At 55.7% G+C, this 56330-nt stretch carries 56 protein-coding genes (2 of these 56 only partly in view); 28 read left to right on the forward strand and 28 right to left on the reverse strand.

The genetic code is table 11. From position 1 onward, the window contains the following. From HEQ18_RS04440 to HEQ18_RS04465, 6 genes are all read left to right on the forward strand, one after another. Window positions 1-391, forward strand: the 3' portion of a protein-coding gene (locus HEQ18_RS04440) for an SDR family NAD(P)-dependent oxidoreductase (protein ID WP_432815676.1). Its footprint begins 302 nt before the window's first position; the window shows 391 of its 693 coding nt (coding positions 303-693); its start codon lies beyond the left edge, outside the window; the stop codon is at window positions 389-391. Next, entirely contained in the window at window positions 381-1361 is a 981-nt protein-coding gene (locus tag HEQ18_RS04445; RefSeq protein ID WP_432815677.1) for a 50S ribosomal protein L11 methyltransferase, read from the forward strand. Before HEQ18_RS04440 ends, HEQ18_RS04445 begins: the two co-directional genes overlap by 11 nt. Before the next feature lie 72 nt (window positions 1362-1433). Continuing rightward, window positions 1434-1595 (forward strand): hypothetical protein, encoded by a 162-nt coding sequence (locus tag HEQ18_RS04450; protein WP_432815678.1) that lies wholly within the window; start codon window positions 1434-1436, stop codon window positions 1593-1595. Between the two features lie 15 nt (window positions 1596-1610). After that, window positions 1611-1787, forward strand: a complete 177-nt coding sequence (locus tag HEQ18_RS04455) for a sigma factor (protein WP_432815956.1) — start codon at window positions 1611-1613, stop codon at window positions 1785-1787. 62 nt (window positions 1788-1849) lie between these two features. After that, window positions 1850-1990: a sigma factor-like helix-turn-helix DNA-binding protein gene (locus HEQ18_RS04460; protein ID WP_432815957.1), complete on the forward strand. Its 141-nt coding sequence runs from the start codon at window positions 1850-1852 to the stop codon at window positions 1988-1990. Further along, the gene (locus tag HEQ18_RS04465; RefSeq protein WP_432815679.1) at window positions 1987-2673 is read left to right on the forward strand and encodes an anti-sigma factor; all 687 of its coding nucleotides are present in this window, start codon (window positions 1987-1989) and stop codon (window positions 2671-2673) included. Before HEQ18_RS04460 ends, HEQ18_RS04465 begins: the two co-directional genes overlap by 4 nt. Window positions 2674-2841: 168 nt before the next feature. Here HEQ18_RS04465 and phhA read toward each other — a convergent pair whose 3' ends face one another. From phhA to HEQ18_RS04495, 6 genes are all read right to left on the reverse strand, one after another. After that, window positions 2842-3711, reverse strand: coding sequence for a phenylalanine 4-monooxygenase (gene phhA, locus HEQ18_RS04470; protein WP_397604629.1), 870 nt, complete (start codon window positions 3709-3711; stop codon window positions 2842-2844). 358 nt (window positions 3712-4069) lie between these two features. Then, a complete protein-coding gene (ligA, locus tag HEQ18_RS04475) occupies window positions 4070-6085 on the reverse strand; it encodes an NAD-dependent DNA ligase LigA (protein ID WP_432815958.1) in 2016 nt (671 codons plus the stop codon). Between the two features lie 52 nt (window positions 6086-6137). After that, the gene (gene recN / locus HEQ18_RS04480; RefSeq protein ID WP_432815680.1) at window positions 6138-7793 is read right to left on the reverse strand and encodes a DNA repair protein RecN; all 1656 of its coding nucleotides are present in this window, start codon (window positions 7791-7793) and stop codon (window positions 6138-6140) included. Window positions 7794-7797: 4 nt separating this feature from the next. Further along, a complete protein-coding gene (locus HEQ18_RS04485; protein ID WP_432815681.1) occupies window positions 7798-8592 on the reverse strand; it encodes an outer membrane protein assembly factor BamD in 795 nt (264 codons plus the stop codon). Between the two features lie 257 nt (window positions 8593-8849). Further along, a complete protein-coding gene (locus tag HEQ18_RS04490; protein WP_432815682.1) occupies window positions 8850-9146 on the reverse strand; it encodes an addiction module antidote protein in 297 nt (98 codons plus the stop codon). A gap of 1 nt (window position 9147) precedes the next feature. After that, window positions 9148-9459: a type II toxin-antitoxin system RelE/ParE family toxin gene (locus tag HEQ18_RS04495; protein WP_432815683.1), complete on the reverse strand. Its 312-nt coding sequence runs from the start codon at window positions 9457-9459 to the stop codon at window positions 9148-9150. 519 nt (window positions 9460-9978) lie between these two features. Between HEQ18_RS04495 and HEQ18_RS04500 the strand changes: the two genes are divergently transcribed. Beyond that, window positions 9979-11175 carry a hypothetical protein gene (locus HEQ18_RS04500; RefSeq protein WP_432815684.1) on the forward strand — a complete coding sequence of 399 codons (1197 nt, stop codon included), beginning with the start codon at window positions 9979-9981 and terminating at the stop codon, window positions 11173-11175. 78 nt (window positions 11176-11253) lie between these two features. On the opposite strand, the gene HEQ18_RS04505 is transcribed toward HEQ18_RS04500, so the two are convergent. Continuing rightward, on the reverse strand, window positions 11254-11409 hold the full coding sequence (locus HEQ18_RS04505; RefSeq protein WP_432815685.1) for a hypothetical protein: 156 nt from the start codon (window positions 11407-11409) through the stop codon (window positions 11254-11256). A 46-nt stretch (window positions 11410-11455) separates the two neighbouring features. On the opposite strand from HEQ18_RS04505, the gene HEQ18_RS04510 reads away from it, so the two are divergent. Beyond that, window positions 11456-12679 (forward strand): IS256 family transposase, encoded by a 1224-nt coding sequence (locus HEQ18_RS04510; protein ID WP_432814241.1) that lies wholly within the window; start codon window positions 11456-11458, stop codon window positions 12677-12679. A gap of 60 nt (window positions 12680-12739) precedes the next feature. On the opposite strand, the gene brnA is transcribed toward HEQ18_RS04510, so the two are convergent. The 15 genes from brnA to rimP all read right to left on the reverse strand — a co-directional run bounded on the left by brnA (window position 12740) and on the right by rimP (window position 25007). Further along, window positions 12740-12976 carry a type II toxin-antitoxin system BrnA family antitoxin gene (gene brnA / locus HEQ18_RS04515; RefSeq protein ID WP_296201400.1) on the reverse strand — a complete coding sequence of 79 codons (237 nt, stop codon included), beginning with the start codon at window positions 12974-12976 and terminating at the stop codon, window positions 12740-12742. Continuing rightward, entirely contained in the window at window positions 12960-13232 is a 273-nt protein-coding gene (locus HEQ18_RS04520) for a BrnT family toxin (RefSeq protein WP_397604147.1), read from the reverse strand. Before HEQ18_RS04520 ends, brnA begins: the two co-directional genes overlap by 17 nt. 165 nt (window positions 13233-13397) lie before the next feature. Further along, complete coding sequence (gene pnp, locus HEQ18_RS04525) at window positions 13398-15746, reverse strand: polyribonucleotide nucleotidyltransferase (RefSeq protein WP_432815686.1); 2349 nt, start codon at window positions 15744-15746, stop codon at window positions 13398-13400. Between the two features lie 249 nt (window positions 15747-15995). Next, window positions 15996-16265, reverse strand: coding sequence for a 30S ribosomal protein S15 (rpsO, locus tag HEQ18_RS04530; RefSeq protein WP_296201403.1), 270 nt, complete (start codon window positions 16263-16265; stop codon window positions 15996-15998). Window positions 16266-16281: 16 nt separating this feature from the next. Beyond that, a complete protein-coding gene (gene truB, locus HEQ18_RS04535; RefSeq protein WP_397604635.1) occupies window positions 16282-17184 on the reverse strand; it encodes a tRNA pseudouridine(55) synthase TruB in 903 nt (300 codons plus the stop codon). Window positions 17185-17190: 6 nt separating this feature from the next. Beyond that, window positions 17191-17772, reverse strand: a complete 582-nt coding sequence (locus tag HEQ18_RS04540; RefSeq protein WP_397604150.1) for a thymidine kinase — start codon at window positions 17770-17772, stop codon at window positions 17191-17193. Next, entirely contained in the window at window positions 17772-18164 is a 393-nt protein-coding gene (locus HEQ18_RS04545; RefSeq protein ID WP_397604637.1) for a type II toxin-antitoxin system VapC family toxin, read from the reverse strand. The genes HEQ18_RS04540 and HEQ18_RS04545 overlap by 1 nt, the downstream gene beginning before the upstream one ends. Further along, window positions 18165-18443: an AbrB/MazE/SpoVT family DNA-binding domain-containing protein gene (locus tag HEQ18_RS04550; protein WP_397604638.1), complete on the reverse strand. Its 279-nt coding sequence runs from the start codon at window positions 18441-18443 to the stop codon at window positions 18165-18167. Between the two features lie 32 nt (window positions 18444-18475). Then, window positions 18476-18880, reverse strand: coding sequence for a 30S ribosome-binding factor RbfA (rbfA, locus tag HEQ18_RS04555; protein ID WP_397604153.1), 405 nt, complete (start codon window positions 18878-18880; stop codon window positions 18476-18478). A 2-nt stretch (window positions 18881-18882) separates the two neighbouring features. Continuing rightward, window positions 18883-19257 carry a helix-turn-helix domain-containing protein gene (locus HEQ18_RS04560; RefSeq protein WP_296201255.1) on the reverse strand — a complete coding sequence of 125 codons (375 nt, stop codon included), beginning with the start codon at window positions 19255-19257 and terminating at the stop codon, window positions 18883-18885. Beyond that, window positions 19254-19508, reverse strand: a complete 255-nt coding sequence (locus HEQ18_RS04565; protein WP_397580991.1) for a type II toxin-antitoxin system RelE/ParE family toxin — start codon at window positions 19506-19508, stop codon at window positions 19254-19256. Before HEQ18_RS04565 ends, HEQ18_RS04560 begins: the two co-directional genes overlap by 4 nt. Window positions 19509-19569: 61 nt before the next feature. Beyond that, window positions 19570-22122 carry a translation initiation factor IF-2 gene (infB, locus tag HEQ18_RS04570; protein WP_432815687.1) on the reverse strand — a complete coding sequence of 851 codons (2553 nt, stop codon included), beginning with the start codon at window positions 22120-22122 and terminating at the stop codon, window positions 19570-19572. A 21-nt stretch (window positions 22123-22143) separates the two neighbouring features. Continuing rightward, window positions 22144-22845, reverse strand: coding sequence for a DUF448 domain-containing protein (locus HEQ18_RS04575; protein ID WP_432815688.1), 702 nt, complete (start codon window positions 22843-22845; stop codon window positions 22144-22146). Next, window positions 22832-24442 carry a transcription termination factor NusA gene (nusA, locus tag HEQ18_RS04580; RefSeq protein ID WP_296201264.1) on the reverse strand — a complete coding sequence of 537 codons (1611 nt, stop codon included), beginning with the start codon at window positions 24440-24442 and terminating at the stop codon, window positions 22832-22834. Before nusA ends, HEQ18_RS04575 begins: the two co-directional genes overlap by 14 nt. A 4-nt stretch (window positions 24443-24446) precedes the next feature. After that, the gene (rimP, locus tag HEQ18_RS04585) at window positions 24447-25007 is read right to left on the reverse strand and encodes a ribosome maturation protein RimP (RefSeq protein WP_397603748.1); all 561 of its coding nucleotides are present in this window, start codon (window positions 25005-25007) and stop codon (window positions 24447-24449) included. A gap of 186 nt (window positions 25008-25193) precedes the next feature. On the opposite strand from rimP, the gene HEQ18_RS04590 reads away from it, so the two are divergent. Next, window positions 25194-26327, forward strand: coding sequence for a PQQ-dependent sugar dehydrogenase (locus HEQ18_RS04590; RefSeq protein ID WP_432815689.1), 1134 nt, complete (start codon window positions 25194-25196; stop codon window positions 26325-26327). 19 nt (window positions 26328-26346) lie between these two features. Here HEQ18_RS04590 and HEQ18_RS04595 read toward each other — a convergent pair whose 3' ends face one another. Then, on the reverse strand, window positions 26347-27192 hold the full coding sequence (locus HEQ18_RS04595) for a DUF1499 domain-containing protein (RefSeq protein WP_432815690.1): 846 nt from the start codon (window positions 27190-27192) through the stop codon (window positions 26347-26349). Between the two features lie 172 nt (window positions 27193-27364). Between HEQ18_RS04595 and HEQ18_RS04600 the strand changes: the two genes are divergently transcribed. The 4 genes from HEQ18_RS04600 to HEQ18_RS04615 are packed head-to-tail and all read left to right on the forward strand — an operon-like array spanning window position 27365 to window position 30223. After that, on the forward strand, window positions 27365-27844 hold the full coding sequence (locus HEQ18_RS04600; protein WP_432815691.1) for a GNAT family N-acetyltransferase: 480 nt from the start codon (window positions 27365-27367) through the stop codon (window positions 27842-27844). Window positions 27845-27882: 38 nt separating this feature from the next. Further along, window positions 27883-28434: a DUF1285 domain-containing protein gene (locus HEQ18_RS04605; protein ID WP_432815692.1), complete on the forward strand. Its 552-nt coding sequence runs from the start codon at window positions 27883-27885 to the stop codon at window positions 28432-28434. Then, window positions 28431-29003, forward strand: a complete 573-nt coding sequence (locus tag HEQ18_RS04610; protein ID WP_397604646.1) for a CoA pyrophosphatase — start codon at window positions 28431-28433, stop codon at window positions 29001-29003. Before HEQ18_RS04605 ends, HEQ18_RS04610 begins: the two co-directional genes overlap by 4 nt. Further along, window positions 29000-30223 carry a CCA tRNA nucleotidyltransferase gene (locus HEQ18_RS04615; protein WP_432815693.1) on the forward strand — a complete coding sequence of 408 codons (1224 nt, stop codon included), beginning with the start codon at window positions 29000-29002 and terminating at the stop codon, window positions 30221-30223. Before HEQ18_RS04610 ends, HEQ18_RS04615 begins: the two co-directional genes overlap by 4 nt. Here HEQ18_RS04615 and parC read toward each other — a convergent pair. After that, window positions 30220-32544 (reverse strand): DNA topoisomerase IV subunit A, encoded by a 2325-nt coding sequence (gene parC, locus HEQ18_RS04620; protein WP_432815694.1) that lies wholly within the window; start codon window positions 32542-32544, stop codon window positions 30220-30222. The genes HEQ18_RS04615 and parC overlap by 4 nt on opposite strands. A gap of 400 nt (window positions 32545-32944) precedes the next feature. On the opposite strand from parC, the gene HEQ18_RS04625 reads away from it, so the two are divergent. The 9 genes from HEQ18_RS04625 (at window position 32945) to HEQ18_RS04665 (ending at window position 44008) form a co-directional block, all read left to right on the forward strand. Then, complete coding sequence (locus HEQ18_RS04625; protein WP_432815695.1) at window positions 32945-35713, forward strand: TonB-dependent receptor plug domain-containing protein; 2769 nt, start codon at window positions 32945-32947, stop codon at window positions 35711-35713. A 132-nt stretch (window positions 35714-35845) separates the two neighbouring features. Further along, on the forward strand, window positions 35846-37156 hold the full coding sequence (gene purB, locus HEQ18_RS04630; protein ID WP_432815696.1) for an adenylosuccinate lyase: 1311 nt from the start codon (window positions 35846-35848) through the stop codon (window positions 37154-37156). A 115-nt stretch (window positions 37157-37271) separates the two neighbouring features. Beyond that, window positions 37272-37577 carry a hypothetical protein gene (locus HEQ18_RS04635; RefSeq protein WP_397605035.1) on the forward strand — a complete coding sequence of 102 codons (306 nt, stop codon included), beginning with the start codon at window positions 37272-37274 and terminating at the stop codon, window positions 37575-37577. After that, entirely contained in the window at window positions 37574-38248 is a 675-nt protein-coding gene (gene pyrF, locus HEQ18_RS04640) for an orotidine-5'-phosphate decarboxylase (protein WP_432815697.1), read from the forward strand. The genes HEQ18_RS04635 and pyrF overlap by 4 nt, the downstream gene beginning before the upstream one ends. Before the next feature lie 169 nt (window positions 38249-38417). Next, complete coding sequence (locus HEQ18_RS04645; protein WP_432815698.1) at window positions 38418-39092, forward strand: phosphoribosylanthranilate isomerase; 675 nt, start codon at window positions 38418-38420, stop codon at window positions 39090-39092. Between the two features lie 165 nt (window positions 39093-39257). Next, window positions 39258-40490: a tryptophan synthase subunit beta gene (gene trpB / locus HEQ18_RS04650; RefSeq protein WP_432815699.1), complete on the forward strand. Its 1233-nt coding sequence runs from the start codon at window positions 39258-39260 to the stop codon at window positions 40488-40490. A 282-nt stretch (window positions 40491-40772) separates the two neighbouring features. Beyond that, window positions 40773-41555, forward strand: coding sequence for a tryptophan synthase subunit alpha (gene trpA, locus HEQ18_RS04655; RefSeq protein ID WP_432815700.1), 783 nt, complete (start codon window positions 40773-40775; stop codon window positions 41553-41555). 110 nt (window positions 41556-41665) lie between these two features. Further along, window positions 41666-42520: an acetyl-CoA carboxylase, carboxyltransferase subunit beta gene (gene accD, locus HEQ18_RS04660; RefSeq protein WP_296199502.1), complete on the forward strand. Its 855-nt coding sequence runs from the start codon at window positions 41666-41668 to the stop codon at window positions 42518-42520. A gap of 147 nt (window positions 42521-42667) precedes the next feature. Then, the gene (locus HEQ18_RS04665) at window positions 42668-44008 is read left to right on the forward strand and encodes a bifunctional folylpolyglutamate synthase/dihydrofolate synthase (RefSeq protein ID WP_432815701.1); all 1341 of its coding nucleotides are present in this window, start codon (window positions 42668-42670) and stop codon (window positions 44006-44008) included. Window positions 44009-44057: 49 nt separating this feature from the next. Here the strand turns inward: HEQ18_RS04665 and HEQ18_RS04670 are convergent, their stop codons facing one another. After that, window positions 44058-45620: an AmpG family muropeptide MFS transporter gene (locus tag HEQ18_RS04670; protein ID WP_397605043.1), complete on the reverse strand. Its 1563-nt coding sequence runs from the start codon at window positions 45618-45620 to the stop codon at window positions 44058-44060. Window positions 45621-45795: 175 nt separating this feature from the next. Between HEQ18_RS04670 and HEQ18_RS04675 the strand changes: the two genes are divergently transcribed. From HEQ18_RS04675 to cysK, 6 genes are all read left to right on the forward strand, one after another. Next, the gene (locus tag HEQ18_RS04675) at window positions 45796-46641 is read left to right on the forward strand and encodes a pseudouridine synthase (protein ID WP_295491692.1); all 846 of its coding nucleotides are present in this window, start codon (window positions 45796-45798) and stop codon (window positions 46639-46641) included. Next, entirely contained in the window at window positions 46641-47189 is a 549-nt protein-coding gene (gene rsmD, locus HEQ18_RS04680; protein ID WP_397605045.1) for a 16S rRNA (guanine(966)-N(2))-methyltransferase RsmD, read from the forward strand. The genes HEQ18_RS04675 and rsmD overlap by 1 nt, the downstream gene beginning before the upstream one ends. 89 nt (window positions 47190-47278) lie before the next feature. Continuing rightward, entirely contained in the window at window positions 47279-49582 is a 2304-nt protein-coding gene (locus HEQ18_RS04685; protein WP_432815702.1) for an ATP-dependent helicase, read from the forward strand. A 65-nt stretch (window positions 49583-49647) separates the two neighbouring features. Next, window positions 49648-50793, forward strand: coding sequence for an aspartyl/asparaginyl beta-hydroxylase domain-containing protein (locus HEQ18_RS04690; protein ID WP_432815703.1), 1146 nt, complete (start codon window positions 49648-49650; stop codon window positions 50791-50793). Between the two features lie 45 nt (window positions 50794-50838). Next, window positions 50839-52167, forward strand: coding sequence for an MFS transporter (locus HEQ18_RS04695; RefSeq protein WP_432815704.1), 1329 nt, complete (start codon window positions 50839-50841; stop codon window positions 52165-52167). After that, window positions 52164-53084, forward strand: a complete 921-nt coding sequence (gene cysK, locus HEQ18_RS04700; protein ID WP_432815705.1) for a cysteine synthase A — start codon at window positions 52164-52166, stop codon at window positions 53082-53084. Before HEQ18_RS04695 ends, cysK begins: the two co-directional genes overlap by 4 nt. Before the next feature lie 59 nt (window positions 53085-53143). Here the strand turns inward: cysK and HEQ18_RS04705 are convergent, their stop codons facing one another. From HEQ18_RS04705 to HEQ18_RS04715, 3 genes are all read right to left on the reverse strand, one after another. After that, window positions 53144-54943, reverse strand: coding sequence for an acyl-CoA dehydrogenase C-terminal domain-containing protein (locus HEQ18_RS04705; protein ID WP_432815706.1), 1800 nt, complete (start codon window positions 54941-54943; stop codon window positions 53144-53146). A gap of 31 nt (window positions 54944-54974) precedes the next feature. Beyond that, the gene (locus tag HEQ18_RS04710) at window positions 54975-55427 is read right to left on the reverse strand and encodes a MerR family transcriptional regulator (protein WP_432815707.1); all 453 of its coding nucleotides are present in this window, start codon (window positions 55425-55427) and stop codon (window positions 54975-54977) included. Between the two features lie 94 nt (window positions 55428-55521). Beyond that, window positions 55522-56330 carry the 3' portion of a L,D-transpeptidase family protein gene (locus tag HEQ18_RS04715; protein ID WP_432815708.1) on the reverse strand. 76 nt of this gene lie beyond the right edge of the window, so only the last 809 of its 885 coding nucleotides appear in the window; its start codon lies beyond the right edge, outside the window — the gene reads right to left on this strand; the stop codon is at window positions 55522-55524.

Here is a 56330-nt window from a genome sequence, read left to right on the forward strand (position 1 = left end):
CCGCCGCGCGGTGCGGCACTGGCAGGCCAGCGGTGCATCGGGCCGTATCGTCAACATCGCCAGCCGCGCCGCACATCGCGGCGACAGCCCTACCCATTGGCATTATGCCGCGTCAAAGGCGGGCATGGTTGCGATGACCAAAACCATCGCGCGCGCTTATGCCAGAGAGGGCATTTATGCCTTCGCGATCTGTCCCGGATTCACGATGACAGGCATGGCCGAAGAGTATCTGGAAAGCCGCGGCGGCGACAAATTGCTGGCAGATATCCCATTAGGCAAGGTCGCAGACCCCGAAGAAGTCGCGATCATGGCGAAGTTCTGCGCCTTGGATGCGCCGCCATCGATGACCGGCGCGGTGCTCGACGTAAATGGCGCAAGCTATGTCCGGTGATTGGAAAGTCCGTTTCCCCTGCACCCGTGCAGAGGCAGAGGCAATCCACGAAGACGATGAATGGCTGGCGTCGCTTGATCCCATGCCCACTATTGTGGCGGACGAAGTTGAGGCATTTAACGACGACAAATGGCGCTTGGATGCCTATTTTTCGGTTGAACCTAACCAAGCTGTTATCAACGCGATCCACAGCCGGATAAAAAGCGCTGCAAAGGCAAAGCCAGTCATTGAAAAGCTTCCCGACGCCGACTGGGTCGTGATGAGCCAACAAGGGTTGAAGCCAGTCCATGCGGGCCGTTTTTATGTCCACACCAGTTCCAACAAGGGAACCGTGCCCAAGGGCGCAACGCCGTTCCTGATTGAGGCAAGCCGCGCTTTTGGCACTGGTGGTCATGAAACCACCGCTGGCTGCCTCAATATGCTCGACAGCATGAAACGCGCCGGCAAACGGTTCGACGTGATCGCCGATATTGGCACTGGCACTGGCTTGCTCGCTTTTGCCGCAGTTCGCCTTTGGCCAAAGGCCTATGTGACGGCGTCGGACATTGATCCGGTTAGCGTTGAAGTCACTGCGGACAATGCGCGCGCCAATGATGTGCCCTGTGGCGTCTCTCAGGGGCAAGTTGCGCTATGTGCAGCAGAAGGCACCGCGCACCCACTCATCGTCTCACGGGCGCCCTACGACCTCGTAACGGCCAACATTCTCGCCGGCCCCTTGATTGAGCTTGCACCGTCGATTGCGAATATACTGCGCGACAATGGTTCATTGATATTGGCCGGGCTCCTGAATACGCAAGCAGAAGCCGTATTACGCGCATACAAACGGCAGGGTTTCCGTCTGGAAAAACGCGTCGACTGTGGCGACTGGCCGTGTCTGTGGCTAGTGAAGCGCCCGATTTATGGTTGGAAACGTCCGGTACGGGCGAGTGGCCGCACGAGCCAACCCCCCGGGGATTTCGGAACATGGTAAAAAGCAGCATTGCACCACCCGAGCGCCTTCGCCATATTATCTCTAATGGCAATTAGCTCAGGGCGAACAGATTTGGATTCGGCGCGGCGCGCGAAGCTTGCCGAAGCGCTTGTGCAATCGGGTCGTGGCGACCGCAATGCATTTGCTACCGTATTTGCAGCAACCTCTGCGAAGCTATTTGGCGTGTGCCTGCATATCTTTCCAGACAGGAACGAAGCGGAAGACGTGTTGTAAGACGCTTATCTCACTATTTGGAACAAGGCCGCGAGCTTTGAAAACGGTCGGGCCAGCCCGGTAAGCTGGCTTGTGGCTGTAACGCGTAACCGGGCGATTGACCGGCTGCGAGCAAAAAGAGAGTTGGCACAAGCTCAATCGACGAAGCGGCGGAAATTGCCGACTCTGCCCCCTTGGCAGATGCGCAATTAATCGAACAGGCAGATGACCGTATCTTACATGACTGTATATCGTCTTTGGATCAACGCGACGCCATGTTCATAAAAAATGCATTTATCGGCGGATCGACTTATGCCGATCTCGCCAAAAATGAGGGTCAGCCCTTAGGAACCGTCAAAAGTAGAATAAGACGGGCCTTGTTAAAGCTGCGCGGCTGCATGGAGGGCGCAGCATGACAGCCATGACCGACGAAGATTTCACCTTGGCCGGGGAATATGTGCTTGGCCTGCTAGATACGGACCAAGAAGCGGTTGTCGCCGGACGCATTGCCACAGATTCCGATTTCGCCGCCGAAGTTGAGGCATGGCGCCTTCGGCTGAATCCTATGCTTGGGCCAGAGCATTTGGCCCCTGCGCATATCTGGCCCAAAATTGAAAAGGCCCTGCCCGCGGCGACTTTGCAAGATGTCGGGACGGCGAAGCTCACATTCTGGCGCGCGCTCACAGGTCTTTCCGTGACGGCAGCGATTTTCCTTGGCGTTTTGCTATTGCAACAGCCCGCTCCCACCGCACCTGTCGCCAACCCTACGCCGATGATCGCCGCTTTGGGTAGTGAGGATGGCCGATCCGCGATGACAGCGAGCTATGATAGCACGCAGGGCACCATGCTCCTGATGCCGGTCACGCTGGAAACGGGCGAGTTATATCCCGAATTATGGATCATACCCGCCGACGGGAAAGCGCGTTCGCTTGGTGTCATCAATGGCGACAGGCCAACCGCAATGGACGTCAGCCCAGACATGCGCCAATATATGAATGAAGGTGCCTTACTGGCGATCACGCCTGAACCGGCGCAGGGCGCGCCGGGTGGCGTTGCCACGGGTCCAGTGCTCGCAAGCGGGAAAATGATAATTTTGTGATCTAACTGTGAGTCACCGTCGCCCCAGCGCAGGCTAGAGCAACATGGTGCGTTATCCTGAACCCCGTTCCAATTTGAAAGGGGCCTTTCCTCTCCAAGACTTCGTCATCCCCGTGTAGGCGGGAATGACGGGGTAGGGCTGGGTTGCCGGTCGCTCGATCCCCCTCGTCTAGCGGCCGGCGCCCTTCACATATTCTTGCGTGCCGTGCGTGCGCAGCACATCATCTGCCGATACTTCACCGGCCATTATGTCGGGAAGTGTTTCCAACTGAGCATAAAGCGGCGCAAAATCGGTCTCCACTGTGACGTTTAGCAATTGGTCGATGCTGGAAATCACAAAATAACTCTGCTGAAAATCGTCAATCCGGTAGTGCGTGCGCATCACCCGAAGCAGATCAAACGCGATCCGGTTCGGGCTTGGGTCGTCCAAAGCAAAGATGCTTTCGGCATAGCTTGAGAGTATCCCCGCGCCATAAATGCGCAGACCATCAGGCTGCTGGATCAGGCCAAACTCCACCGTATACCAATATAGCCGTGCCAGATGGTCCAACGCGCCAAAGCCAAGCGACCGCAACCCGCCTTTGCCATAGGCCACCATATAATCGGCAAACACCGGATCGGCCAGCATCGGCACATGTCCAAAAACGTCGTGAAAGACATCTGGCTCTTGCAGATAATCCAGTTGCTCCGGCGTCCGGATGAAATTGCCAGCGGGAAAACGGCGGTTCGCCAGATGGTCAAAGAATACATCGTCCGGAACAAGGCCGGGCACAGCAACAATTTGCCAGCCCGTCGCCGCCATCAACCGTGCGTTCAATTCAAGATAATCGGGAATGCCGGGGCGCGACAATTTGAGCACATCTATCCCGCGCATAAAGGCATCGGCAGCACGCCCCGGCAGCATGGCGGTTTGCCGTGCAAACAGACGGTCCCAGTTTGCATGTTCATCCGCGCTGAACTTTTCCCAATTTTGGGGGACAGTCCAATCGGCATGCGCGCCAGCGGGCGGCGTTTCATACACGTGGCTATTTGGGTCCATGGCAACTAGTTACACTTGAAACCATATTATGGCAACAGCACCTGCTGGATTCTTCTGCACTTGGTTGGATAGCGCCGCGCTGGGACGATAGACGGGATGGGCCCCAGCCTGCGCTGGGGCGACGAAAATAAGAAGGCGTGTTTCCCCCAACGTCATGCTGAACTCGTTTGTGCTCTGCACGCCTTCGGCTCCAGCATCCATCGTGCCACATCGACCGAAGGGTAGAGACGAGAAATGGACCCTGAACCAAGTTCAGGGTGACGGTTGGGGGGTGACGGTTGGGGGGTGACGGTCGGGGGGCGGTGACGGTCAGGGAGCGACGGGATGTAAAATCATGCCGCCAACCTATCCAGCAACATTAGCCGCTTTGCACGATATTTGCCCATTCGGCTTCGTCAATGACCTGAATGCCAAGTGCATTTGCCTGTTTCAGTTTCGACCCAGCGCCAGGGCCGGCCACAACAAGATCGGTTTTGGCGCTTACCGAGCCAGCAGCTTTTGCTCCCAGCGCCTCGGCCTGTGCTTTGGCTTCATCGCGGCTCATCGTCTCCAGCTTTCCGGTGAAAACAATCGTTTTGCCCGTCCACGCGCTCTCGCGAATGTTGGAAACATAGACGGGTGGACTGACTTCGTTCAAAAGGTCGGTCCACACCGACAGATTATGGGGTTCGTGGAAGAAGTCACCCAACGCCTCCGCCACCGCGCCGCCGACCCCGTCTATCGCGGTGACATCCGCAATCGCGGATTCATCCGCATTTGCCAGCCTTAGGCCAAGCTTGCCGATTTCTTCGACGGATCCGAACGCCTTGAACAAATCACGCGCTGTGACCGTTCCGATGTGGCGGATTCCCAAACCAAAAAGCAGTTTCGCGCCGTCGGGCGCACGCTTTGCCTCAATCGCTGCCAACAGGTTATCCACAGACTTATCCTGCCAGCCATCACGCGACAATATATCAGCGCGGCGGTTCCGAAGCCGGAAAATATCCGCAGGGCTTTCCAGCCAGCCCAGATCAAAAAATTCTTGGATGGTTTTCTCACCCAGCCCTTCGATATCAAGCGCGCCGCGACTGACAAAATGGATAAGCCGTTGCACCCGCTGCGCCGGGCAAATCAACCCCGCCGTGCAGCGCACATCGACTTCGCCCTCTTCGGCCACCGCTTCGGAACCACATTCCGGGCAATGGGCGGGAAAATGATAGGGCGCGCGATCACTTTCGCGGGTCAGGTTTTCAACGATCTGGGGAATGACATCCCCTGCCCTTTGCACGACCACGCGGTCACCGGGGCGCACGCCCAAACGCGCAATTTCGTCACGATTATGCAGGGTCACATTGGACACAACCACACCACCGACAGTCACAGGCGTAAGGCGACCGACCGGCGTCAACTTGCCCGTTCGGCCAACCTGTATATCAATCTGCTCCAGCGTCGTTTCCGCGCGCTCCGCCGGGAATTTATGCGCAATGGCCCAGCGCGGCGATTTAGCGACAAAGCCAAGTCGTTCCTGCCATTCCAAACGGTCAACCTTGTAGACGACGCCATCAATATCATAAGGCAAATCGGCGCGGCGGCGTTCGATGTCGGCATAATGCGCGAGCGCGTCTTCAGGTCGGCCAAAGCGGCGCAGCAAGGGCGATATTGGCACGCCCCAATCGGCAATCGCTGCCATCACCTGACTTTGCGTATCTGCGGGCAGCGCGCTCACCTCACCCCAGCCATGCGCCAGAAAGCGCAAGGGGCGCGACGCCGTAACCTTTGCATCCTTTTGCCGCAAAGACCCCGCGGCCGCATTGCGCGGGTTGGCGAACAGCTTTCCACCCTTTGCCAGTTGCGCTTCGTTGATCGCCGCAAAATCGGATTTCGCCATATAGACTTCGCCGCGTATCTCGAAAATGTCGGGCACGTCACCGTTCAGCTTTTGCGGAATGTCAGCGATATAGGCGACGTTGGCGGTTACGTCCTCTCCCACACTGCCATCACCGCGCGTCGCGGCTTGTTTAAGCACACCTTTTTCATAACGCAGCGACAGCGAAAGCCCGTCAATCTTGTCCTCCGCCGTTAACGCGACCTCTGCGTCTGCGGACAAGTTCAAGAACCGCCGCACCCGCCCGACAAAGTCATGCACATCCTGCGCCGCAAAGGCGTTATCGAGGCTCATCATCCTCTTGGCGTGGGTGATTTTTTTGAGGCCAGAGCCTTCGACCGCCGCCCCCACTTGCGTGTTCGGACTATCGGCGCGGATCAGGTGCGGGAATGCGGCTTCTAATTCATTGTTACGGCGCACCAATGCGTCATATTCCGCATCGGAGATTTCCGGCGCGTCTTGCGTGTGATAGCGTTTGTTATGATAGGCAATCTGTTTCGCCAAGCGCATGAGCTCATTGGCTGCATCGGCCTCAGTCACGCCATCGCTCCAGCAAACAAGGTCACAATATCTCCAACAATCGCACGGCCTGTGCCCTTGCCTCGTCTGTTACCTCTGCGCCGGACAGCATACGGGCGATTTCTTGGCGGCGGGCTTCGGCATCGAGCAAGGTGACGCCGGTTCGTGTCACCGTCCCTTGGCTCGATTTCGCGATGAAATAATGCGCCTTCCCCTGGGCGGCTACCTGCGGGCTGTGCGTGACGGCAAGCAATTGTGTGCGGGTCGCAAGACGCGCAAGGCGTTCGCCAATCGCCGCCGCAACTGCGCCGCCAACGCCCCGGTCGATTTCATCGAAGATAATCGTGGCGGCCCCGCCTTCTTCGGCCAAGGCGACTTTCAACGCCAGAATGAAGCGCGACAATTCCCCGCCCGACGCGATCTTCGCCAAGGGCGCAAAAGGCGCACCGGGGTTGGTCGAAATCAGAAACTCAACGCGGTCCATGCCATAAGCGGTCCAGCGGTCCTCCGGCAATCTTTCCACCGCCGTCTGAAACTGCGCGGCATCAAGCTTTAATGGCGCAAGTTCATTCTTCACCGCTGCGTCCAATTTGACCGCAGCCGCGTTACGGACCGCAGACAATGCGCTTGCGCTCTCGACATAAGCGGTGTGCTTGGCCGCGACCTCGGCCTCCAACACCGCAAGCCCCTCGCCGCCTGCCTGTATAGACTGCAACTGCGCCGTCAGCTTTTCCTGCAGCGCGATAATGCCGTCGGGCGCAATGTTATGCTTGCGCGCCAGTGCGCGTAGCTCAAACAAGCGCTCCTCAATCTCGTCAAGCCGTGCAGGCTCATATTCAATCGCGCGTGCGGCGGCGTTCAACTTATCCTCGGCCTCGCTCGCCTCAATCACCGCGCGGTCCAATGCGGTCAGCGCCTCGGCCAATAACGGGTGCGCATCGGCCAGACGGTCCAGCTTGCGCGCCGCGCCACGGATCAGCGACAGGCCACTTTTCGGGCCATCAAAACTTTCCAACACAGCCTTCAGGTCTTCGGCAATGCGCTCGCCTTTTTGCATGTCGGACCGCTCACCCGCGAGCTGCTCTTCTTCGCCGGGTTGTGGGTGGAAGGCAGCAAGTTCGGCCACCGCATGTTCAAGCCATTCGCGGTCCCGCGCCGCGTTTTCCAGCGCTTCACGGGCAATATCCAAGCGCGATTTGGCATCCTGCCACGCGGCAAAATTGGCCGACACGGTTGCGGTGTCACTGCGGCCAAAGGCGTCCAGCAATCCGCGATGCCCACGCGGGTTCAGCATGCCGCGATCATCATGCTGGCCGTGGATTTCAACCAACGCAGCGCCAACTTCCCGCAAAAGCGCGGCAGAGCAAGGTTGGTCGTTGATAAACGCCTTGCTGCCGCCGTCCGCCTTCACCGAGCGACGGATGATTAAAGGTTCATCGCTATCGATATCAATGTCATTATCGGCCAAGAACGCCGCGACATAAGCCGGGGCATCAAAACTCGCCGTAACCTGCGCCTTGTCCGCGCCGGACCGTACCAAGCCACTATCGGCGCGCGCACCAAGCGCGAGGCCAAGCGCATCCAACAATATGGATTTACCGGCCCCGGTCTCTCCCGTGAGCACGCCAAGACCGCCTGCAAATTCCAAGTCCAGTGCCTCGATCAGCACGACATCGCGGATCGAAAGCCCCGTTAGCATGGCATTACGCGGCGGGCGCGTTCTTCTGCATCAAATTATAGGCACGCGCATACCATTCGCTGCCGGGATAGTTGGCACCCAACACGGCCGCTGCCTTCTTCGCCTCTTCGGGCACGCCCATCGCAAGATAGCTTTCGGTCAAACGATATAAAGCCTCTGGTGCGTGCGTCGTCGTGTCATATTTATCGACCACTTCACGAAAACGCAGCGATGACGCAAGCCACAATGCGCGACGTTGGTAGAAACGACCAATTTCCATTTCCTTGCCGGCCAGGTGATCGCGGACAAGGTCGATCTTCAACGTGGCATCCGACGCATAACGCGATGTCGGGTAGCGGCGCTGCACCTCACCCAAAGCGGCCAATGCCTGCTCCGAAATCTTCTGGTCACGCGTCACGTCACTGATTTGCTCATAATAAGACAAAGCGATCAGATAATAAGCGTAACCCGCGTCCTTGTTACCCGGATGGATCGAAAGGAAACGGCGCGACGATTGGATCGACTCATTATATTTCTGCGCCATATAATAGCTAAACGCGCTCATAAGCTGCGCCCGGCGGGCCCATGGCGAATAAGGATGCTGACGCTCTACCTCGTCAAATAACGCCGCTGCGACTTCATATTGCTTGTTATCAAGCTTATCCTTTGCGGCGGTATAGAGCGTATTTACGTCACGCGCGACATAACGGGTGTTGCTACCCGGCTTCGCACCGCCACCGCCCAGACCGAGCGCAGCGCAACCGGAAAGCAGGGAAGAAGCGGCCAACACCGCGACGGGCATAAGGAATTTTTTGTTCATGAATGTTCCCTAGATAATCTTGTCCGCCCCGCCAAGCCTTTTGCTTGGCACGGCGCATAAACACGCACATAGCGTGGCCGAAATATTGTGTATCGGCGATGAACTGCCGCCCCAATGGCCACAAAAAAGGGGCGCCAAAGCTGCGGCTTTTCTCTTCAATCCTTTTGCAGGATGTATTGTGTTGCCCACGTCCGTCGTGCTGAACTTGTTTCAGCATCTTAATTTTGGGCCTGAGGCGGTTTTAGAGGGCGGGGTTTTTAGGCAGCCTTATCGACTTGCGCAGCTCCAAACCGAAGCCCAAGCGATTTCATGACCAGCATCAGTGTCGCAATGGTCGGATTGCCGCCTTCGCTAAGCGCCGCATATAGCGAGCCACGGCTCAACCCCGCCTCACGCGCAATCTTGGTCATACCGCGCGCCTTGGCGACTTTGCCGAGTGCGTGCGCGAAATAGGCCGGATCACCGGTCTGCAACGCCTCATCCAGATAAATCGCCAGCGCCTCATCATCGTGAAGCTCATCGGCGATATCGAAGGGAAATGTTTCTAAACCCATATCATTCTCCGTTTGGTTCCTTGGCCAATTCCTGCGCCATTTGTTTGGCTTTGGCGATATCGCGGGCCTGCGTGGATTTATCACCGCCGCACAGCAAGATGACCAACACATCGCCCCGCTGCACAAAATAGATGCGGTAGCCGGGACCAAAATCAAGCCGCAACTCGCTTACCCCCTCACCGACCGATTTCGCGTCGCCAAAATTACCGAACGAAAGCCGATCAATCCTTGCGCCGATGCGTTTTCTGGCAACAGCATCCCGAAGCCCGGCGCGCCATTCCATGAAGGTCTTGGTCTGACGGACTTCGATCATTGACGTCTTATATATGAGACAGTTTTGGGAGAGTCAATATTGTTCTTGGCAGAAATCGTCTGGTTGTCGGTTTCGGCGAGGGCCGTGACTGGAGGCGTTGGTGCGCTTTTGACCCGCCTTCTTCATCATGCCCGAATGTCCTGAGCCTGTCGGGGCCGAAGGCGATGCGAAGCATCAACAATGCTGGTTTTGGCTGATATGGGGGCGTCGACTTGTGTAAGTTTTTGGGGACTGGGTTTTTAGGCAGTGGTTAGGGATTTAAGAAAGAATTAGCTTTGCAAAAATAGAATGGTTAAGAGTTTTTTTGCTATCCGCGCATGATGTTATCCAGTATTCATTCCGTAATTCATGACATATAAGTCATCATCCAGTTACAGCGTGACAATCAGTAAAAAGGTGACAACTTGTGGTAGATTTCAAAAAAAGGCTTGCTCGCGCAGCCGAATTGGCGACGGAGCAGACAATGTTGAGCACTTGCGCACATAACCATGCCTCCCAATCGGACGATAGGCTGCACAAATGCACATACACACAGTGACTCTTATCTCGGATTTTTTCTCGGATTTTTGGGCCTATGCACAAACGAAAGAGTACCTAGAAGGCCTCTTCGTTGAGGCGTCGGGGTTAGTATTAGACGTATTTCTGCTCATCTTCAGTGTAAAACTAATTGCCTGCTATCTTGCTCGACATTCCAGAAGCATGACAAGTTTCGCGTCTTCATTCTTCATTGCACAGTTCCTGAGAGATGTTCTTCTGCTTCAATTGAAGTCTGGCGGCATTTCGGATGTCGAAAAGAGCTTGGATGCGGCTTTTCGAGAGCGCAAACTAGATTCACGTTTCAGGCATATTCACTATGGCAACTTTGAGAACCTTCTAGAACTCCTCAGAGTCCGAATGAAATCTGGGGAGCACATCCAAGGGCACCGCACCCTAAGCCCCAAGCACCGAAAAGACATGGCAGGAGAAGCTCGTGCATTACTGGCGCGGCTGGACAACTTGCTGGTTATCTTGGCATCCCTACGACAGGAAGAACAATGCCTTCGTGCATATGAATTCCGCTTAGTACTGACTGCAGTATCGGACTACCTCGAAAACCTATCTAATTCGACCAATGCCCCACCGCCGCGAACCTATGCACCTATGAGTACGGCTCTAGCCTCTACTACGGAATCATGGTTCAAGTCATGTAAGAAAGTGCTTGATCGTAAATACAATGGACGACTCCGAGCCTCTTATGTCCACATCCTGCTTTCATTGCCGTGGGTGGTCTCCTACAGATTAGTCATGCGCAGATGGAAGCGACTTCGCGGCCAACCATATACCGATCCATTCGCCTCAAATTTCCCACAACTCTTTTGTAATTCCTTGGTTCAGGCAATAGGACCTGAGTGGAATCAGATAATTACAGCTTCAGGGATCGAGAGCACCGATTTCCGTCTTTTGATAACCCAGCATAAGGCCCTGTCACAGGACAGTAGCATCGCGCTTTTGGAGAGGATTCGACCTTATGTTCCTGCAGATTTATGGGATAAGGCACTTGCAGACTCATTGACTGCGGATGTCGATAGCAGACATATCACCATGGCAACTGTAGACGCGATTAAAGCAACAGCCCTGTACTACTTTGAAAGCCTATCGAGCAAGGACGAGAACAGTGCCCAAGTTAGAGCGGAAGCATTTCATAGTCTCTGGGATCTGCGTTCCTATTCAAAGTAGTGCCCCTCCCCCATCCTTCGGATGGTCCCGCTGTTGCTCCGCAACGCCTACGGCTCCCCGTTCCGGGGAGGTTTTGGCTTAATCCTTCAGGAACGCGGGCACATGGTCGGGGTCGCCCCCGCCTTTGTTTTCGCCCTTTGGCCGACCGCGTGTTTTCGGAAATGCGGCGCGCATATCGGCGGGAATGTCTTTGCCATTTTGACGCCGCGAAGGTGGATTTAAGGGCCCTGTCATTAATTTCGTGTGTGGGCGGGCATAATGGGTAAGAAGGAGACCTACTATGTCACGACGCAAAGAGCCTGTGATCCCGGCTGAGTTATTGGATCGTCTTTTGGCTGGCACGGATGCTGCTTCTGCATTGGATCAGGGCGGATTGCTTGATTCTTTGAAGAAGGCGTTGGCCGAACGTGCGCTGGGTGCTGAGATGGATTATCATCTGGGCAGCGACGATCAGGCAGGCAACAGCCGCAATGGCTATGGCCGCAAGACCGTGATTACCGATACCGGCAAGATCGATATCGACGTGCCGCGGGACCGTTCCGGCAGCTTCGATCCGCAGCTGATCGCCAAGTATCAGCGCCGCTTTCCCGGCTTTGACGATAAGATTATCTCAATGTATGCGCGCGGCATGAGCACGCGCGAGATCACCGGGCATCTGCGCGAGCTTTATGCCATAGACGTATCGCCTGACCTGATATCGACCGTCACCGACGCGATATTGGATGAGGTTGCCGCCTGGCAGCAGCGCCCGCTTGATCCGGCCTATCCGCTGGTGTTCTTCGACGCCATCCGTGTCAAAATCCGCGACGAAGGCATGGTCCGCAGCAAGGCGATCCACATTGCCCTTGGCGTCCGCGCTGACGGTCGCAAGGAGGTTCTGGGGCTGTGGATCGAGCAGAATGAAGGGGCCAAGTTCTGGCTTCGCGTCATGAACGAACTCAAGAACCGGGGCGTCGATGATATCATGCTGGCCGTGGTCGACGGCCTCAAAGGCTTCCCCGACGCCATCACCGCCGTGTTCCCCGAAGCTGTGGTTCAGACCTGTATCGTGCATCTGCTGCGCAACTCTATGGACTTTGTGTCCTGGAAAGACCGAAAGCCGCTGGCAACCGCACTGAAGAGCATTTACCGCGCCGTCGATGCCAAAGCCGCCGAAGAGGCACTCACCGCCTTCGAGACCAGCGAATGGGGCATGCGTTACCCCGCCATCGGCCAAAGTTGGCGGCGGGCATGGGCTGAGGTCATTCCGTTCTTCGCCTTCCCCGAGGAAGTGCGCCGGATCATCTACACCACCAATGCCATCGAAGCGCTGAACTCAAAGCTGCGGCGGGCGGTCAGAGCCAGAGGGCACTTCCCCAGCGACGAGGCTGCAACCAAACTGCTTTATCTGATCTTGAACCGATCGGAAAAAGAGTGGAAGATGCCACCACGTGAGTGGACCATGGCAAAGGCCCAGTTCGCCGTAATATTCGGCGAACGGTTCATCAAAGCCATGGCGGCATAATGTTCAACCGCCCGCCCACACACGAAATTAATGACAGGGCCGATTTAAGTGGTCCTGACCCTAAGCCGCCTGCTCCAACCGGTCCGCCAGCCACATCTTGATCAGCGCTTGCCGCGTTACGCCGCGCTTTCTTGCCTGCACATCCAGTTGCGCAATCATATGTGGCGGCATATCGACATTGACGCGCCTTGCCGCAACGCTTGGGCGGCGCGCGCTGCTCCAGTCGATATATTCGGAAATATCTTCACCAGCGTCGAACTTTTGTTCAAACTCTTCAATATCAATTGTTTTGCCCATAATACGCCTCTCTTTCATTGTCGCGTGATCGCCTAACCGAGATGATCCGCACTATGTCTTCGCGCTCGGCAAATATAGCGGACCATGGCTTGTCATCAATCAGACCAACCAACAGCCAACGGATTTCGCCGTCTACGCCCTGGTAAGTTGGTCTAAAGATACGCCGATCATCGTCCCAAAGTGCTTGCGCCTGTTCAAAATCAATACCGTGTTTCGCCAGATTGGCTGCACTTTTGTCGGGATCATATTCGAACATCTATATTTATATAACACCGAAAAGGTATATTTTCTACCCTTTATATAGCACAACAAAAAAAGGGGCCGCCGAAGCTGCCCCTTTCCTGACCATCCTTTTGCAGGATGTTTTGTTTGGGTTAAACCCTCCCCTAACCCCTCCCGCCTGCGGGAGGGGAACTCAGGCTTAATCCTTCAGGAAAGCTGGCACATGGTCGGGGTCGCCCCCGCCTTTGTTTTCGCCTTCTGAACGGTCTTGGCGTGGGCCACGGTCGCCGCGGCCTTCGCCCCGTCCACCATCACGTCCGCCATCACGTCCACCGCCATCACGACGCGGGCCACGGTCGCCACGGCCTTCGCCGCGTCCACCGCCGCCGCCTTCACGACGGGGACCACGGTCGCTGCGCTCGCTCTTTTCGCGGGGCGGGCGTGTGTCTTCCAGCTCTGCACCGGTTTCCTGATCCACAACGCGCATCGACAGGCGCACCTTGCCGCGTGGGTCGATCTCAAGAACCTTGACCTTCACGTCCATGCCTTCGCTGACGACGTCGGTAACCTTCTCAACGCGCTCATTGCGCATTTCGCTGACGTGGACGAGACCGTCCTTGCCACCCATGAAGTTTACGAATGCGCCGAAATCAACCAGATTGACGACCTTGCCGTCATAAATCTTGCCGACTTCTGCTTCTTCAACGATGCCCGAAATCCACTTACGCGCGGCTTCGATCTGCGCGATGTCAGACGACGAAATCTTGATGAGACCTTCATCATCAATGTCGACCTTCGCGCCGGTGGTGGCGACGATTTCGCGAATGACCTTGCCACCGGTACCAATGATGTCGCGGATCTTCGCTTTGTCGATCTGCATGGTTTCGATACGCGGCGCATGCGCGGACAGTTCGCCACGGGCTTCGCCCAATGCCTTGGCCATTTCACCCAGGATATGCGCGCGGCCTTCCTTGGCTTGGTTCAATGCAGCTTCAAAGATTTCGCGGGTAATACCGGCAATCTTGATGTCCATCTGCATCGTGGTGATACCTTCGGACGTACCGGCTACCTTGAAATCCATGTCGCCGAGATGGTCTTCGTCACCCAAGATATCGGACAGGACTGCGAAATCCTTGCCTTCAAGGATCAAGCCCATCGCGATGCCAGAAACCGGGCGCTTGATTGGAACGCCAGCGTCCATCATCGCCAGGCTTCCGCCGCATACCGATGCCATCGACGACGAACCATTGGATTCGGTAATGTCGCTGGTGATACGGATGGTGTAAGGAAACTCTTCCTTGGTTGGCAATACGGCGTGCAGCGCGCGCCATGCAAGCTTACCATGGCCGATGTCGCGGCGGCTTGGTGCGCCAAAGCGACCGACTTCACCAACGCTATAGGGTGGGAAGTTATAATGCAGCATGAAGTTTTCATAATGCAGACCGCCAAGGCCATCGATCATCTGCTCTGCGTCCTTGGTGCCCAAGGTGCAGGTTGCGATGGTTTGCGTTTCACCACGGGTGAACAACGCCGAACCGTGTGAACGTGGCAAGAAATGCGTTTCTGCCAGAATAGGACGGATTTGCGACGTGGTGCGTCCGTCGATACGCGTGCCGTCCTTGAGGATGGCGCCACGCACGATTTCCGCTTCCAGCTTCTTCATCAGCTTGCCTGCGGCCATCTGATCCTGCGGGCTTGCGTCGGTGAAAGCTTCCTTTGCCGCTGCACGCGCGACATTCAAAGCGTTCGAACGTGCCGACTTGTCGGTCAACTTGTACGCAGCGGCAATATCCTTGCCGATAAGCTTCTTCAGCTTTTCCTTAGCGGCTGACAAATCAGCCTGCTCTGCCATTGCCCAAGGCTCCTTCGCGGCTTGCTCAGCAAGCTTGATGATGGCCTTGACGACTTCCTTACATGCGTCATGCGCAAACAGGACGGCACCAAGCATGATTTCTTCCGAAAGCTCATTGGCTTCGGATTCCACCATCATCACGGCGTCATAGGTCGCGGCAACGACGAGGTCGAGGTCGCCTTCGGCAACCTGCGCGTCGGTTGGGTTCAGGATATATTCGCCGTTCAGGTAACCCACGCGTGCTGCGCCGATGGGCCCCATGAATGGAACGCCAGAAATGGTCATTGCAGCCGATGCAGCAACAAGCGCCAATACATCAGGCTCATTTTCGCCATCATAGCTAAGAACTTGTGCGATAGCGTTGATTTCGTTGTAGAAACCTTCTGGGAACAGCGGACGGAGTGGACGGTCAATCAAACGCGAAACCAGCGTTTCCTTTTCGGTCGCACCACGTTCACGCTTAAAAAAGCCACCGGGAATACGGCCGGCTGCGGAATATTTTTCTTGATAGTGAACGGTGAGCGGGAAAAAATCCTGACCATCCTTCACCGACTTTGCGGCGGTAACCGCGCAAAGCACAACAGTTTCGCCGAGCGATGCCATAACAGCGCCGTCAGCTTGACGGGCAACTTTGCCCGTTTCGAGTGTCAGGGTTTGTCCGCCCCACTCGATTGATACAGTTTTCGTATTAAACATAAATTTTCCTTTGACCCGCATGCCCAATGCGATGCGGGGCCTCTTGAGTTGCGGAAATACCGATCCGCCGCGGATGGGGCATTTTCGAGCCCCGATGACAGTCCAGCCTCATTGCTGGAATGTCCTTCTACCGGCCATGTCACCCTAAACTTGTGTCAGAATGACATGAGACGGAATTTTTGGATCCTGAAACATGTTCAGGATGACCCAATACGTAAACGGCCCGCCGAAGCGGGCCGAGCGACTAGGTTACTTACGAAGACCAAGCTTCGCGATAAGGGCGGCATAACGCGCGCCATCAATTTTTTTCAGATAGTCGAGAAGCGAACGACGCTTGTTGACCATTTGAAGAAGACCACGACGCGAATGATTGTCCTTGTGGTGGTCTTTGAAATGGGAAGTCAGGGCATTGATACGGTCGGTAAGGATTGCAACCTGCACCTCTGGTGATCCGGTATCGTTAGGCTCGCGTGCGTGCTCTTTGATGACCTGGGCTTTACGTTCTGCTGTAATAGACATATTTTTCCTTCGAACATCATGGAGTAAGGTTAAAGCCACGGACGGTTTTCCATATCCCGTCGATGTTTTCCATTAGTGCAAGTGGGCGCAAATCCGCGCCCCTCGCCCAATGTAGCCCATCTTTCATGGCAATCCCGGTCAAGACACGGCCCTGTTGGACCGCCCTTGCCTGTTCCGGGGAGAGGTTAAGAGCCGGGATGTCGACCAGCCCTGCCTCTATCGGCAAGATAATGTCTTCTTGGGTGGCCCCTTGGCCGAATGCATTCAGTTTGTCCAGCGAAATCGCGCTTTGTAAGCTGAACGGCCCCGCACGCGTGCGGCGTAGCATCGACACATGGCCAACTGTGCCGACGGCGTAAGCGATGTCGCGGGCGAGGCTTCGGATGTATGTACCTTTTGACACGTCGGCGGTTAGTGTGACGGCGTTCAAAGCGCCAACGGTCGCAACGCTGCGCATACAAAGGTCATGCACCGTCACATTGCGCGACTTCATCTCCACGACCGCACCTGCCCGCGCTAAGTCATAGGCGCGCTGACCATCGATCTTTATCGCGGAATAGGCAGGCGGAATTTGTTCTATGGGACCAATAAATTGGGCAAGCGCCGCCTCGACTTGCGCCAAGGTTGGGCGCTGGCCTGACGTCGCAACGGTCTCCCCTTCGGCATCCAAGCCGCTGGTTTCCTTACCAAAACTGATCGTAAAGTCATAGGTCTTCGATGCGTCCAACATACGCCCGCATAATTTGGTCGCTTCACCCAAGGCGATGGGCAGAACGCCGGTGGCCAAAGGGTCAAGCGTCCCGCCATGGCCAACCTTGACTTTACCAAAGCCCGCACTGCGCAAATTGCGCTTTACGGCTGCGACAGCCTGCGTTGAACCCAACCCAAGCGGTTTATCGAGGATGATCCAGCCATGCATGCCGCGTTAACGCCCTGCCCGCGCCTCATTAAAATGCTTGCGGCACATGGCGATATAACGGTCATCGCCGCCAATTTCGGTTTGCGCGCCATCGACCACTGCTTTGCCAAATTCGTCCACCCGCAGGTTCATTGTGGCTTTACGTCCGCAATCGCAGACGCCTTTCAACTCGACCAGACTGTCGGCAATGCCAAGCAAGGCGGCGGAGCCGGGAAATAACTCGCCTTGGAAATCCGTACGCAAGCCGTAACAAACCACCGGAATTCCAGCCTTGTCAGCGACACTTGCGGCCTGCCAGACTTGTTCTTTGGTCAGGAACTGGGCTTCATCAATTAACACGCAGGCCAGCGGCGTTTCGTGATGCTGGGCAAGCACCGCATTTTCGATATTTGTCGTCGGTTCAAACCGGCTGGCGTCGCCTGCAAGACCAATACGCGAACTGATCGCGCCAAAACCGGGCCGGTCATCAATCGCTGCTGTCCAGAGCATGACTTTCATGCCGCGCTCACCATAATTGAACGCCGCCTGCAACAGGGTGGACGACTTGCCCGCGTTCATTGACGCGTAATAGAAATAGAGCTTGGCCATTATTTGCCAGCGTCCTTGACGTGAATCGGCGTTGCATCGCCAGCCTGTTTTGCGAGCTTGCGGTCAAAGGTCAGGAAACAATCATGACCCGCCGCTTCAACCAAATGAAGCATGTCACCAACATCCGCGCCGTCTGCATATCGAGTCAAAGCCCAAGATAGGAGGGCAAGATCAGACACAACAACGTCTGGCATCGAAATAAGCGCAAGAAATGCCGACGAAATCGCCTTTGGCGATTGATTGTATCGGGATTGCAAAAGCCAGGCGGTTTCCAATATAACCGAATTGCTAACAAATGCCCCGTGCATCAATATTGCACGTGCTCGCGGCGACTGTTCGCGGTCGTCGTCCAGAAAATATCTGGCCAGAATGGTCGTATCGACAACGTCCATTTAATCGTCGAACTTGGGCGATTTTTTGAACATGTCGGCGATGGCTTGCTTTTCCTGTTCATCCGTAAAGCGAGGCCCTTCATATTGAATGGCTTGGCGGACTGCCGCGTCGCATTCTGCAAAGCTGCGCTTTTGGGAGCCTGACGCTATTTTTAGGAACATACCGCCGCCAGATTCGATGATATCCAAGGCGGTGCCGGGCACCAGCTTAAGCCTATCGCGCACATCCTTAGGTATGACGACTTGGCCCTTTGACGATACGGTAGTTTGCTGGTTCATAAAAGGTAAGATACGTCTTACCTAAGGCCGTGTCAATCCTCACCGTCGGTCAGGTCCTGCTGAACCTTAGGCTGCGCCAACAGACCCTCTATGTGCGTTGCTTGGTCGAAACTGTCATCTGCGAGGAACTTCAGCTTCGCCGCGTATTTCATGCTGACCCGCGACGCGACTTCCTTTTGGAAAAACGCGGTGTTGGTGCGCAGGGCCTTGAGCACCTTTTCTTCATTTGCACCCAACAATGGCTTAATGAATGCCGTCGCGTGGCGCAGATCGGGAGACATACGCACTTCAGTAACACTGACGCTGTGGCTGTTGAGGACATCGTCATGCACTTCGTCGCGCGCGAGTAATTCGGACAATATATGCCGGAATTGTTCGCCTACGCGCAGCAGGCGTACCGAACGGCCTTCGGGGCCTGTATCGTTATGTTTAGCCACATTTAACCTTCGGGAAGAATGTCATCGGCGGAAACTTTCAGAGCTTCGGCAAGTTTACGCCATAATGATGGATTTCCACGCGAAATCCCGTTTTCAATCTGAGATAAAAATCCTTTAGTGACACCCACTGCGAAGCCAAGTTCTTCCAAAGACAAGGAGCGGTGTTTGCGCCAAACTTTCAACGCAGACTCGCCAGACAGAATCCGATCTACCATTTCTGCGGGCAAAAATTCTTCGCCCTCTTTTCGGCGGTTTTCCGATTCAAAAGCAGCAAATATGTCTGCCTTGTCTTCAGCGAGATCAATCAAGCGTTCGTAATCCGCGACGGGTAGCATCGCCATTTTTTGACCAGCAATCTCAACAATCTGGACTGTCATCCTGTCACCTCATAGGCTGAACTGCGCGGGGCAATATCATCAATCCACAATATGCCATTTTCTATACGAAAAATGACCCGCCAATTTTGAATTCGCAATCGATACTCGGGACGTCCTTGTAGCTTTTTCACGTTGGCGCTTTGCGAAAGTGGCTCATTTGCGAGTTCGTCAATTTTACTTCTGATGAGTGTCCGCTTGTCACTTCTAAGCAATGATCTCATTGCTGTTTTTGAAAAGCGAACGTCCATCATCCCGCATCGTATAAAATTGGACCTAAAAAGTCAATAAAAGTTCATGATATAAGAACTTCTATCACAACGTCCGTTCACGCTCTTCGACCTCGAACACTTCAAGCATATCGCCTGCCTTGACGTCGTTGGTATCCGCCAAGACGACGCCACATTCCATACCGGCGCGGACTTCGTCGACATTGTCCTTGAAACGGCGCAGCGATGCGATTGTCGTTTTGGACACGATGACATCTTCGCGGGTAAGACGAGCGTACAGACCCTTTTTGATGGTGCCTTCGGTGACCAACAGGCCAGCCGCCTTGTCGCGCTTTCCTGATTTGAACACATCCTTGACCTCGGCGCGGCCAACCACTGTTTCGATGATTTCTGGTCCCAATTCGCCCGCCATTTCTTTGGCGATGTCGGCGGTCAGGTGATAGATTACGTCGAAATATTTCAAACGCACACGGTCACGCTTTGCCAAAGCCGCTGCCTTAGCATTGGGACGCACGTTGAAGCCGATCAGTGGCGCATTTGACGCTGCTGCCAGCAACATGTCGGACTCGGTGATGCCGCCAACGCCCGCCAACAATATGCGGACCTTGATATCGTCAGTCGAGATATTGTTGAGTGCGGTGACGATCGCTTCGACCGAACCTTGCACATCGCCCTTGATGACTACTGGATATTCCATCGCCCGCGTGGCGGACAGATTATCAAACAGATTTTCAAGATTTGGCGTGACTTGCGCCGTGCGAACCTTGGTCGATTGTTCCTTGCGATACAAAGCCACTTCGCGGGCACGCGCTTCGTTTTCAACGACAGTCAGAACGTCCCCTGCCGATGGAACACCGGTCAGGCCAAGCACTTCGACTGGGGTTGCGGGGCCAGCCTCGGCCACTTGCTGTCCCTTTTCGTTGACCAAAGCACGAACTTTGCCGCTTTGCGCGCCGACAACGAATATGTCCCCGCGCTTCAGCGTTCCGCGTTTCACAAGCACGGTTGCAACAGCACCGCGCCCCTTATCAAGCTGCGCTTCGACCACAACGGCTTCCGCCGCACGGTCCGGATTGGCTTTCAGCTCCATGACTTCGGCCTGCAAGGCAAGCTTTTCCAGCAAAGTATCAAGGCCAGTTTTCTTCAACGCTGAAACCTCAACGTCTTGAACGTCGCCGCCCATGGCTTCGACCACGACATCATGTTCCAACAAACGCTCGCGCACCTTTTGTGGATTTGCGCCTTCTTTATCGATCTTGTTGATTGCAACGATCATCGGCACATTTGCGGCCTTGGCATGCTTAATGGCTTCAATCGTCTGCGGCATTAGGCCATCATCGGCAGCCACCACCAAAATGACGATGTCGGTTACCGAAGTGCCGCGTTGACGCATTTGCGTGAACGCTTCATGGCCCGGTGTATCGAGGAACGTGATGACCGAGCCATCCTTCGCCTTCACCTGATACGCGCCAATATGCTGCGTAATGCCGCCAGCTTCGCCCGATACGACATTCGCACCGCGTAAAGCATCCAGCAACGACGTCTTACCATGGTCAACATGGCCCATAACGGTCACGACCGGCGGACGCGGCTTCATGGTTTCGGTTCCGTCTACATCGTCATCGTGGAAAATATCGACGTCGGCATCCGACACGCGTGTGATGTTGTGGCCAAACTCCTCAACCAGCAATTCTGCCGTGTCTTGGTCAATGGTTTCGTTAATCGTAATTGGCATGCCCATTTTGAACAATGCTTTGACAAGGTCGCTGCCCTTTTCCGCCATACGGTTGGCAAGTTCCTGCACCGTGATGGTTTCCGGCACGACCACATCGCGGGTTTGCTTAACCTGTGCCTGACGACTACCGCCGCCATGCAGGCGCTTTTCCTTCTCACGCGCACGCTTCAGCGCGGCAAGTGATCGCGCGCGTGCGCCGTCATCACCTTCAAGTGCGCGGGTAACGGTTAACTTTCCAGACTGGCGGCGGTCATCGGCGGCACCGCGCGTTGGCCGGTGCGGAGCCTTTTTGATTTCCTCACGCTCGCGCTCTGGGCGCTTTGGTGCCTCTACGGGTGTAAAGCGACGCGGTGCAGGCGCTGCGCCGTCTTTATTGCCTTCTTCGGCAACGGGTTCATCCGGGTCGGTTGTAGCCGGAACGACCACTTCAACGGCGGTTGCAGGCGGAGGCGGCGGCGATGCAGCGACCTCCTCACGGTTGGCTTGGGCACGCTGGCGCTCTTCTTCGGCGCGCTGTGCACGTTGTTCCACTTCACGACGGCTGCTTTCCTCAAGCATAGCCAAGCGTGCTTCTTCGGCTTCGCGCAACAGCTTTGCCTGGCGCTCCTGACGGCTCAGCATGTCATTGCCCGTGGGGCTTGGCTTTGGTGCTGGCGCAGCCACGGGTGCGGGCGCCGCAGTTACTGGAGACGCGGCGGGCGGCGGAGGTGGAGGGGGGGGCGCCACTTCGGGCTCAGGTGTATAACCGGGCTTACCGACGAGTTTTTTGCGCTTCACCTCAACCACAACCTTGTTGGTGCGGCCATGGCTGAAGGTCTGTTTCACTTCGCCGGACTCAAGCGAGCGGCTCAAAGTGAGCGGCTTGCGCGTCAAAGTCGGCTTATTATTATTTTCATCACTCATCGAAACAGAACCCGTCCTTACTCAGTCAATTGCGGAGATGTCAGCGTCATTGCCCCGCAAGTCCGCAGCCGAAGCAGCGGAATCGAATGGCGCATTACTGCATCCTTTGAAATTTAGCCAGCGCCCAAGATGATGCATCACCCGGTCCGCCGCTTTTTGGTTAATCAATGCAACGTGCACAGCATTTTGCCGTCCAAGCGCCGCCGACAATGCATCCCGGTCCACAGGCAGCTTCACGCCGCCCTTTCCGGTGCCCTCGGCATCTTCGCCAACGCGCCATGCCTGGTCGCGTTTGCCGCTACCATCGGCGCTTGCGTCCGATGCATGCAATAACAGCTTCACCTGCCCACTGCGCGATGCAGAATCGATCTTCTCTGCGCCCAAGATAAGGTGCCCAGCCCGCGCTTCCAACCCGAGCCGGTCCAAAAAAGCCTTTTCCAAGCCGCGATCAATGCGACCCGTCAGGTCATCGATGATATCAATCTTGTCCGTTTTGAACGCCCGGCGCAGCAATCCCGCAAGTTTACCCTTGGCCAGCGCCTTGGACAATTCTTCGCTAGAAACGCCAATCCACGCGCCACGACCGGGCGCTTTTGCAAACAGGTCAGGTGCGATACTGCCATCGGGACCGAGGGCAAGCCTGATGAGCTGGGCACGAGTCCCATGCTCACCTGACAATATGCACTTCCTTATTGGGGAGTGTCGGTTCTCATTGAGAGTCATCCGCTGCAACCGCGTCCTCCTCTTCGAACCAATGCGCGCGAGCAGCCATGATGATTTCGTTACCCTGCTCTTCGGACAAACCAAAGGTCGCCAATATGCCGGCCTTATCTTCGGTGCGGTTGCGCCGCACTTCCCGATCACTCCGCTCATTGCGACGTGGTTCACGCGCCTTCTGGATCAATTCATCGGTTGCAAGGTCCGCTAAATCGTCAAGCGTCTTGATACCCGCCTTACCCAGAACGACCAACATCGCTTCGGTCAATATGGGCAATTCCGCGACGGCATCTTCAACACCAAGCTCGCGGCGCTCGGCCCGGCTTGCCTCTTCGCGGCGATCCAGCGCTTCTTGTGCGCGGCTCTGCAATTCTTCGGCCAAACCGTCATCAAAGCCTTCGATAGCGGCGATTTCAGCGGAGTCGACATAAGCGACTTCCTCCAACTCGCTGAAGCCTTCGGCGACCAGCAATTGCGCAAGCGTTTCGTCAACATCCAACTCTTGCTGGAACATTTCGGAACGCTCGACAAATTCCTTCTGCCTTTTCTCGCTCGATTCCGCTTCGGTCATGATGTCGATGCCACGGCCCGTAAGCTGAGAGGCCAACCGGACATTCTGTCCACGACGGCCAATGGCGAGGCTCAATTGATCGTCAGGAACGACAACTTCGATCCGGCCTTCTTCTTCGTCGATGACAACGCGGCTGACCGTTGCTGGCTGAAGCGCGTTCACGATGAAGGTAGCGGTGTCTTCGGACCATGGAATGATGTCGATCTTTTCGCCCTGCATTTCCTGCACGACGGCCTGAACGCGGCTACCCTTCATACCGACGCATGCGCCGACAGGGTCAATGCTGCTGTCATAGCTGATAACGCCAATCTTGGCGCGGCTACCCGGGTCACGCGCAGCGGCCTTGATCTCGATGACACCGTCATAGATTTCAGGCACTTCTTGCGCGAACAATTTCTTCATGAAATCGGGATGGGCACGGCTCAACAGGATCTGTGGTCCGCGATTTTCACGCTGCACCTTCATGATAAGCGCACGGACGCGGTCGCCGCTGCGGACGACTTCGCGCGGGATCTGCTGGTCGCGGCGAATAACGCCTTCTGCGCGGCCAAGGTCAACGACGACATGGCCAAATTCAACCGACTTCACGACGCCAGTAATGATTTCGCCGGTACGGTCCTTGAATTCTTCAAACTGGCGCTCACGCTCGGCATCGCGCACCTTTTGGAAGATGACCTGCTTGGCGGACTGCGCATCGATACGACCCAAATCCACAGCGGGAAGCGGATCGACGATAAAGTCGCCGACGACGGCACCCTTTTGCAGCTTGTCCGCCTGCTTTAGGTCAACTTGCTTGAAATAATCTTCGACGTCCTCAACAACTTCCACAACGCGCCACAGACGCAAGTCACCGGTTTGGGTATCCAGCTTAGCACGGATGTCGTTTTCGGCCCCATAACGCGCCCTAGCAGCACGCTGGATCGCTTCTTCAAGCGCTTCGATAACAATCGACTTGTCGATCATCTTTTCGGTGGCGACCGCGTTGGCGATTGCAAGCAATTCAGCCTTGTTGGCGGCAATACTACTGGCCATGTTCTTAATCTTCCTGTGCTTCGTCGTGAATGGGTTCAGCCTCTACTTCGTCCGCCCCATCGCTGTTGATGGGGGCAGTCGACGCAATCAGCCGGTCTGTCAAGAGCAGCTTGGCGTGGCCAAGTGCGGAAAATGGGAAGGTCAGGCGCCCCGCCTTGCGGTCGTCAACATGAATATTTTCGCCATCTACACCGGCAAGATCACCGCGAATATTCTTGCGCCCATCCATCGGCTCGCTCAGTTCGATCTTGGCCTCATGCCCTACCCAGTCAGAAAAATCGGCAAGCCGCGTCAATGGCCGGTCAATTCCGGGCGAGCTAACTTCAAGGCGATAAGCCTCTAATATGGGGTCAAGCTCATCAAACAGATCGGAGATACGATGCGAAAGCGCCGCACAATCATCGATGTTCAGTTGCCGTGTCTCGGGACGCTCGGCCATCACCTGCAAGGTTGGCTCGTCGCTACCCTGCGCGCCATTGGAAAACCACGCCACGCGAACCAAGGCAAAGCCAAGCGCTTGCGCCTCGGGCGCAATCAAACTGCTCAGTTTATCCAGATCAGGCAAAATCAGACTTTCTTATTCGGCATGCAATGACTTTCGCGCCGGCCCCAGTGGCGCCAGCCCTTTCACGTTCTCACAATGTAAGGATGACATCTGTATAGCCCCGGCAACTTTCATATGCAAGTGTCTTGCACATCGCCCCGTTACGCACCAATTGACGTGGGCATATATAAAAAGGAGCTTTGCATCATGTCAAAATTGTCTTTTCTGATCGGCGCATCATTTCTGGCCGCCGCCTGCCAGCCTTCGGCCAGTGATGCCGCCCCTGCGGACAACAGCGCTTTGCCTTTTGATGTCGCCGTCGTTGCAGATTTCGAAGAACCTTGGGCCATGACATTCGTCCCCGGCACCGCTTATGCGCTGGTGACCGAGAAAAAAGGTAAGCTGAAGCTGTGGCAAAATGGAGGCGCCGTTGTCGATGTCGAAGGCGTTCCTGCGGTCGCTTATGGCGGCCAGGGGGGCCTTGGCGATGTGATCCTCCATCCCGACTTTGCCAACAACAATTTCGTCTATCTCAGCTTTGCAGAGGCGGGCGAAGGTGGCTTTGGTGCGGCGGTTGCCCGTGGCAAGCTGGATGTAACAAGCGCAAAGCCGATGCTGACCGACGTTCAAATCATCTGGCGTCAGGAACCAAAGGTTTCAGGGCAAGGCCATTATGGCCATCGCCTCGCCTTTGGTCCGGACGGCAACTTGTATATCAGCAGCGGCGAACGACAGAAGTTCGACCCAGCGCAGGATCTCAACCAAAATCTTGGCAAAATTGTGCGCTTGACCGACGGCGGCATGGTGCCATCGGACAACCCCTTTTATGACCAAGGCCGGGTAAAGTCGCAGATATGGTCTTACGGACATCGCAATCCGCTTGGTATTGCCTTTGATGCACAGGGTCGTTTGTGGAACCAAGAAATGGGCCCCGCTGGCGGTGATGAATTAAACCTTGTCAAAAAAGCAGCCAATTACGGCTATCCAACCGTGTCCAATGGCGACCATTATGACGGCCGCAATATCCCCGACCATATGGCGGGCGATGGCTTTGAAGCGCCGAAGGTTTCCTGGAACCCGGCTATTTCTCCCGGTGGATTGATGATCTACTCGGGCGACATGTTTAAAGCTTGGAAAGGCAGCGCGTTTATCGGCGGCCTTGGTGCAAAAGCTTTGGTCCGTGTGAAACTGAAAGGCGAAAATGCGACAAAGGCAGACCAATGGGACATGGGCGCGCGTATCCGCGAAGTCGAACAGGGTCCCGATGGCGCTATCTGGTTGCTTGAAGACGAACGCGCAGGTTCAAAGGGCCGCTTGTTGAAGCTGACCCCGAAGCCTTAAGCGAACTGACGGCGGCGCTTTATTGCGCCGCCGTTACCGTTCCGGTTAAATCCGCCAGAAACGAACGGACGCGTTTGGCGTTCATGCCCAAGTCGCTCTGCCCAACGCGGCTGACGGAACGCATATCGACAATGCTCCCCTCGCCCGTGTCTGATGGACGGACACGCAATATGACATCATCTTTGAACCGGAAAAATGCGCTCGTTTCGGTGGCTTCTAAACGGCCTTCTTCTGGTAAAGATGTTGCGACATCCCAACCACGTGCTTTGGCCAGACGCTCCGCCTTGGCAATCACCATCGGCACCGGTTCGTTCACGCGCACGGAACGGATATCGCCATAGGCCTTTTGATGCACCATCGCCCAACGTTGTTCCGGCGTCAGGCCGCGCATGTTGCTATCGTCAGCTCCGGGAACCGCGTCCCAATTGTCCGCACGCAATTGCAATGTCTGAAAGGCTGGCGGATCAGCAAGGTCAGTAGACACATCATGAATAGCAGGCACAGTCAGCGCCTTGACGAGAAACGTCCCTACCCAGCCAACATAGACCAAAGCGACCAGCATCCCGATCCAGCGCCGTGCACGCAAGGGTGGCGTATTGGATTTACGAACGCGAAGCTCTTGAACGAGCCCAATCAAAATAGCCACTATCCCCAAAAGAAACGCCCCCGCGACGCCCATCAAGCCAGATTTATAGTCCCAAAAACCCCAACCTGTCCCAACCGCCGCAACCGCGCCACAGACCAAAGCACCGACGCCTGCAATCAAAACCAGATAGCCAAGGATATCTCTTTGGGCACGCGGTTGCGTCGAAGCAGGTGACGATGTCGCTTCTGGTGCCAATTGGGGCGCTTCCTGATCGGTCAAATTCTCTCTCCTGCGTGACGAAACCACTTAAGCGGCTCATGCTAATAGATGTTCCGTCGAAAGGCAATTTACGGCAGCTTTTATAATCGGCGACATGATATTCGATTGGACAAACATCGCCCGCAATGACAGTGGACGCCTTTAGTGTGTCCCATATCCCGGCAAGTTTAACATGCACAATACGCCCCTTTCAGGCATATCCGCCGATACGTTGAACGCTTTACTCGATGATGCGTTCGGGGCCGACCGGCGTGTACGCACGGCCTATTTGCTGCGCAAAGGCATGGCCGCCATTGATCATCTGTCCTTTGGGATTTTGGACGACGATGCACTTGTCGCTAGCATTCAGTGTTGGCCAGTGCGCGTTGGAATGGCCAATCTGGTCTTGGTGGGGCCGGTCGCTGTCGCCAGCCATCGCCAGAATGAAGGGCTTGGAACACAATTGATGCAATTGACGCTCAACGCCGCAACACCTCGCGATGCGCCAATGGTGATGATTGGCGATCCGGAATATTATGGCCGTTTTGGTTTTGAAGCCAAGGGCACATCTGGTTGGACCTTACCCGGCCCTTGGGAGCCACGGCGTTTGCTGCTGCGCAATGTCGAAATGATAGCATTGCCAACACATGGCATGCTTGGGCCAACTGACTAAGCTTTGACGATTGGCCCGATTGGACCTATCGCATTTCTATGCCGTACGAAGCACCTGATCTAGCCAAGCTAACCCTGTCGGACATTGCCGAACTTGTTGCGGCGCGGAAATTGCCGCCGGTGGAAAGCTGGGAACCGGCCACCACCGGCGACAGCGAAATGCGGATCGCGTCTGACGGCAAATGGTTTCATCAGGGCGGGGAAATTACGCGGCCGGCAATGGTCCGTGCCTTTTCCAGCCTATTGCGCCGCGATGCCGATGGACGATATTGGCTTGTGACGCCGCAGCAAAGGCTTTCGATACTTGTCGACGATGCCCCGTTTATTGCCGCCGAACTGCAAAGCGAAGGCGAAGGCCCCGAACGCAGCTTGGCGTTCCGGCTCAACAGCGACGACCTTGTTTTTGCCGATGCCGATCACCCAATCGAAATGCGCGGCGACCTGTTATATGTGCATGTGCGCGGCGGAATGTGGGCAAAGCTTGCGCGTCCAGTCTATTATGAACTCGCCAATTTGGCGCTTGCCGAAAATCCGGAAGACCCAAGCATCTGGAGCAAAGGCGCGCAATTCGGGCTGGCTTCGCCTATATGAGCTGGCGGCAGCGGTTGCAAATGGCGCTTGATCCCGCGCGCAGCATAGAGATTGAAGACGAACGGCACTTTGCCGTCGACACGCACCGCGCGGCGGCGGTCCTGATCCCCATAACGGACCGGGCGGAACCTGGTGTCATCTTGACCCAGCGCCCCACATGGTTGCGCAGCCATGCGGGCCAGGTTGCCTTTCCCGGTGGCAAGGTCGATGAAAGCGACGAAAACGAAATCGCGGCGGCCTTGCGTGAGGCGCATGAAGAATTGAACATCCCGCCAACAATAGTTGACGTCATCGGCGTCGCGGACATCTATTTTTCCGGCAGCGGATACAGCATCGCCCCTGTCGTTGGCTTCATTCCCGCTGACCTTCTTATGCGGCCCAACCCGCAAGAAGTGGATGACTATTTCGAAGTGCCGCTTGCTTTCCTGCTTGATCCTGCCAATTCGGTTCGAAAAGAGGCCGCTTGGAATGGACAGCAACGTAGCTATTATGACATGCAATGGGGCGAACGACGGATATGGGGCGTGACGGCGGGGATCATAGCAAATCTCGTGCGGCGGCTGGCATGACGCCGGTGCGCCTTCCCGATGCCGAATGGCAGCATGCCGATGGCCTGAAAAGCGTTTTGGCGGCGCTGGATGATGTTTATGGCGGGCCGCGTTATGTGGGCGGCGCGGTGCGCGACACGCTGCTTGGTTTGCCCGTATCCGATGTTGATATCGCAACGGCCTTATTGCCCAACGAAGTCATCAACCGTTTGGAAGCTGCGGGCATTAAGGCCATTCCGACCGGCATCGAACATGGCACAGTCACCGCCGCTGTGGCTGGCAAAAATTACGAGATCACCACATTGCGGCGCGATGTTGCAACCGATGGACGCCGTGCGACGGTTGCTTTTGCCACCGATTGGCAGGAGGATGCAAGCCGCCGCGACTTCACAATCAACGCCTTATATGCTGACCCCAAAAGCGGGGAAGTCTTCGACTATTTTGAAGGATTAAGCGATCTGGAAGCGCGCAGACTGCGGTTTATTGGCGATGCCAATCAACGGATCGCCGAGGATTTCTTACGCATATTGCGCTATTTCCGGTTCCTTGCCCGATATGGCGGCGGGCAGATTGATGGTGACGCCATTCAGGCCTGCGCAGCTGGTGCGCATGGGCTGACCGCCTTGTCGCGCGAACGCATAGCGCAGGAACTCACCCGCATATTGGGATTGAAAGATCCCGTCGCATCGGTCGAGCTGATGATCGATAACGGCATCTTCACTCCGTTTTTGCCCGAGTTAGCCCGCGATGCCGCCGATAAACTGCGGCACCTTGTGGAGCGCGAAGCGCAATTTGCGCAGCCCGTCTCGCTGACTGCACGCTTTCTGGCGTTGTTAACCCGCGGTATTGTTGCGGCCGATAAGGTTGCGGCGCGGTTGAAGCTGTCCAACAAAATGCGCGAGGGCTTTGCTCAAAGGTTGCGCGCAGGCGTCCCGATACCCTTTAATGTCCGCGCGATCGCCTATCGTGCGGATATCGACGCTGCGCGCGATGCCGTGATGCTATATGCTGTTGATGTGCAAGTGCCGGAATGCCTCGCGCGGCTGGAACAATGGGATATTCCAACGCTTTCGATCAAGGGCGGCGAACTCATTGTCATGGGCTTGCCCGCTGGCCCCGTGGTCGCAAAAACGCTGCAAGCCATAGAAACCAGTTGGGTCGCAGAGGATTTTCCCGATGCGGCACGCCAGCGCGAACTGGCTGTACAAGCGGTCAAAGCTGTTTTGTCCGGACTTGATTAATCAAATTGATTGTTCCGCGGGAATCCCTGCGGCGGCAATCGGCCAGCGGCACCGCGCGCAACACGCCATAACGACATGTCATGCTCCGTCCGCATCCGCCCACTGTCGCCGCCCATGGCCCAGCTAAGGCCTTCGCTCATGCGGAAACAAATGGCATCCGCAAGCCCGCCGTCCTTATAGCGTTGCAAGGTAACGCCCTGCCCTTTGGACATTTCAGGAATTTCGGTCATCGGGAAGACAACCAGTTTCCGGTTATCGCCCACCACGGCGACATATTGGTCGCGCAAGGCGGCTTCATCCGAAGTCTCCGGCGGTGCGAGGCGGACGACTTTCAGCCGCGTGCCAGGCTTCAATGTCACAACGCCGCGTCCTTTGCGTGTCTCGGCGATAACATCGCTGATGCGCGCAATGAAACCCTTTCCGGTGGTAGCAGCCAGCAACATTCGGCCATCGGCAACGGCCGGGAAAACGGCAATAATATCGTTTCCTGCTTCCATGTCGATCATCGTGCTCACAGGCTCACCGAAACCTCGCGCACCGGGAAGTTTATCCGCACCCAAGGTGTAAAAACGGCCATTTGCGGTCGCAATAAGGATCTTGTCCGTCGTTTGGGTATGGAAGGCGAAAGCGGGGCCATCCCCTTCCTTGAACTTGAAATCTGCGCGTGCGGAGAGGTCAGCATGCCCCTTCATCGCCTTGATCCAGCCGCGCTTTGACATGATGACGGTCACAGGTTCGCGTTCCACAAAGGCCTCAAGCGAAATCTCGCGCACTTGCCCGGCTTCTTCCAAACTTGTCCGGCGGCGTCCAAGCGCCGTTTCTTCGGCGTAATTCTTACGCAGTGCCGAAAGGTCTTTCTTCAAACGCTTCTTTTGCAGCGCCGGGCTTTCGATCAATTTTGCAAGCTCTTCACGCTCGGCCTCTAACGCTTCAAGCTCCCGCCGTAGTTCCATTTCCTCAAGCCTGCGCAAGGACCGCAAACGCATGTTCAGGATGGCCTCGGCCTGTCGGTCATTCAATTGGAATTCCGCCATCATGACGGGCTTGGGTTCGTCCTCTGTACGGATAATCTCGATAATGCGGTCAAGATTAAGGAACGCAATGATATAGCCTTGAAGCAGCTCCAGCCGCGCGTCGATTTTCTCAAGCCGGTGCTGGGATTTGCGGACGAGCACTTCAATCTGGTGCCGCAACCAGTGCCGCAGGACTTCGCCTAAGCCCATAACCTTAGGCGTGCGGTCGGAATCCAACACGTTCATGTTTAACGAGAAGCGCGTTTCCAAATCGGTCAGGCGGAACAAGGCGTTTTTCAGGTCTTCGGGATCAACATTGCGGCTTTTCGGCACAAGCACAATGCGGACATGCTCGTCGCTTTCATCGCGAATATCATCAAGAATGGGCAGCTTTTTGTCGGCAATGAGCTGCGCGATTTGCTCAATCAGCTTGCCCTTTTGCACTTGATAGGGAATTTCAGACACGACCAACTGCCATGTACCGCCGGGCAGTTTTTCAACGCCGGTTGGTTCCCATTTTTTGTCATCCTGCCAGCCGTTCGAGAAACGCGCGCGCACCCGCATGGCTCCTCGGCCAGAAGCATAAGCAGCGCTGATCACCGATGGGCTGTCCACCAACACGCCGCCCGTCGCAAAGTCCGGGCCACGCACAATTTCCATCAATTGTTCGTGACTGGCCTGCGGATTGTCAATCAACAGCATAGCAGCGTCAATAATCTCGGCGGCATTATGCGACGGTATGCTTGTCGCCATGCCCACGGCAATGCCGCTTGCCCCATTGGCCAGCAAGTTCGGGAACAGGCCGGGCATGACCTCTGGCTCTTCATCTTCGCCATTATAGGTTGGCCGAAAATCGGTCGCGTTTTCGTCAAGCCCGTTCATCAGCTCAATGGCCGTCTTTGTCAGCCGCGCTTCGGTATATCGGTAAGCAGCCGCATTATCGCCGTCGATATTGCCGAAATTGCCTTGGCCATCGACCAACGGATAGCGCAGGGAAAATGTCTGCGCGAGGCGGACCATCGCATCATACACCGACTGGTCGCCATGCGGGTGATATTTACCAATAACATCACCGACGACCCGCGCGCATTTCTTATACCCGCTGGCCGGATCAAGCTTCAACAGGCGCATGGCCCATAATAGACGCCGATGGACCGGCTTAAGCCCGTCCCGCAAATCTGGCAAAGAACGCGCCGTAATCGTTGACATTGCATAGATCAGGTAACGTTCCGACAAAGCCGCATCAAACGGCGTATCAACTATCGCGTCGAACGGATCTTCTGCTGGGGCATCAACGATATCAGACATGCATGAGCCGATAGCGGGCCAACCCGCAGTCGCAAAGCAACGATTTCAGCAATCCACAGCTAAATGCAATTTTTAGGGTCAGGACCACTTAAATCCACCTTCGCGGCGTCAAAATGGCAAAGATATCGAAGCAAAATGTCCGCTGCCACGTTGGCAAAGCTAGACTTAGAAACACTAAGCCTGCGCCTTTCCGCCTGGCACTGAACAATATGGCCTCAAACCGCGAAGGTGCATTTAAGTGTTCCTGACCCTAGAATCTATTCGGATATAAGTGCGTTGCCGCAAAGCCACAGTTCCATGAAAAAATATTTCAATATTGCGTCTTTACTGGAACTTAACGCAATAAAGTGTCAGATTCATGTCAACAACCAAAATACACGCATAACAACGGGGAAAGAAAATGAATACGCATAAGCTAATTTCAGCACTTGCAGTGACGGTTTCGACCACTGCTCTATTTATAGCTGCGGCAAATCCAGCCTTTGCTCAAGACAGCGCGCCGCAAGATGCGGTCGTTGAAGAAGCAACTGGCCAAGACGCCATTATCGTCACCGGCACGCGCCGTACCGACCGTACTGTTGCCGATAGCCCTGTTCCAGTCGACGTGATCTCAGGTGATGCGCTCGCCAGCACAGGACTGACAGAAACAAACAAAATCCTCAACCAGCTCGTGCCGTCATTCAACTTTCCTCAGCCGTCAATTACCGATGGCACAGATGTTATTCGCCCCGCTTCTCTTCGCGGGCTCGCACCAGATCAAACTTTGGTACTCGTGAATGGCAAGCGTCGCCATGTCACCGCATTGCTGAACGTAAACGGCTCCGTAGGGCGGGGCAGCGCAGCCGTCGACCTCAACCTCATTCCTGCGCTTGCAATTGAGCGCGTCGAAGTGCTGCGCGATGGCGCTTCATCGCAATATGGCTCAGATGCTATTGCGGGCGTCATCAACATACGGACCAAAACTGCTGATAATGGTGGCAGAGCAAGCATCAGTTGGGGTAAATATTACAGCGACATGGCTGGTGTACCGCGCGTGACCGGCTTGCAAACCGTCGGCAACCAGCCCGTTCTCAATCCCGCAGATAACCGATTTTTCCTTGCAAACACTGATGGCGAGCAAAAAGCGCGCGACGGCGAGTATAAAACCGCGGCTGTCAACATCGGCATACCGATCGGCGAAGGTTATATAAATCTGACAGGCGAATATCGTGATCGCGACGCAACCAATCGTTCAGGCTTCGATCTGCGGCCGAACTACAACCGCCCAACAGCGGCTTTTGATTCAAAAGAACTCACTTTCAACCGCCGCAATTTTATTTTTGGCGACGCAAAGACCGAAGATTATAACTTTTTCGGTAGCGCTGGCATGCCAGTTGGTGAATCCTTAGAAATCTATGCCTTTGGCTCCTTTGGACACCGCGATGGCCTCAGCGCTGCTAACTATCGACAATCGTCATCGGCAAACAATCGCGACTGGTCGGTGTTGACACCCAACACAGCGGCTACCACAGCAAATTTCGTACCGCTACGCGCTGACGGTTTCCTGCCATTTATCGATTCCGAACTTCAAGATTATGCTGGCTTCATTGGCATCAAGGGACAAGTTGGTGGCTGGAACACTGATCTGTCCATCGGATATGGAAATAACAGATTTGATTACATGGTTCGCAACAGTGTTAATACGAGCTTTGGCCCTGCCAGCCAAACTGATTTCGACGCAGGTGGACTTGAATTTGGGCAATTGACCGCAAATCTGGATGTCTCGCGTGAATTTGATTTCGGTCTTGCGTCCCCGATTTCTTTCGCTGTTGGTGTTGAATATCGGGATGAGAATTTCAAAATCCGGTCGGGCGATACGCAATCTTTCGCCATTGGGCCCTTTTTTCGTGCATCGTTCGTAACAACGGCTGTCAATTGCGCGGCTCAAACTGGAGTGTTTAACGCGTCAACCAATGTGTGCAGCTTCCCCGGACGGGGAGCTTTAGTTGGCGCACAAGGTTTCCCGGGCTTCCCCACGTCGGCGGCCACCGACGCGAGCCGGAACAGCAAGGCAGCCTATGTCGAACTTGATGGCGACCTGTTCGACGGCCTAACCGTCACGATCGCCGGACGTTATGAGGATTTTTCGGACTTTGGCAGTGCGTATAACGGCAAATTAGCGATGCGTTATGAGCCAGTAGAGGGCCTTGCGTTTCGTGGTTCTTACTCGAACGGCTTCCGCGCGCCTTCTCTTCACCAACAGTTTTTTACGACAACATCGACTAATTTCATCGCTGGTCTTCCAGTCGAAATCAGCACGGTTGCGGTAAACAGCCCCGTCGCAAAGGCATTGGGCGCACAGGCGTTGAAAGCTGAAAAATCCAAAAATCTCAGCCTCGGCATTACCATGCAGCCAACGTCACAGCTCAGTTTGACGATGGACTACTATAACATCAAAATTGAAGACCGCATTGTTTTGACAGAAAATTTAGGCGCAGCTGGCACAGGTGGTGCAGCAATCCAGACCGCCGTGAAGACTATTCTTGACGCGAATGGCTTCCAGAGCGTCGGTGCTGCCCGCTTCTTCATCAACGGGCTGGATACTACGACGCAAGGTATCGACGCAGTAGCGAGTTGGCGGGCGGATGCGGGAGATTTCGGCAATTGGACGCTGACCGCCGCATACAATCTAAATGAAACCAAAATCGATCAGCGCATCAACGCACTGGGTCCGCTTTCGGCGATTCCCGGTTTGGTTCTGTTCGGTCGAGTAGAGGGCATACGCTTCACCAATGGACAGCCAAGCGACAAGATCGTTTTAAGTACCGATGGTAAGATCGGAGACCTCGGAATCACTGCACGCTCAACACGCTACGGTGAAGTTACATCACCCGATGCAGCGGCGCCCATCGCAAATGCTGCTAGCCTTGTTGCGCTGGGTCCCGATGACTTGGTGCTGCGTGCAAAATGGATCACCGACTTGGAGTTCCGCTACACATTTGCGGAACGGATTGAATTGGCAGTCGGTGCGAATAACTTGTTCGACGTTTATCCGGATGCGCGACCACAGGGTGCACGGGCAACCGGCGGAAGTTTCCCAGTGAATGCTGGATATTTTCCCTATTCGGGCTTCTCTCCATTTGGGTTTAACGGCCGCTTCCTTTACGGACGGCTCTCCGTCAATTTCTAATCCCTCAAGAACTTGAACAAGAAGGGCGCGGCGTAAAACCCGCGCCCTTCTTTTTGGGCCTCGCGTTTTGACGCCCAACCTTACGCCTGCTAACGGGTCCACGACTCCCAAAATCAGCCGAAGGCGTTTCTTATGATCCCACGTTATTCCCGCCCAGACATGGTCAAGATTTGGGAGCCGGAAAACCGTTTCCGCATTTGGTTCGAGATAGAAGCGCATGCCACAGACGCGCTGGCCCAAATTGGCGTTGTGCCGGCATCAGCCGCCCAGGCCCTTTGGACGTGGTGGGCAACAAACCCAGTTATCGACGTCGCGGCTATCGACGCAATCGAAGTCGTCACAAAGCATGACGTTATCGCGTTCCTGACATGGGTTGCAGAACAAGTCGGCGACGAGGCCCGCTTCATGCATCAGGGCATGACGTCCTCCGATGTTCTTGACACCTGCCTTGCCGTCCAATTGACTCAGGCGACAGACCTGTTGCTCGCTGACATGGATGCACTTCTTGCCGCCATCAAAAACCGCGCGATGGAACATAAGTTCACACCGACCATTGGCCGCAGCCATGGCATACACGCCGAACCCATCACCTTTGGTATGAAGCTGGCGCAAGCTTATGCCGAATTTGCCCGCGGTCGCGCACGTCTGGTTGCGGCGCGCGCCGAAATCGCGACCTGTGCAATTTCGGGTGCCGTCGGTACCTTCGCCAATATTGACCCCAAAATAGAGGCGCATGTTGCCGCCAAGCTTGGCCTTGCAGTTGAACCAGTATCAACGCAGGTCATTCCCCGTGACCGCCATGCCATGTATTTTGCGACGCTGGGCGTCATCGCCTCATCCATTGAGCGTCTCGCGACCGAAGTGCGTCATTTGCAGCGCACGGAGGTGCTGGAGGCGGAGGAATATTTTGCGCCGGGGCAAAAGGGCAGCTCGGCCATGCCGCATAAGCGCAACCCGATCTTGACCGAAAACCTCACGGGGCTTGCCCGTATGGTCCGTGGCTATGTCACCCCCGCGCTCGAAAATGTCGCCTTATGGCATGAACGCGACATCAGCCATTCGAGCGTTGAACGCTATATCGGCCCCGATGCCACCATCACGCTCGATTTCGCGCTTGGCCGTCTGACGGGTGTCATAGACAAGTTGCTGATCTACCCCGATCGGATGCAAAAGAATCTTGATCGCATGGGCGGGCTTGTCCATTCGCAGCGCGTCCTGTTGGCACTGACTCAGGCGGGCATTAGCCGCGAAGACAGCTACCGCATTGTGCAACGCAATGCGATGAAGGTGTGGGAGTCAGATGGCGCAGAATCGTTAATGGAACTGCTTAAAGCCGACCCGGATGTTACCGCAAAAATGACCGCGACGGAAATCGAAGATCGTTTCAATCTTGATTATCATTTCAAGCACATCGACACCATTTTTGACCGGGTGTTTGGCTAGGGACAGGACCACTTAAATCCACCTTTGTTTGAAGCGCATGTGACGAAAAGATACTAATCCCTACCCAAAGGGAGAAAGTTTCCTTAAACTATGCGTCAAAAGGAGACGCCGAACGATGCGATTTCTAAAAACGCTGATTTGGGTAACAATCATTATCGGGTTGATTGTGTTCGCGATCAACAATTGGGGCCCTGTGTCTGTCCGCCTTTGGGGCGGACTTCGCTTGGATACCAAATTGCCAGCTTTGGTTATTGTCTCGTTCCTGCTTGGGTTTTTGCCGCTGTACCTTTTGCACCGTACGCAAGTGTGGCGCATGAAACGGCGCATATTGACGCTTGAGGGCAACCAGCGGACATCGGCTTTCCCGCCGCCACCTCCAGCCTCTCCTCCCCCTAGTTACACTGCTGTGGATTCGATATGACCAACCCAATCTTCGTCGCCATCGACACGCCCTATCTGGAAGACGCTCTGGAATTGACCCGCCGTATCAAGGGACAAGTTGGCGGGGTAAAACTCGGCCTCGAATTTTTCTGCGCCAATGGCCATCATGGCGTGCATGAGGTGCAGAAACTGGGCCTACCGATTTTCCTCGACCTGAAATTACACGACATTCCCAATACCGTTGCCAAGGCGATGCAGGCAATCAACGCACTGGAACCCGCCATCGTCACCATTCACGCCGCAGGTGGCCGCGCGATGATGGAGGATGCCAAGGCTGCGGCAGGCCTGCATACCAAAGTGGTCGCGGTAACGGTGCTGACCAGTCTGGACGATCATGATCTCAACCGCGTTGGCGTATCGGACAGCCCGGAGCTGCAAGTGGCCCGCTTGGCCGCGCTCGCGCAAGAGGCAGGCCTTGATGGTATTGTCTGTTCGGGGCATGAAGTGAAAGCGGCCAAAAAGGCGTGGAAGGATGGTTTCTTCGTCGTCCCCGGCCTTCGGCCCACAGGCGGTTCCACCGCCGACCAAAAACGCACTGTGACGCCCAGGCAGGCCCGTGACGATGGTGCGAGCATATTGGTTATCGGCAGACCCATCACCAAAGCAGAAAGCCCTGACGACGCTGCACGCGCGATTATGGGCACGCTTTAAGTCATTCGCATTCCCTGTCATGCTGAACTTGTGTTGGCATGACGAACTGCCGCCCTCCTTCTCGTCACCCTGAACTTGTTTCAGGGCCCATTTTGCCTAACGAAATGTGGGTCGCGGCGGCGCGATGGATGCTGGAGCCGAAGGCTGGCAGAGCCAAAACAAGTTCAGCATGACGGAAGTGAAATGGTCGGCTATTGCGCCCAATATGAACACAAACATCAAAATTTGCGGGCTTAAAGACGAAACTGTAGTCGATGCGGCTGCGAAGTCGGGCGCTACCCATATTGGCCTCGTACATTTCGAGAAAAGTCCGCGCCATGTTGGATTGGAACACGCCGCCGCCCTGCGGATGCGCGCGCCGGCATCGCTGAAAGTTGTTCTATTGCTGGTGAACGCCGAGCCTGGCCTCACCGCCAAAGCGATTGAGGTCGTCAAGCCCGATATCGTGCAATTTCACGGCTCGGAGACCGCGATATGGCTTCGCGTCCTGAAAAGCGCGGTTGATATCGAGATTTGGAAGGCGTTCGGCGTTCGGGACGCGGCATCGCTCAAAAATGCAGATGAATATGTCGATGCAGCAGACCTCATCTTGTTTGATGCGCCAGCACAGGCCTTGCCCGGCGGGACGGGCATACGGTTTGATTGGTCATTGCTGACCGAGCATAAGCACAAGCTCCCTTGGGGCCTTGCTGGCGGCCTGACCCCCGACAACGTCAAGGAAGCTTTGCGCCAAACACGCGCACAACTGGTCGACACATCGTCGGGCGTCGAATCCGCGCCGGGCATCAAGGATGTGGACAAGATTGCGGCCTTCTGCCAAGCGGTGCGCGATTACAGTCATTAGCGGGCTGATACTTCACTCCCCCCGCCCCTTTAGCGGAGGGGCAGCAAGACTTGGCATCTCCGATGCCTAGTCGCAGCGGGGTGGGGCTTGTCAGCCTTGCGCTAACTAAACAGACCCCACCCCAACCCCTCCCCTGAAGGGGCGGGGCTTAATGGACCCGAACCGATGAATGTGAACGTCAACTCCTTTCGCAACCAACCCGACGAACGTGGCCATTTTGGTCAGTTTGGCGGACGCTATGTCGCCGAAACGCTTATGCCGCTCGTGCTTGATCTGGAGCGCGAATATCGCGCGGCGCAACAGGACCCGGCCTTTGCCGCGCAGTTCGATGATCTGCTGGAACATTATGTCGGCCGCCCATCGCCGCTATATTATGCCGAGCGTTTGACCGAGGAAGTCCGCAAGGACGCGCCTGCGGGCAAAGGCGCGCAAATCTGGTTCAAACGTGATGAATTGAACCACACCGGCGCGCATAAGATCAACAACTGCGTCGGCCAAATTTTGCTTGCTATTCGTATGGGCAAGACGCGGATCATTGCAGAAACCGGCGCTGGCCAACATGGCGTTGCCACCGCAACCGTCTGCGCACGTTTTGGCCTGCCCTGCTTCATCTATATGGGCGCAAAAGACATTGAGCGGCAGCAGCCAAATGTGTTCCGCATGCGCCTGTTGGGCGCAGAGATTATTCCCGTCACCAGCGGCGCTGGCACGTTAAAGGACGCGATGAACGAAGGGCTGCGTGACTGGGTCGCCAATGTCCATGACACATTCTACATCATCGGCACGGCGGCTGGCCCCCATCCGTATCCCGAATTGGTCCGCGATTTCCAAAGCGTCATCGGCAAGGAAGCGCGCGCACAAATGCTAAGCCGCATCAATCGCTTGCCCGATTTGCTGGTCGCCTGCATTGGCGGCGGTTCAAACGCTCTAGGGCTGTTCCATCCGTTTCTCGACGACAAAGACGTGGCGATGCTCGGCATTGAAGCGGCGGGTCACGGTCTCGACAAGGAACATGCCGCGTCTTTGGCGGGCGGTCGCCCCGGCATCCTCCACGGCAACAAAACCTATTTGCTGCAGGATGCAGACGGCCAAATTGCCGAGGCGCACTCAATTTCGGCTGGCCTTGATTATCCCGGCATTGGTCCGGAGCATAGCTGGCTTAAGGAAATTGGCCGCGTGCGGTATGACAGCGTGACCGATGTCGAGGCCCTTGCCGCCTTCCAATTGCTCTGCCGCACCGAAGGCATCATTCCAGCGCTGGAGCCAGCCCACGCGATTGCCGCCGTTGAGCGCGAAGCCAAAATGATGGACCGCGATCAGATCATCTTGGCAAACTTATGCGGGCGTGGTGACAAGGATATTTTCACTGTGGCCGAGGCGCTGGGGACGACGATATGAAACCGACCGACTGTCATGCTGAACTTGTTTCAGCATCTTACTTTTCACCGTCGCAAAGTAAGACCCTGAAACGAGTTCAGGGTGACGATGCGGGAGGGACGACGATATGAAGGCCTTTCTTCTCGGATATCTGTGCGACGTTTTAATCGGAGTCATTATTATTTCCGCATTCAACTTCTTTAAAGGTGAGGTTCCGATTTTTGGGGCCGACGATTTTTTGACCGTACTTTTATTTGTTACTGCGTTAACTTGGAGTAGGTGGTTTTGGGGATTGAAAGCAAAATGACCCGCCTCTCCACCGCCTTCACCAAACCCCACCCCGCGCTCGTCGCCTTCATCACCGCAGGTGATGGCGACACCGCCTTTAATCTCGACGCGCTGGTGGCGGGCGGGGCGGATGTTATTGAACTTGGCATGCCGTTCACCGACCCGATGGCCGATGGCCCTGTTATTCAGGAAGCAAATATACGCAGCTTGAACGCGGGGACCAAGACGGCAGATATCTTCGCCCTCGCCTCCGCCTTTCGCAAGCGCCATCCCGACATGCCATTAGTATTGATGGGCTATGCCAACCCCATGACGATCCGTGGCGGAGACTGGTTTGCGTCCGAATGCAACAAGGCGGGCGTCGACGGCGTTATCTGCGTCGATATTCCGCCCGAGGAAGACCCCGAGCTTGGCCCTGCTTTGCGCAATGCTGGCATTGACCTCATCCGCTTGGCGACACCGACAACGGACGCCGCCCGTTTGCCCACGGTCCTCAACGGCGCGTCGGGTTTCCTATATTATGTCAGCGTCGCTGGCATCACGGGCCTACAAGTCGCCGCACAGACAAGCATTGATGAAGCTGTCGCGCGCCTCAAGGCGCATACCGATCTGCCCATCGCCGTAGGCTTTGGCGTCCGCACCCCCGAACAAGCTGCCAACATCGCACGCGTTGCCGACGGCGTGGTGGTTGGCTCGGCAATTGTCGAATTGGTTGCCCAGCATGGCGCGAACGCCGCTGGCCCTATTCGCGATTATGTGGCATCTTTGAAAGAAGCTATCATTTCAGCAAGAGCATGATAACAAAACCGTAGTGCTGAGCCTGTCGAAGCACGCCTCTAGGGTCAGCGCCCTTCGACAGGCTCCCTTCGACAGGCTCAGGGCTACGGTAAAATTACAGGGGAAAATTCATGAATTGGGTCACCCGCGTTCGTAACGCCATTCCCTTCATCGCAAAGCGTGAAACCGCCGAAACGCTTTGGCACAAATGCAAGGGTTGTGAGGCGATGATCTTCCTGAAGGAATTTGAGGAAAATCAATCGGTCTGCCCCAAATGTGACCATCATGGCCGCATTGGTCCGGCGACACGCTTTGCGGCTCTGTTCGATGACGACAGCTACAATGTGCTGCCCCCACCCGTCGTTGGCGAAGACCCGTTGAAATTCAAAGATACCAAGAAATATACTGACCGCATAAAGGCCGCGCGCCTTGCCACTGGCGAGACCGATGCGATGATTTCGGCCAAAGGCGAGATCGACGGCCAGACGGTTGTTGTCAGTGTGCAGGATTTCGCCTTCATGGGCGGGTCCATGGGCATGGCGGTTGGCGAGGCATTTGTTGACGCGGTAAAGGCCGCGATCAAAGCAAAGTGCCCTTATGTCATTTTCACCGCAGCGGGCGGAGCTCGCATGCAGGAGGGGATATTGAGCCTGATGCAAATGCCGCGTTCGACCGTGGCGATACAAATGCTGCACGATGCAGGACTGCCCTATATCGTTGTGTTGACTGACCCAACCACCGGCGGCGTAACTGCGTCTTATGCGATGCTGGGCGACGTTCAGATTGCTGAACCGGGTGCTTTGATTGGCTTTGCTGGACAGCGCGTGATTGAACAGACGATCCGTGAAAAACTACCCGAAGGTTTCCAGCGCGCCGAATATTTGCTTGAGCATGGCATGATCGACATGGTCACGCACCGCCACGACCTGCGCGGTGTGTTGTCGCAGCTCATCGGCTATCTCGCGCCGGAGAAAAAGGCGGCTTGATAGAATGGGTTGTAATGCTACCCCGCCGTCACCCTGAACTTGTTTCAGGGTCTATTTCTACGCATGGGCCGCCGGTTTTTGCCGCGCAATGGACCCTGAAACAAGTTCAGGGTGACGAATTGTTTTTCGGAAGCTATTTGGCCCTACATGCCTGACCACGCTACCTCCACTGACCCTGCCGTTCAGGCGCAGCTTGACCGGTTGACGATGCTGTCGCCCGGCAAGGACATATTGGGCCTTGGACGTATCGCCACCTTGCTGGATCGGCTCGGCAACCCGCATCATCATCTCCCGCCCGTCTTCCATGTCTCCGGCACCAACGGCAAGGGTTCGACCTGTGCCTTTCTGCGCGGCGCGATTGAAGCGGCTGGCCTGACCGCCCATGTCTATTCCAGCCCGCATCTGGTGCGCTTTAACGAGCGCATCCGCATCGCAGGGCGGTTGATTGACGATGCCACCTTGTCCGCACTCCTGTCCGAAGTTCTTGACCATGCAGAAGGGTTGGAGGCCAGCTTTTTCGAAGTCACAACCGCCGTTGCCTTTTGCGCCTTTGCGCGGACGAAGGCCGATGCGTGCATCATTGAGGTTGGCCTTGGCGGACGGTTAGACGCCACCAACGTTCTGGCCAATCCCATAGCGTGCGGCATATCCTCGCTGGGGTTGGATCATGAGGGGTTTTTGTTGGCGGCAGAAGAAGGGCTACCCGACATGCTGCCGCTTGACCGAATCGCGTTTGAAAAGGCGGGCATTGCCAAGTCCGGCGCGCCTTTGGTGACGCAAAAATATAGCGTGTCGATGGCTAACACCGTTGCCGCGCAAGCGTCCTTGCACGACGCCGTGTTACACGCACGCGGCGAAGGCTGGGACGCGGCGGTATATGATGGCCGTCTGCATTATCGTGACGCGGCTGGAAAGTTGAACCTGCCCCTGCCCCGCATGCCGGGCGCGCATCAGGCGGATAATGCGGCCTTGGCAGTGGCGATGCTGCGGCATCAAACGGCAATCCACATTCCAGAAGCCGCATTGTCCGCCGCGATGGAGTGGACGCGCTGGCCGGCAAGGATGCAATTGCTGGCGGCAGGCCTCCTGACCGAATTATTGCCCGATGGTTCGCATGTCTGGCTGGATGGAGGCCATAACCCAGACGCAGGGGCAGCGATTGCCAAAACACTCGAAAACGGCGCGCCAGTGCATGTCATTATCGGCATGTTGCAGAATAAGGACGCGCTTGGTTTCCTCGCGCCATTTGGGCACAAAATTGAAACGCTCACTGCCGTGCCGATAGCGGGGCATGCGCATCATATGCCAAGCGAACTGTGCGACGTGGCGCGTTCTAAACTACACATCACTGACGCAGAGGCAACAGGCGACATTGTAACCGCGCTGGCACGGTTGGCGGGGCAGCAAGCGCCAGCCAATGTCCTGATCTGCGGCTCGCTCTATCTGGCTGGCGAAGTGTTACGCTTGAACGATCAGGTCCCTGATTGATCGTGCCATCCCTGCGAACGCTGGGATGGCAATGCTCTGCTAGACTTAGTCAGCCTTGCGCTACCCTTTTCGGCTGCCCTTTCCAAGCAAGCAATCCTCCGGCGAATAGCAGCGCTGCGAATGACCATGTGATATCATTTGCGAACTCCAGCGGTTGCGAAAGTAACAGCCCGATGAGGCCCGCCACCACGAGCAAGAAGCCAAGGATGCGTATCGGCCCGACCGGATCCTTCATCACCTTTTCATCGACAGTCTTAACCTGATGGATGCTTTGCACGACGTAGCCTTTGCTCCACAACACCCAAAGCAGGATCATGCCCGGAATCGCGGCGACCACGGTGAAGCCCCAAAAACCAACCCAACCTACATTTTCCGCAACAATGCCCGCTGGCCCCGCCATGAACGTCCGGCCAACGCCAGCGAAAGACGATAGCAAAGCAAATTGCGTCGCGGTGTAGGCGATACTCGACAAGCCCGACAAATAGGTGGCGAACACCGTCAGCCCGATGCCGCTGGTCAAATTTTCCGTGCAAATGGCGGCAACCATCATCCAGTAGTTATTGCCCGACGCAGCCAAGATCATGAACATGATGTTGGAGAACATCATCAACAGGCCCGAGATGAGCAACGCGCGGCCCATGCCGAGCCACAATATGAAGGGCGCGCCCAAGGCAGATCCTACAATCAACGCGCCAAAGCCCCATAATTTATTGGCTGAAATATAATCGAAATCGGAAAAGCCCAGGTCAACGATCATGGGGCTCAACATCACCTGCCCCATGGCGTCGCCTACCTTGTACACGAGTACAAAGCCAAGAATGAGGAATGCACCATGCCGTGTCAAAAATTCGCGGAAGGGGTTGACCACGGCCTCCGTCAACCACTGCTTCGGCTTCATGCCCTCAACATGGACGAAACGGTCAACAAACTTACCCGGTCCCGCCCATAATGCGCCAATGATGGCAGGAATGATGCAAAATGCAGTCAAACCATAAGCCGTAGACCAGCCAAGACCTAACCCCTCTTGCGATGCAAAATAGATGGTCCCCGCGCCAGCGATCAAATTGCCTGTGCGATAGCCAAACTGGTTTGTGGCGGTGCCATGGGCGAACTCTTCCTCTTCCAATATTTCGATGCGATAGGCGTCAATAACAATGTCCTGTGTCGCTGATAAGAAGGCCGTAATGAGCGCCCAAATCGCAAACTTGCCCATGTCACCTGGCTGGGGATCGCTCGCACCCAATTGCCAGATCGACACAAAAAGCAATGCCTGCACAAAGAACAACCAGCTTCGGCGTTGACCGAATGCCTTAGTCAGGAACGGTAGATGCAGCTTGTCGACCAAGGGTGCCCATAGGAATTTGATGGTGTAGGGAATGCCCAACGCCACCGCAAAACCGATGGTCGCGGTATCGATACCAACCTTAGCCAGCCAGAATGTCATGGTCGCGATAAGCAACGTCAGCGGAAAACCGCTGGAAATGCCAAGCAGGAAAGTAATGACGGGGTTTTTGCGTAAATATGGCCGAAAAGCTGGAACGAGCATCGCAATAACAGGCAGTGCAATGAGAACTGCTGCAAAAATGATAAAACGCTGCAAATCGACTGACATTTGTACCCCTCCGATATTCTCTCAAACCGCAGTGCTGAGCTGCGTCGAAGCACGCCCTGCCTTCAAGCGCCCTTCGACGATGCTCAGGGCTACGGTTATCTGTTCCACTTCGCTCTAAATCGATTTTCCTGAATGGCCAGTGACTTTTGAAGCAATATGCGTCAAAGGCGCGGATATGGTTAAACCTCCGTCAAAAGCACCTGCCCGCCCTGCCAAGCCACCGCGTCTGCGTTGGGACAGCAAACCGTCGCGTAAACCCAACCCAAATGCTGGCCCCAGCAAGGGCGCTTTGGAACGTAAGGATGGTGAAGAGCGCATTGCAAAGCTGCTCGCGCGCGCTGGCGTTGCGTCGCGGCGCGAAATCGAACGCATGATTGCCGATGGCCGGGTAACGCTGAATAATGAAAAGGTGGAAACGCCCGCAACTTTGCTGAAATCGCTGCACGGGGTCGCTGTGGATGGCAAGGCCGTGGGTCAACCCGCGCCAACGCAGCTTTACATGTTCCACAAACCCGAAGGCTGCCTAACCGCCGAACGCGACTTTAGCGGGCGCAAAACGATCTATGACGTTCTGCCAAAGGACTTGCCGCGTCTGATGCCGATTGGTCGGCTCGATCTCAACACCGAAGGCTTGTTGTTGCTGACCAATGATGGCGAATTCAAACGCCAGATGGAATTACCATCGACCGGTGTTGAACGCACCTACCGCGCCCGTTGCTTTGGTGATGTCAGTCAGGAACAGCTTGAGGAGCTCATTCACGGTATCGAGATTGAGGGCGTGAAATATGGCAAGATCGACGCCAATCTGGAACGCCGCACGGGCCGCAATGGCTGGGTCGAAATGACACTGACGGAAGGCAAGAATCGCGAAGTCCGACGGGTGTTGGAACATCTTGGACTTGAAGTCAGCCGCCTTATCCGGACGCGTTATGGCCCGTTCGTGCTGGGCGAGCTTGCGCCGGGCACCGTCGGCGAAGTGCGCCGCGTGGACCTGATTGAATTTCGAAAGACGTTGAAATAATGCGGATCATTTCCGGCCAGTGGCGCTCTCGACCGCTTATTGCGCCCAAAGGCGACACAACCCGCCCGACGGCTGATCGCACGCGGGAGACATTGTTCTCCATGCTGACAAGTCGGTTGGGGTCGTTTGAAGATTTGCGTGTGCTTGACCTGTTTGCTGGGTCTGGCGCGCTGGGGCTTGAGGCCTTGTCGCGCGGCGCGGCGCACTGCACCTTTGTTGAACATGACGCGCTAGCGCTCGACGCACTTGCCGCAAATATCAACAGGCTTGGCGCAAAAGACCAAAGCGAACTTCGTAAATCCTCGGTGTTGTCTCTCGGCACCGCGATAAAGCCAGCGGATATTGTCCTAATGGATCCGCCTTATTTGAGCGGTGCCGGTTCGGTCGCGTTGGATAAATTGGTCCGTTTTGGCTGGTTCGCACCATCTGCCTGGATCAGCGTCGAAACCAGTATAAAAGAAGATGTTGATGTGAAGGGTTTCACGATCGACACCGTCCGCAATGTCGGCAAAGCAAAACTTACACTGTTACGGCCTGCGGCCAGTTAACGGCGCGCGCTCCTTGCGGCGCATTATAGTTCCGCCATGTGACCGAACAGCGCTTGCGGTTCATCGCTCCGTTCCCTAACTGTTCGCCTATGTCAGAAATTGTGGTCCAGCCCGATCCGTCCGAAACAGAACCCCCTTGGTTGCGCGGGTTAAACCCGCCGCAGCGTGAGGCTGTGCTAACGACCGAAGGACCTGTGCTCCTGCTGGCGGGCGCTGGCACGGGCAAAACGGCTGCGCTGACTGCGCGTATGGCACAGATATTATACACACGCCAAGCATGGCCGTCGGAAATCCTTGCCGTCACCTTCACCAACAAGGCCGCACGCGAAATGCGGGAGCGCGTTGGGGCGATGGTCGGGTCCGCGGTGGAGGGGATGCCGTGGCTTGGCACCTTCCATAGCATTGGCGCAAAACTGCTTCGCCGCCACGCTGAAGTCATTGGACTGCAGAGCAACTTCACGATCATCGACACCGACGATCAACTCCGGCTGTTAAAGCAGCTTATCCAGTCCGAGGATTTGGACGACAAGCGCTTCCCCGCGCGCGGACTTGCGAGCTTGCTCGACAAATGGAAGAATGCGGGCAAATCCCCTGCCGATTTGAATGCCGCCGATAATGAGGCTTTTGCCAATGGCAAGGGGCGACATATATATGCGCTATATCAGGCGCGGTTGCTGGCGTTGAACGCCTGCGACTTTGGTGATTTGTTGTTGCATGGCCTGAACCTGTTGAAGAACAACCGCGACATCCTCGAAAAATATCAGGCGCAGTTCAAATATATCCTCGTCGACGAATATCAGGATACAAACGCCGTTCAGTATCTCTGGCTGCGATTACTCGCGCAGAAACGCAAAAATATCTGCTGCGTCGGTGACGATGACCAAAGCATCTATTCATGGCGCGGGGCCGAGGTTGCCAACATATTGCGCTTTGAAAAGGATTTCCCGGGCGCAAAGACGATAAAGCTAGAGCAAAATTACCGCAGCACGCCGCATATTCTTGCCGCTGCATCAGGCCTGATTGATGCCAACAGCGCCCGGCTTGGCAAGACCTTGTGGACCGAGTTGGACGATGGCGAAAAGGTTCGGATCATCGGCGTATGGGACGGCGCCGAAGAGGCCCGCCGCGTCGGTGAGGAAATTGAGGCAATACAGTATAAGGGTGAAAGCCTGGACAGCATCGCTATCCTCGTCCGCGCGCAGCACCAGACGCGCGAATTTGAAGACCGCTTCATACAAATCGGCGTCAACTATCGGATTGTCGGTGGTTTTCGTTTCTATGAACGTGCCGAAATTCGCGATGCCATCGCCTATTTACGCATCGTCAATCAGCCCGCCGACGACCTCGCGTTCGAACGGATCGTCAACGTGCCGAAGCGCGGCATTGGCGACAAGGCGGTTGAGAAAATCCATATCGTGGCCCGCGCAGAACGTGCGCCTTTGTCCGTTGCCGCCGCGCGTTTGGTGGGGACCGACGAGCTGACTGGCAAGGCACGAAAGTCACTCGCGGACCTTGTCGTCGACATTGCCCGCTGGCGGGACGCGGCCGCGACGATGTCGCCTGCCAATCTGACACGGCTGATATTGGACGAAAGTGGTTACACCACCGTCTTGCAAGCCGAACGCAGCGTTGAGGCATCTGGCCGCCTTGAAAACCTGAGCGAACTGGCCCGCGCGATGGAAGAATATGAAACTTTAGGGGAGTTTTTGGAGCATGTCAGCCTCGTCATGGACAATGATCGCGGCGACACAGGCGCAAGCGTCACCATCATGACCATCCATGCCGCCAAGGGCCTTGAATATGACAATGTCTTTCTGGTGGGATGGGAAGAAGGTATTTTCCCATCGCAACGCGCGTTGGACGAAGGTGGCCTTGCCTCGTTAGAGGAAGAACGCCGACTGGCTTATGTCGCGATCACCCGCGCCAAGCGCAAATGCACCATCATCCATGCCGCAAATCGGCGAATTTACGGCCAGTGGACCAGCAGCATCCCCAGCCGTTTCATTGAAGAATTGCCGCTCGACCACATTGAGGCAGAGCAGACGATGACCGGCGGTGCATCCTTATGGCGGGCGAACTGGAGCGAACAATCCGACCCGTTTGCGCATCTGGCCGCCGCTAATCAGGGGCGAAGCAATGCGCGTGGCCCAGGCTGGCAACGCGCCGCCACCTCGGGCGGTTTCAACCCGCGTCCTCAGCGCATAGCCGAAAACACGCGCAGCGCCGTCAGCCTGGGCAATAAGGGCCGAAGCGACCTCAGCATTGGCCTTCGCGTTTTCCACGAAAAATTCGGCTATGGCGCGATTGCTTTGATTGAGGGCAACAAGCTTGAGATCGATTTTGAACAAGCCGGCCGTAAACGCGTGATGGACAGCTTTGTAAGTTTAGGCTGAACTGCTGCGGCCGGGACTGTATGATGGGGCTGGTAAAGACGCGTGCATTGCGGTTAAGGTGAGGCATGAACGCGGGGAATTCCAACATCATCAACGACGCCAGAGCGGCAGTTCAACGGCGCGATGGCGCGCTTGCGCATCGCTTGTTGGCAGAGCTTCCGGAAAGTGAAATGCCTTGGTTGCTGTTGGCGCAGGCGTGCAACCTACTCGGCAACCTCTTGGGCGAAGAAGCAGCATTACAGCGCCTGCTTGCATTGGAACCACGCAACCTGCCCGCGTTGATCTTGTCGGGCGAATTAAAGGCGCGGATGGGCGATGACCGCGCGGCAAATTCCTTCTTTCAAGCCGCGCTCAATCAAGCCGCGACCATTCCGACCGTCCCTACTGCTTTTCATCCAATGCTCAACCGTGCGCGCGATTTTATCGGGCAAGTGCAGGTCAAGTTTGAACAGCACTTGATTGACGGGCTGAAACAGGCCGGCCTCGCGCGCGATGGAAGGGTCGGCACTGCAGTCGATATGCTGCTTGGCCGAAAGCAGCTTTATCTGCAGCAGCCTTCCAGCTTTTATTTTCCAGGCTTGCCGCAACGGCAATTTTACGAGCGCGATGAATTCCTGTGGCTGACGGAAATCGAGGTCGCAGTGCCCGAAATGCAGGCTGAACTGCGCGCTGTGTTGGCGGATGGCAACGACTTCGCACCTTATGTGGAGGCAAATGCCGACCGACCGCTTGCGGCCAATCCGTTGATGAACGATCCCAAATGGGGAGCCTATTATTTTTGGCGCAATGGGGCAATCGTGCCCGAAAACTCTGCGCGCTGTCCGGTTACTATGCAGGCTTTGACGTATGCGCCGATGCCGCTGATCGACCAGAGGTCACCAATGGCATTATGGTCGTTGCTTAAACCAGATACCCATATCCAGCCGCATCATGGCCTGTTGAACACCCGCCTAATCTGCCACATTCCGTTAATCGTCCCGCATAGTTGCGCGATCCGCGTCGGCAATGAGACACGAAGCTGGCGTGAGGGTGAAGCGCTTATTTTCGACGACAGTTTTGAACATGAAGCATGGAACAAAAGCGGCGATACGCGCGTGATCTTGCTGTTCGAGATATGGCGCCCAGAAATAACGCTGGAAGAACGCGCTGCGCTGACGACGATATTCGAAATGATCAACAATTATCGTGGCGTGCCGGAAGATGCGGGTTAGACTGCGCATTGCGCTTGGAAACATAAGCCGATAGGCGCACAGAATATGTCCGACACGCCCGCTGAAACCCACCCGCTTAAAATTGCGGACTTCCGCTTTTACTGGATGGCGCGGTTTATGGCGGTGCTTGCGACGATGGGGATGGTCGTTGTTATCGGTTATCAGGCCTATGACATCGCGCGCAGCGATTATGGCATGTCCATTCGCGAGGCGTCATTGCAACTTGGCCTATTGGGGCTGGTGCAGTTTGTGCCGCTGGCGCTGCTGACGCCGGTGGCGGGATGGGCCGCAGATCGCTGGGAACGGCGGACTGTGGCGCGGCTCGCCAATAGCATCGACATGATGGTCGCGCTTGCTTTGGGTTGGTTCACCTTCATTGACGGGCTCACCCTTCCCATCCTTTTCCTGTTTGCAGCATTGCACGGCGTCGCACGGGTGTTTGTCGGGCCGTCAATGTCGGCGATTGCGCCCAACATCGTGCCGCCGGCATCATTGCCCCGCGCGATTGCCTTAAGCTCGATCGCTTGGCAAATCGGTTCGGTGTTCGGCCCTGCGGCCGGCGGCTTGATGTTCGCCGCAAATTCGTCACTGCCATATTTTGCTTCGGCTGGCCTCATGTTGATGGCGACCATCAGCCTCAGCTTTGTGCGGCCAGTCTTTCCGCCGCCTATGGAACAGAAGATTCACCCTATCCGCCAAATGGCGGACGGCATTCGCTATACTTGGTCGGAACGTTTCTTATTGGGTGCCATAACGCTTGACCTGTTTGCGGTGTTGCTGGCGGGCGCAACGGCCATGCTGCCCGTCTATGCACGCGACATATTGATGGTGGGACCGGACGGGCTTGGCCAATTGCGTGCGGCACCTGCTGTGGGCGCGTCAGTGGTGGCACTCATGCTTACCTTCCGTCCGCTGCGCCATAATGTTGGCGCAAAAATGCTTTGGGCTGTGGTCATATTCGGCATTGCGACCATTGGCTTCGGCCTGAGCCATGAAATAGGGGCGCGCGTGTTTGGCGGTGCTGAAATTGGTTTCCTTGATATGGGCGCTGGCATGGCGGTGGCGTTGGTTATGCTAGTTGTGCTTGGCGCTTCGGACATGCTGTCCGTTTATGTGCGCTCATCCCTGGTTCAGCTCAACACACCGGACGACATGCGCGGACGGGTGAGTTCGGTGTCCGGCCTTGCCATTTCCGCATCAAACGAATTGGGCGAATTGCAATCCGGTTTGGCCGCAGCGATGCTTGGTCCCGTCGGCGCAGTTGTATTTGGTGGCGCTGGTGCCATATTCGTTACAGCAATTTGGGCGGGGTTATTCCCCGAGCTTAAAAACGCCCGCAGTTTCGAACCACAATATAGAGGAAAAAGTCCATGAAAGCACAATCGATCCTCGAAACAATTGGCAATAGCCCGCATATTCGCATGGGACGTATGTTCCCGAATGCAGAGGTCTGGATTAAATCCGAACGGTCAAACCCCGGTGGGTCGATTAAGGATCGCATTGGTTTGGCCATGATAGAAGCAGCCGAAAAAGACGGTAGCCTTAAACCCGGCGGCACAATCATTGAACCGACCTCTGGCAACACCGGCGTTGGTCTTGCCATGGTGGCGGCGGTCAAGGGCTATAAGCTTATCCTCGTCATGCCCGAATCCATGTCGCTGGAGCGTCGCCGCTTGATGCTGGCCTATGGCGCGTCTTTTGACCTCACCCCGCGTGAAAAGGGCATGAAGGGCGCGATTGAACGCGCGCTTGAACTGGTATCGCAAACCACAAATTCATGGATGCCACAGCAATTCGAAAATCCCGCCAACATCGACGTCCATGTGCGCACAACGGCGCTGGAGATATTGGAAGATTTTGCCGACTCCCCTATTGATGTGATGATCACCGGCGTCGGCACAGGTGGGCATATAACAGGTTGCGCTCAGGTTCTGAAAAAGGCTTGGCCAAATCTGAAAGTGTTTGCGGTTGAACCAACGCTGTCTCCTGTCATCAGCGGCGGCCAACCGGGTCCACATGCGATCCAAGGGATTGGTGCTGGCTTCATTCCCGCCAATTTACATACGGCTTTGCTCGACGGGGTCATTCAGATTGATCCCGAAAACGCCAAAGAAACCGCGCGCCGCGCCGCACGCGAAGAGGGCATGCTGGTAGGCATTTCATCGGGCGCGACACTGGCCGCAATTGCGCAGAAACTGCCAGAACTACCCGCGGCAAGCCGCGTACTTGGTTTCAACTATGATACTGGTGAACGCTATCTATCGGTCCCGGATTTCTTACCGGTCGAGTAAACCAAAAATGCCGGGACTCATGTTCCCGGTATTTTGTTAGATAGCGGTGAAAGCCGCGATCACGCAGCAGCGAACATTTCCGGCGTAAGCGCCATGATCGCTTCGCTGCCCGCTTCAATCTTACGACGAAGCGCGCCGCAATCTGGCATATGACGCTCCGCAAAATAACGCGCTGTCACCAGCTTGGTTTGGTAAAATGCCGCGTTTCCTGTGCCTGCATCCAATGCCTTCTGTGCGCTTTGCGCCATACGTAGCCATTGCAGGCCAAGCGCAACGATGCCCATGATGTGCATATAATGATGCGCGCCAGCGCCGATATTGTTCGGATTGGCCATGCCATTTTGCATGAACCACATCGTTGACGCCTTCAAATCGCCATTGGCCTTTTCAAGACGACCGGCCAGATCCGCCAGCGGCCCATCCTTGGCAGTAGCGCATTCCTCATCCACAATCTTGAAAAGCGCCTGAATGGCGCGGCCACCATTTTGCGCGAGTTTCCGGCCGACAAGATCCATGGCTTGAACACCGTTCGTGCCTTCATAGATCATCGCGATGCGGGCATCGCGCACATATTGCTCCATGCCCCATTCGGCGATGTAACCATGGCCGCCATATACCTGCTGCGCATTGGTTGCGACTTCATAGCCCTTGTCCGTGCCATAACCCTTGATGACGGGAGTCAGCAAAGACAACAGGTCGTCGGCCATCTGCCGTTCTTCTTCGATTTGCGCATGTTGCAGCAAATCGGCCTGCAACGCGCCCCAGAGGCACAAGGCACGCATGCCCTCTGTAAACGACTTTGCATCCATCAGCATACGGCGAACGTCCGGATGCACGAACAGTGTATCTGCCTTTTGGTCCATATCTTGCGGCCCGGTCAACGCGCGCCCCTGACGGCGGTCTTGCGCATAATGAACGGCATTTTGGTAGGCGACTTCTGCAACGCTTAAACCCTGCTGCCCCACGCCAAGCCGCGCGATGTTCATCATGATAAACATTGCCGCAAGGCCCTTATGCTCTTCGCCCACCAAATAGCCGGTGGCACCATCATAATTCATGACGCAGGTGGCGTTGCCGTGGATACCCATTTTATGTTCAATCGAACCACAGGACAAAGCATTGCGTGCGCCAAGCGATCCGTCGTCGTTCACAAGGAACTTAGGCACGATGAACAGCGATATACCTTTCACGCTGTCCGGTGCACCTGGTGTTTTTGCGAGCACCAAATGAATGATGTTCTCGGTCAAATCATGCTCACCCGACGAGATGAAAATCTTGGTCCCGGAAATGGCAAAGCTGCCATCTCCATTGGGTTCTGCCTTGGTCCGAATAAGGCCAAGGTCTGTTCCGCAATGCGGCTCGGTCAGGTTCATTGTCCCGCCCCATTTGCCCGAAATCATATTCGGGGCATATTTGGCCTTCTGCTCCTCACTGCCCTTGACCAAAATCGCGGACACAGCGCCTTGCGTCAGACCGGGGTACATCGCAAACGCCATGTTGGAACTCGCCATAAGCTCCTCAAAGGCCATAGAGACGATGTGCGGCATGCCCTGCCCACCAAACTCCAATGGGCCAGACAATGTGCCCCAGCCACCTTCGCAATACAGCCTATAGGCTTCTTTGAAACCATCGGGGGTGGTCACGCTGCCATCCTCATGGCGTGTACAGCCCTGCAAGTCCCCAACTTGGTTCAAAGGGAAAAGCACGTTTTCCACAAACTTCGCGCCTTCGGTCAGGATCGCATCAATCATGTCAGCGCTGGCGTTTTCAAACCCGGGCAGATTGGCGTAACGATCGACACCCAAAACTTCGTTGAGGATGAAATGTATATCGCGGACGGGGGCGGTATAGCTTGGCATTTTCGGTCCTTAGAATAGCAATGAAGGGGCCTTAGGCCGCAGCAGATTTTTCCGCCGCTTCGACCTCTTCCACCGTTGAAACAAATTCGGTCAGCTCGTTAATGGCGCTTTCGATATCGTCGCGCTGGGCCTTCAACAGGTTGATCCGGTCGCGGCATTTTTCAATAGTCACGCGGCGCTGAATATTGCGGCCGTCATTGAGGTCATACAGATCAATCATCTCGCGAATTTCAGCGAGGCTAAACCCGACGCGCTTTGCCCGTAATATCCACGCCAACCGCGCCCGATCACGCTTTGAATAAATGCGCGCCAAGCCCAAACGTTCCGGCGCAATCAGGCCTTGATCCTCATAAAAGCGCAATGCTCGGGCGGTTACCTCAAATTCAATTGATAGGTCGGATATCGTAAACGAATCCCGATTATATGCGTCGGGCGTGTCGATGGTCGCATCGGTCCGCCTTTCGTCGCGCGTTACAGATTCCATAGCGCCTTCCCTCTTGGTTGCCCTAACGTCACTAGTTTACGTTAGCGTAAACGTCAATCGGGGAAGTTACCACTGCGGTAAGAAATATAGCCGGTTAAACGGATGGCTCGGGCAGAAATGCGTCTGCTGGCTTTGGTGCCAGTACCGGCGGGGGCAGCGCAGGGTCAGCGATAGCATCGGCTGGCCCGACCTCACTATCTGTGGCCGGCTTTGGTTCCGGCCGCTTGACGGGCGTTGACGTATCTTGAAGAACGACCACCTCTTGCCCCATTTTCGTTACGCCGAACAACGCCTTAGCAAACACAATTGGCAACCGGATGCAACCATGCGACGCTGGATATCCCGGCAAATCACCCCCGTGGACGGCAATGCCGTCCCAGGTCAGGCGCTGCATAAATGGCATCGGTGCGTTGCTGTAGAGATTGGATTTGTGATCCACATTTTTCTGCAGAATGTTGAAAATACCCGTCGGCGTTTCCTTGCCCTTTTTCCCCGATGAAATCGTACTGAAGCCAATAAGCTGTTCATTCTGAAACACATAAATCCGCTGCGTATCGAGCACGACGACAATTTTCATCGGTCCTTCATAAACCTCCTGCTTCACCCACATAAACTGTCCAGGCTTGAGCGCGTCAACAGGTCCTTTTTTGCGGGGCTTTGGTGCTGGCGTTCCAATGGGTGTTTTGACGGTGGGTGGTGTTGCCGCAGGTGGCGCAGCGACGGGTTGCGTTTGCGCTGGTGGCGTGGCCAAAGCTGCATCCGACGGAACGACTTCAGGCAGTTGACCTTGCTGGATAGGCGCAGGCTGCGCCTGCCCCGACACTTGTGCTCCAGCCATGCCCGACAGGGCACTCATCAACAAAAGCGCAATTATGCACTGCAATGTGCGGATGCCCGCGCCGA

Source organism: Sphingorhabdus sp., from assembly GCF_050921905.1.
Classification (GTDB): domain Bacteria; phylum Pseudomonadota; class Alphaproteobacteria; order Sphingomonadales; family Sphingomonadaceae; genus Sphingorhabdus_B.

What these genes read in the sequence shown, in the direction of transcription:
- HEQ18_RS04445 (WP_432815677.1), top strand. Translation starts at nt 381, where the DNA reads ATGTCCGGTGATTGGAAAGTCCGTTTCCCCTGCACCCGTGCAGAGGCA.
- HEQ18_RS04460 (WP_432815957.1), top strand. Translation starts at nt 1,850, where the DNA reads ATGTTCATAAAAAATGCATTTATCGGCGGATCGACTTATGCCGATCTC.
- HEQ18_RS04465 (WP_432815679.1), top strand. Translation starts at nt 1,987, where the DNA reads ATGACAGCCATGACCGACGAAGATTTCACCTTGGCCGGGGAATATGTG.
- phhA (WP_397604629.1), bottom strand. Translation starts at nt 3,711, where the DNA reads ATGGACCCAAATAGCCACGTGTATGAAACGCCGCCCGCTGGCGCGCAT.
- ligA (WP_432815958.1), bottom strand. Translation starts at nt 6,085, where the DNA reads ATGCGCTTGGCGAAACAGATTGCCTATCATAACAAACGCTATCACACG.
- recN (WP_432815680.1), bottom strand. Translation starts at nt 7,793, where the DNA reads ATGCTAACGGGGCTTTCGATCCGCGATGTCGTGCTGATCGAGGCACTG.
- HEQ18_RS04485 (WP_432815681.1), bottom strand. Translation starts at nt 8,592, where the DNA reads ATGAACAAAAAATTCCTTATGCCCGTCGCGGTGTTGGCCGCTTCTTCC.
- HEQ18_RS04490 (WP_432815682.1), bottom strand. Translation starts at nt 9,146, where the DNA reads ATGGGTTTAGAAACATTTCCCTTCGATATCGCCGATGAGCTTCACGAT.
- HEQ18_RS04495 (WP_432815683.1), bottom strand. Translation starts at nt 9,459, where the DNA reads ATGATCGAAGTCCGTCAGACCAAGACCTTCATGGAATGGCGCGCCGGG.
- HEQ18_RS04500 (WP_432815684.1), top strand. Translation starts at nt 9,979, where the DNA reads ATGCACATACACACAGTGACTCTTATCTCGGATTTTTTCTCGGATTTT.
- HEQ18_RS04505 (WP_432815685.1), bottom strand. Translation starts at nt 11,409, where the DNA reads ATGACAGGGCCCTTAAATCCACCTTCGCGGCGTCAAAATGGCAAAGAC.
- HEQ18_RS04510 (WP_432814241.1), top strand. Translation starts at nt 11,456, where the DNA reads ATGTCACGACGCAAAGAGCCTGTGATCCCGGCTGAGTTATTGGATCGT.
- brnA (WP_296201400.1), bottom strand. Translation starts at nt 12,976, where the DNA reads ATGGGCAAAACAATTGATATTGAAGAGTTTGAACAAAAGTTCGACGCT.
- HEQ18_RS04520 (WP_397604147.1), bottom strand. Translation starts at nt 13,232, where the DNA reads ATGTTCGAATATGATCCCGACAAAAGTGCAGCCAATCTGGCGAAACAC.
- pnp (WP_432815686.1), bottom strand. Translation starts at nt 15,746, where the DNA reads ATGTTTAATACGAAAACTGTATCAATCGAGTGGGGCGGACAAACCCTG.
- rpsO (WP_296201403.1), bottom strand. Translation starts at nt 16,265, where the DNA reads ATGTCTATTACAGCAGAACGTAAAGCCCAGGTCATCAAAGAGCACGCA.
- truB (WP_397604635.1), bottom strand. Translation starts at nt 17,184, where the DNA reads ATGCATGGCTGGATCATCCTCGATAAACCGCTTGGGTTGGGTTCAACG.
- HEQ18_RS04540 (WP_397604150.1), bottom strand. Translation starts at nt 17,772, where the DNA reads ATGGCCAAGCTCTATTTCTATTACGCGTCAATGAACGCGGGCAAGTCG.
- HEQ18_RS04545 (WP_397604637.1), bottom strand. Translation starts at nt 18,164, where the DNA reads ATGGACGTTGTCGATACGACCATTCTGGCCAGATATTTTCTGGACGAC.
- HEQ18_RS04550 (WP_397604638.1), bottom strand. Translation starts at nt 18,443, where the DNA reads ATGAACCAGCAAACTACCGTATCGTCAAAGGGCCAAGTCGTCATACCT.
- HEQ18_RS04560 (WP_296201255.1), bottom strand. Translation starts at nt 19,257, where the DNA reads ATGACAGTCCAGATTGTTGAGATTGCTGGTCAAAAAATGGCGATGCTA.
- HEQ18_RS04565 (WP_397580991.1), bottom strand. Translation starts at nt 19,508, where the DNA reads ATGATGGACGTTCGCTTTTCAAAAACAGCAATGAGATCATTGCTTAGA.
- infB (WP_432815687.1), bottom strand. Translation starts at nt 22,122, where the DNA reads ATGAGTGATGAAAATAATAATAAGCCGACTTTGACGCGCAAGCCGCTC.
- HEQ18_RS04575 (WP_432815688.1), bottom strand. Translation starts at nt 22,845, where the DNA reads ATGACTCTCAATGAGAACCGACACTCCCCAATAAGGAAGTGCATATTG.
- nusA (WP_296201264.1), bottom strand. Translation starts at nt 24,442, where the DNA reads ATGGCCAGTAGTATTGCCGCCAACAAGGCTGAATTGCTTGCAATCGCC.
- HEQ18_RS04590 (WP_432815689.1), top strand. Translation starts at nt 25,194, where the DNA reads ATGTCAAAATTGTCTTTTCTGATCGGCGCATCATTTCTGGCCGCCGCC.
- HEQ18_RS04600 (WP_432815691.1), top strand. Translation starts at nt 27,365, where the DNA reads ATGCACAATACGCCCCTTTCAGGCATATCCGCCGATACGTTGAACGCT.
- HEQ18_RS04605 (WP_432815692.1), top strand. Translation starts at nt 27,883, where the DNA reads ATGCCGTACGAAGCACCTGATCTAGCCAAGCTAACCCTGTCGGACATT.
- HEQ18_RS04610 (WP_397604646.1), top strand. Translation starts at nt 28,431, where the DNA reads ATGAGCTGGCGGCAGCGGTTGCAAATGGCGCTTGATCCCGCGCGCAGC.
- HEQ18_RS04615 (WP_432815693.1), top strand. Translation starts at nt 29,000, where the DNA reads ATGACGCCGGTGCGCCTTCCCGATGCCGAATGGCAGCATGCCGATGGC.
- parC (WP_432815694.1), bottom strand. Translation starts at nt 32,544, where the DNA reads ATGTCTGATATCGTTGATGCCCCAGCAGAAGATCCGTTCGACGCGATA.
- HEQ18_RS04625 (WP_432815695.1), top strand. Translation starts at nt 32,945, where the DNA reads ATGAATACGCATAAGCTAATTTCAGCACTTGCAGTGACGGTTTCGACC.
- purB (WP_432815696.1), top strand. Translation starts at nt 35,846, where the DNA reads ATGATCCCACGTTATTCCCGCCCAGACATGGTCAAGATTTGGGAGCCG.
- HEQ18_RS04635 (WP_397605035.1), top strand. Translation starts at nt 37,272, where the DNA reads ATGCGATTTCTAAAAACGCTGATTTGGGTAACAATCATTATCGGGTTG.
- pyrF (WP_432815697.1), top strand. Translation starts at nt 37,574, where the DNA reads ATGACCAACCCAATCTTCGTCGCCATCGACACGCCCTATCTGGAAGAC.
- HEQ18_RS04645 (WP_432815698.1), top strand. Translation starts at nt 38,418, where the DNA reads ATGACGGAAGTGAAATGGTCGGCTATTGCGCCCAATATGAACACAAAC.
- trpB (WP_432815699.1), top strand. Translation starts at nt 39,258, where the DNA reads ATGAATGTGAACGTCAACTCCTTTCGCAACCAACCCGACGAACGTGGC.
- trpA (WP_432815700.1), top strand. Translation starts at nt 40,773, where the DNA reads ATGACCCGCCTCTCCACCGCCTTCACCAAACCCCACCCCGCGCTCGTC.
- accD (WP_296199502.1), top strand. Translation starts at nt 41,666, where the DNA reads ATGAATTGGGTCACCCGCGTTCGTAACGCCATTCCCTTCATCGCAAAG.
- HEQ18_RS04665 (WP_432815701.1), top strand. Translation starts at nt 42,668, where the DNA reads ATGCCTGACCACGCTACCTCCACTGACCCTGCCGTTCAGGCGCAGCTT.
- HEQ18_RS04670 (WP_397605043.1), bottom strand. Translation starts at nt 45,620, where the DNA reads ATGTCAGTCGATTTGCAGCGTTTTATCATTTTTGCAGCAGTTCTCATT.
- HEQ18_RS04675 (WP_295491692.1), top strand. Translation starts at nt 45,796, where the DNA reads ATGGTTAAACCTCCGTCAAAAGCACCTGCCCGCCCTGCCAAGCCACCG.
- rsmD (WP_397605045.1), top strand. Translation starts at nt 46,641, where the DNA reads ATGCGGATCATTTCCGGCCAGTGGCGCTCTCGACCGCTTATTGCGCCC.
- HEQ18_RS04685 (WP_432815702.1), top strand. Translation starts at nt 47,279, where the DNA reads ATGTCAGAAATTGTGGTCCAGCCCGATCCGTCCGAAACAGAACCCCCT.
- HEQ18_RS04690 (WP_432815703.1), top strand. Translation starts at nt 49,648, where the DNA reads ATGAACGCGGGGAATTCCAACATCATCAACGACGCCAGAGCGGCAGTT.
- HEQ18_RS04695 (WP_432815704.1), top strand. Translation starts at nt 50,839, where the DNA reads ATGTCCGACACGCCCGCTGAAACCCACCCGCTTAAAATTGCGGACTTC.
- cysK (WP_432815705.1), top strand. Translation starts at nt 52,164, where the DNA reads ATGAAAGCACAATCGATCCTCGAAACAATTGGCAATAGCCCGCATATT.
- HEQ18_RS04705 (WP_432815706.1), bottom strand. Translation starts at nt 54,943, where the DNA reads ATGCCAAGCTATACCGCCCCCGTCCGCGATATACATTTCATCCTCAAC.
- HEQ18_RS04710 (WP_432815707.1), bottom strand. Translation starts at nt 55,427, where the DNA reads ATGGAATCTGTAACGCGCGACGAAAGGCGGACCGATGCGACCATCGAC.